The organism is Candidatus Borreliella tachyglossi (assembly GCF_003076595.1).
In the GTDB taxonomy this organism is placed as follows: domain Bacteria; phylum Spirochaetota; class Spirochaetia; order Borreliales; family Borreliaceae; genus Borrelia; species Borrelia tachyglossi.
In genome coordinates, this window is sequence record NZ_CP025785.1 from 402,398 (window position 1) to 460,068 (window position 57,671).

A 57,671-nucleotide genomic window follows, 5' to 3' on the forward strand; every position below is an offset into this window, starting at 1 on the left:
CCTAAACGAATTAATTATTACACCCTCTATCCCACCTAAAAATCCAATCTTACCTGTTTTGGAAGTCTTAGCCGCTAAATATCCAGCCAAAAATGCCCCCTCCTCATTTTTAAATGTTACAGCTACTAAATTATCAGGTATAACTTCATCACTGCCATAAACAGGATCTATAATTGCATATCTAACATCTGGATTCTCTAAAGCAACAGTAATAGCAAAATTACTAAGCTTATATCCAATGAGCCAAATAAAATTTGATCCACTATCTTTTAATGCCTCAATATCAGCTAAATACGTATTAGGAGTAGACTCCTTAGGAATAACTTCTACTCCAAAGTCTTCCCCAACCCTCTTAGCGCCCTTCCAAGCACTCTCATTAAATGACTTGTCATCAAGATACCCCTCAGTTATTACAGAAATCTTAACAACCCCACTTCCAACTTTAGTATCAGAACATGATACGCAAAGAACACAAAAAATCAAAAATAAAGCTCTCATAATGCATTTTCCTTTTAAATATAAATTTATTTAAGTTTGTCTAAGTAGTCTATACCTTTGACTTAAATAAATCAAGTTCATATTTAGTAGAAGGAACTATAAGTTCACCGTCAATTATCTTGCCCTGAATCTTTATAAGATCGTCAACTAACTTATCACCAATCACATCTGGGTCTTTAATAATATCAATAGCACCCTCCTTTATTCCTTGTTCAATAATCCTACCACCATCAAATCTTTTATCTCTGATGGCATACTGAGAAATTGTATATTGCCTTCAACAGGGTAAGGTGTTAAAACCTTTGGCATAAGCTTGATACCAAGCTCATCCCTTACTCTTATGGCTCCCTCAATAGCACTCTGAAAATATCCCTTGTCATAAAAATCAGATTCAGCCACAATTCCCATAATAGCTTTCCCACCAGAAGATATATAAGAAGATTCTCTTGACTTAAAACAACACATAAATAATAAAAATAAAATAATAAATTTCCTCTCCTTAAATCTTAAGACCTATTTAAAGACTCAGAAGTGGATAACTTTTTACCACATCCTAAAAATTAACACAAAAGAAAATAAATATGAATTTCCCCATATACATGGAATCCCCTCATACAAGGATTCGAGGTACTATAACTTATATTATAATACCTCTTATTTAATAAGTTTCGAAATAAAAGCATTATAAGATACTTCATCTTTTGGAACCTTAATCTCATGATTGATTATTTTATTCCTAGCTTCTAATAGACCATCATAGCTCTCTGTTAAATCCAAATTTATCAACTTATTAAAGATTAAATCAAGGGCACCATCTTTAAGGCCAAACTCTAAACTATCCCCACCATGCCATTTGCCATGGTCTAAGTAAGATCTTGTCAAATCAAATATCACTATATCAACCCTTTTGACATATGATACAAGTACATTCTCAGGCGCAAGATATGACTGATCTTGATCAACTCCTATAACATAATGACCTCCACCTAGCTCTTTTGCAACCTCAATAGCTCCAAGTCCTGATAACCCTGCTGCTGCAAATATAATATCTACTCCATCTGTATACATCTTCCTCGCTATTGAGCGTCCAAGTGAAAGATCAGTAAATGTTCCAACATATTGGGAATTTAACTTAATATCCCTATTCGCATATTTAGCACCTGCTTCATACCCATACCTAAACGAATTAATTACTACGCCCTCTATCCCACCTAAAAACCCAATCTTACCTGTCTTAGAAGTCTTAGCCGCAATATACCCAGCTAAAAATGCCCCCTCCTCAGATCTAAAATTCACATTCACTAAATTTTTAGGCAACTCACTATCTTCCGCGTAAGAACCCTCAATGATGGCATAATTAACATCAGAATTTTCTCTTGCTTTTTGTAGAAATACATCCGTAAACTTAAAACCAAGTCCCCAAATCAGGCTAGACCCTCCATCTTCCAATGTACCAATATCACCCAAATAATCAGAAGCCTTAGATTCTTTCTCAATTATATTAACTCCAAACTCTCTTTCAAGTTGTTTTAATGCCTTTGAAGAACTCTCATTGAAACCTCTATCATCAAAAACCCCATCAACTATGACAGAAATAGTACTAGATAGTGAAACTTCATTTTGTGGACTTGAGCAACCCAAGCATAAAAAAAGTAATACAATTTTTTTTAACATAAATTAACCTCCAACCAATTATATCGAACCATTATATTCGCAATAAAAAAACACCCCTAAAGGTGTTTTTTTATTACCATCTATAATGTGTAAAAGCTCTATTTGCTTCCGCCATCCTATGAGTATCTTCTTTCTTTTTAAAAGCAACCCCTGCCGAATTATAAGAATTAACAAGTTCATTTGCCAACTTTTCTTGCATAGACCTTCCACTCGACTTTCGAGCAGCTGAAATAATCCACTTCATCGCCAAAGCCTCACGCCTCTCCTCTCTAACTTCAACTGGTACCTGATAAGTAGCACCGCCAACTCTTCTGCTTCTAACTTCTACCAAAGGTTTAATATTATCCAAGGCCTTACTAAAAGCAGCCACTCTGTCAGTCTCCTCAAGCCTTTCCGCAAGGATATCAATTGAATTGTAAATTATAGCTTCACTTATTGATTTTTTCCCATCATACATCATTCTATTAACAAATTTAGCAACAATCCTAGAGCCATATTTAGCATCTGTAAAGAGTTTTTTCTTAATTTTTCTACTTTTTCTTGACATCTAATTTATACCTCTTAAGCCTTAGGCCTTTTCGTTCCATACTTAGAGCGCCCTTTCTTACGATTATTAACACCAAGCGTATCCTTAGCTCCCCGAATAATATGATACCTAACGCCTGGCAAATCTTTAACTCGCCCGCCTCTAATAAGAACAACTGAATGCTCTTGCAAATTATGGCCAATTCCTGGAATATAAGCAGTTACCTCAAACCCATTAGAAAGCCTAACACGAGCCACCTTTCTTAAAGCTGAATTGGGTTTCTTGGGTGTAACTGTCATCACACGAGTACAAATCCCTCTTCTCTGAGGACAATTTTGAAGCGCAGGAGATGCTGTCTTTCCCTTCTGACCCTTTCTTGGTTTCCTAATTAGTTGATTGATTGTAGGCATTAATTGTGCTCTCCTTTTCCTAACTTACCAATAAAATGTTAGCAAATATACGATTTATTTTCAAGTTAAACCTTATAACCTGTATTTTCCACCACCTTAATCCTCTTATATAAGCTCATACCCGTTCCAGTAGGAATTAAATGACCAATTACAACATTTTCCTTCAACCCCTTAAGGTCATCAACCTTACCTGCAATAGAAGCATCCGTTAAAACCTTAGTTGTTTCTTGGAAAGAGGCAGCTGAAATAAATGAATCTATATTAAGAGATGCCTTTGTTATTCCGATAAGGATTGGACTAGCTATAGCAGGCTCACCACCCTGCTCAATTACTTTCTTATTTTGCTCATAAAAAGTATGCTTATCTACCTTTTGATTATAAACAAAATTAGTATCACCTACGGATACAATCTTAACTTTCTTCATCATTTGTTTAATTATCACACCAATATGTTTGTCATTAATGCTTACACCTTGCTTTCGATAAACATCCTGAATTTCTTCTAATAAAAATTCCTGTAAACTAATTCCACCAAGAATTTCAAGAACATCATGAGGATTAATCCGCCCATCACAAAGCATATCACCAGCCTTCACAATATCTCCATCTCTAACTAATAAGTGTTTTCCAGCGGGAATATAATGCTTATGCTCAACTCCATATTCATCTAAAATATTAATAAGTCTTTTACCTTTCTGAATTGCCCTAAACTGAGTAACTCCGCTTACCTTAGCCATCTCGGTCAAATTCTTTGGAATTCTTGTCTCAAATAAATCGTTAACCCTAGGAAGACCACCCGTAATATCCTGAGTTTTTTCAGAACCCTTAGAAAGCTTAGCAATAACATCCCCTATATTAATATCATGTCCATCCTCAACTTGAAGATAAGCATCTCCCGGAAGTACATAAGATGAAATCTCAACCCCTCTACCATCAACAATTAAAATTCTGGGATCCAAAGACTCAAAAATCTGATCTGTAATTCTCTTCTCAATATTCCCCGTTTCAAGATTTATTTCTTCCTTAAGAGTTGTCCCCAAAATAACATCCTTAAATTTAATTTTTCCTTTAGCCTCAGCAATAATTGGTTCTGCAAATGGATCAAATGTTCCAATAACACGCCCAGCCTCAACATAATCGCCTACATTAATTTCAAGTCTTGTACCAGCTTTTAAAGGAACCTCTTGTTCCTCAGAGACAATCATAAATTTATCATCTTTAATTTTAATATAACCAATATAAGATGATAATATATCCACACCTTTTTTATTCACAAATAAAGGCATACCCTTAATTACCTTTTGAGCATCTACGACCTTAATCTCTTTAATTGACTTAATATCTTCTTCATAAATAACATTTATTATCCTTAAAGTTCCCTTTCTTGTAAAAAGTAAATCATTATCAATCTTAACATTAAAACCCTCCAACCCATTAAGAATAAAAGCGTTTTTAAGTGATATCTTATCATCCTCACTACCGGCCTGTGCAACACCCCCAATGTGAAAAGTTCTCATAGTAAGCTGTGTTCCTGGTTGACCTATTGACTGCGCGGCTATTATTCCAACAGCCTCTCCAATATTAACGGGCTTATTATTAGAAAAATCCCGCCCATAACATTTTTGACAAACCCCATGCTCAGCCTCACAAGTCAAAACAGACCTAATGACAAGCTTGTCAATACCAACAGTTTCCAATAATCTTATCTTATCTTCTGTAATCTCCTCATTAACGTCCAAAACAATCTCGCCAGTTATAGGATTTTTTATCCTCTCAATTGAATAACTCCCAATAACTTTTTCTCTTAAAGGCTCAATTATTTCCTCACCATTCTTCACGGCCTCAACTTTTATACCATTAATAGTTCCACAATCTTCTATTCTAACAACAACATCCTGAGCAATATCTACCAGCCTTCGAGTTAAATACCCAGCATCCGCAGTCTTAAGGGCTGTATCTGCAAGTCCCTTCCTTGCACCATTTGTAGATATAAAAAACTCTATTACAGAAAGGCCTTCCTTAAAATTAGAAATAATTGGAAGTTCAATAATATCTCCAGAGGTTTTAGCCATCAACCCCCGCATCCCTGCAAGCTGCCTTATCTGATTTCTACTTCCACGAGCACCAGAGTCAGCCATCATATAAATAACATTAAATCCATCTCTATCTCTTTTAAGAATTTCCATCATCCTAGTAGTAAGCTCTTCATTCGTCTTTGACCAAACAGAAACAACATTATTATATCTCTCCTCACCAGTAATAACGCCCTTAGTGTAATCATTCTGAATTTTGGCAATTTCTCTATTAGCCTTATCTACATATCCTCGCTTCTCTTCAGGCACAATAATATCGCTCATACTTATTGTACACCCAAATTTAGTAGCATACTTAAATCCAAGTTCCTTAATAATATCTAACATCTCGATTACAATAGAAGAACCATGAGCCACATATACCTCAGAAATCAAAACCTGTAATTCATGATCACTAAGAGTTTTATTGACAAAGTCAATCTTATCTGGTAAAGCCTCATTAAATACAATACGACCCGATGTAGTTTCTATATATCCACCATTAACTTTTACATAAATTCGTGCATTATAATCTAAAGCTTTATTATTGATTGCAAGAAGAACATGATTGAAATTTAAAAACTTACGACCCTCACCAGCTACATTTTTTTTCTCCATAGTTAAGTAATAAAGCCCCAAAACAATATCCTGAGATGGAAATACAATAGGATGCCCATTTGCAGGATTTAGCAAATTATTAGTTGATAGCATCAACGCCCAACTCTCAGCTTGTGCCGCAGGAGTTAAAGGTACATGAACAGCCATCTGATCACCATCAAAGTCAGCATTATATGCATGACAAACAAGGGGATGTAGCTTTATAGCTTTTCCTTCAACCAAAACTGGCTCAAAAGCCTGGATTCCCAGCCTGTGAAGTGTTGGAGCTCGGTTTAAAAGTACAGGATGTTCCTTAATAACACCGTCTAAAATCTGCCATACCTCATCCACTTCTTGCTCAATCAGACTCTTTGCTCTTTTTATATTAAATACAGATTCACTCTCAATCAATCTTCTAATTACAAACGGTTTAAAAAGCTCAAGTGCCATCTTTGAAGGAATACCGCACTGATGAAGCTTAAGCTCAGGTCCAACAACAATTACAGAACGACCCGAATAATCTACTCTCTTCCCAAGAAGGTTTTGCCTAAATCTACCCTGCTTACCCTTTAATGCATCAGACAAAGATTTAAGCGGTCTATTTGACGAACCCTTAACGACTTTTCTCTTGTGTGAATTATCAAAAAGAGAATCAACAGATTCCTGTAGCATTCTTTTTTCATTTCTTACAATGATCTCAGGCGCATTAAGAAGTAATAGTTTTCTTAAACGATTATTCCTATTTATTACTCTTCTATAAAGATCATTAAGATCAGAAGTCGCAAATCTTCCCCCATCGAGTTGAACCATAGGTCTAATTTCTGGAGGAATAACAGGCAGAACATCCATAATCATCCATTCTGGTTTATTTCCAGAAACTTTAAAGTTCTCAATAATTTCAAGACGCCTTAAAAGCTTTTTATCTGTCTTGTCGTCTTTATCAATCATCTGAACTCTAAGCCTAGATGAAAGCTCATCAAGATCAAGATTTTCAAGTAAGGTTTTAATTGCCTCAGCACCCATTGAAGCATTAAAAGACATCCCATACCTTTCTCTTGATTCAGAATACTCATCTTCATTTAAAAGTTGCATTTTCTTAAGGTCAGTATCACCCGGTTCAATTACAATATATTTTTCATAATAAAGTATAGAATTTAAATTAGAAGCCGTAATATCAAGCAAAAGACCAATTCTAGAAGGAATATACTTATAATACCAAATATGAGCAACAGGCGCTGAAAGCTCAATATGCCCCATTCTTTCGCGCCTAACCTTAAAATGAGTTACCTCAACATTACAACGATCACAAATAATACCCTTATATCTAACTGACTTAAACTTACCACAATAGCATTCCCATTCTTTTGTTGTTCCAAAAATTCGCTCACAAAAAAGCCCATCTTTCTCAGGTCTCAAAGTTCTATAGTTAATAGTTTCAGACTTTTTAACCTCACCATAAGACCAATTTCTAATCTGCTCAGGAGATGCTATTTTTATTTTTATTTTTTCAAAATCTTTTATTTCTTTCATAGAAACCTCAAAACCTAAGTTTTATTAATCAATTCCTCTTCCTTTTCCGTTAAAGGAATTTGATTTCCACCATCATCATAAATTGATAAATCAAATCCAAGACCTCTTAACTCCTGCATCAAAACATTAAAAGATTCAGGAATTCCAGATACATTAGTAGGGATGCCCTTAACAATATTTTCATATATCTTCACTCTCCCTGACATATCATCTGATTTTACTGTTAAGAGCTCTTGAAGAGTATGTGCAGCTCCATAAGCTTCTAATGCCCAAACTTCCATCTCCCCAAGCCTTTGACCTCCAAATTGTGCCTTCCCTCCAAGAGGTTGTTGAGACACAAGTGAATAAGGTCCCGTAGACCTTGCATGCATCTTATCATCGACAAGGTGGTGAAGCTTAAGCATATATATAACCCCAACCATCACCTCATTCTCAAACGCTTCCCCAGTATACCCATCGTATAAAATCTCTTTTGATGTTTCATTAAATCCAGCCTTTCTTAGCCTCCCTTGGATTTGTTCGTTTGTAGCAGATTCAAAAACAGGAACATCATAATATTCATTAAGATACCTACCAGCAAGACCAAGCTGAGATTCCATTAGTTGCCCAATATTCATACGAGATGGCACCCCCAAGGGGTTTAAGCATATATCAAGAGAAGTTCCGTCTGCAAGATATGGCATATCTTCAACTGGAAGAATTTTTGCAACTACACCCTTATTTCCATGTCGTCCAGCCATCTTATCGCCTTCCTTAAGTTTTCTCTTCTTAGCAATATAAACCTTAAGTATCTCATCAACCCCAGGAGGAAGATTTCCAACATCATCCTTAGTGACTCTTTGAACATCAATTACAGTGCCCTCAGTACCATGCGGAACTTTTAGTGAATTATTCTTTACATCTTTTGCCTTCTCACCAAAAATCGATGTTAAAAGTTTAAATTCAGGAGTAATGTCTCCCTCTGACTTTGGAGTAACCTTGCCAATTAAAATATCACCTGGCTTTACATAAGTTCCTACTCGTATAATTCCATTTTCATCAAGTTTGTTTAGTATCTTTCCGCTAACATTAGGGATATCAGCTGTAACTTTCTCAGGCCCAAGCTTAGTTTCCCGTACCTCAATGCTAAACTCTTTAATATGAATTGAAGTATAAAGGTCTTCTTTTACAATTCTCTCAGAAATTAATATAGCATCCTCATAATTAAAACCATTCCAAGGAATAAAACCAACCAACAAATTATTTCCGAGTGCAAGCTCTCCATATCTAGTAGCAGGTCCATCAGCAATTATTTCACCTCTACTAATCTCCTGATGCTCTTTAACCAAAACTGACTGATTAAAGGAAGTATCCTGATTTGTTCTCTCGTATTTTGAAAGATCATACTCATCGAAATCATTTTTATCATCAGTATTCTCAGGTCTGATAACTATTTTTCTATTTGTTGCCAACACAACCGTACCCGATCTCTTCGCCTTAATAACAACACCAGAATCTTTAGCAACTACTCTCTCCATCCCAGTACCAACAATAGGTGGTTGTGGAAACAACAAAGGCACTGCTTGACGTTGCATATTTGAACCCATAAGAGCACGGTTTGCATCATTGTGCTCAAGAAAAGGTATTAGTGCCGAAGAGACAGAAATCAACTGCCTAGGTGAAACATCCATATAATCTATATCCTTAGGAACCGTTGTAGTATAATCACCAGAAACCCTAACAGAAATTAAATTATCAATATAATTACCATCAGCACTAACAGTAGCATTTGCCTGAGCAATACACTTCTTCTCCTCGTCAATTGCAGACAAATATTTTATCTCATCAGTAACTCTACCCTCAACCACCTTTCTATAAGGAGTTTCCAAGAAACCATAATCATTTACCTTCGCATAAGTAGCCAAAGAAACAATAAGACCAATATTCGGTCCCTCAGGAGTTTCAATGGGGCACATCCTGCCATAATGAGTATAATGCACATCCCTCACCTCAAAACCTGCACGTTCTCTTGAAAGTCCCCCAGGACCCAAAGCATTAAGACGTCTCTTATGCGTTAATTCAGCCAAAGGATTTACCTGATCCATAAACTGTGAGAGCTGACTAGTTGCAAAAAATTCTTTAACAGCAGAAACAATAGGCTTAACACTTATTAATTCCTGAGGCTTTAGATTGAATACCTCCTTATTAGACATTCTATCCTTTGCAATCTTTTCTACCCTTGACATTGCACCTTTATATATATTTGTCAATAATTCACCAACAGATCGAACTCGCCTATTTCCAAGATGATCAATATCATCAAGAATATCATGTCCATCGTATATTCTTAAAAGATGAGATATAGTATTTACAATATCCGTAATGGTAAGAACTGGGGTTGTCAAATCATCAAGTCCAAATTTTTTAGAAAGCTTATATCTACCCACATGTCCAAGATCATATCTTTTCTCTGAAAAAAATACAGTTCTTAAATCATTTTCAGCATTGTCAATTGATATAGGCTCACCCGGCAAAAGTACACTATAAACCGCAAGCATTACAGATTCTCTTGAAAGCTCTTTAAATCCATCTTTTAAGGAGAAATAAGCATCTTCTTTTTCAAAGCAATTCAAAATAACATCAGAACTGATATAATGCTTCCCAGGAACACTATCATAACCATCAAAATCAATAAGCTCTATCTCTTTTACTCCATTTTGTAAGAAATCTTCAATATCCTGAAGAGTGATTTTGTCACCTGCTCTATAAGTCATATTCTCTTTTATATTGATATTTACAGCTAAATATTGACCTGTGATTTCTCTTTTAGTATCTTCATTGACTTCAATTTTTCTAATATTATAAAAAGTACTAATTATTTTCTCTCTAGTGTCAAGACCTAAAGCTCTCAAGAAGAGAGTAACAAGTACTCTCTTCTTTCTATCTATCTTAACGTAAAGGTAATCTTTCTTAGAGTCAATCTCAAATTCCAGCCAAGAACCACGATAAGGAATAATGCGAGCAAAATATAAATCCTTTTCCTTATAAAAAACAACTCCAGGAGACCTATGAATCTGAGATACAATTACCCTCTCAGCACCATTAACAATAAAAGTCCCTCTATCAGTCATTAAAGGAATAGTGCCCATATAAACATCTTTTTGTCTTATTTCTCCTGTTGTTAAAAACTGCAAATTTAACCTTATCTTTAAAACAGCTTCATAACTTTGACCCTTTCTCTTGCATTCTTTTTCAATAAAATTAAGGGAATCGTCCTCAATATAGTATTTTTCATACTCAAGAGCAACTTCACCATTGCTACTTTTTATAGGAAAAACATTTCTAAAAACAGATTCAAGTCCCTCATTAAGCAAAGGTCTTTTATTTTTTAACTTCTCAAGCTGCAAAAATTTCTCATAGGAATTCAATTGTATTTCTATTAGGTTAGGTAAGTCCAAAATTTCTTCGGCTTTTCCTTGTCCCAGATGAACCCTTTCTACCATTAAAAGACTCCTTTTTTTCAAGACACAATAAACCGCATGTCACTATGACATGCGGAATAACAAATCTGATATATTTTTAATGTTTTATTTAATCTCAACTTTTGCACCAACTGATTCTAACTTTTTCTTTATTTCCTCAGCATCTGGCTTTGAAATACCTTCCTTAACTGCCTTAGGAGCAGCTTCAACTAATGCCTTAGCCTCTCCAAGTCCAAGTCCAGTAATCCCTCTTACTTCTTTAATAACATTTATCTTACTATCCCCAAAAGATACAAGCATTACATCAAATTCTGTTTGCTCCTCGACACCACCAGTACCAGATCCAGCAGTAACTGCAACAGCAGTAGCAGTAACTCCGAATTTTTCCTCAATAGCAGATATAAGCTCAACAACCTCAGTTGTTTTAGCACCTTCAATCCATGTTAAAATATCTTCTTTGCTTAGTGCCATATTAACTTAACTCCTTTTATATTATTCTAAACAGTGATAGCATGCACCCAATTAAGACTAACACTGCTTTGATTAAATTTTAATATCAGACAAAGCCTTCAATGTTCTTGCGAGTTTTGAAATCGGAGCCTTAAGCACACTTACAAACAAAGCAATAGCCTCCTTTTTAGTAGGAAGTTTGCTATACTCATTAAGCTTAGGCTCATCGTAGACTTCGCCCAAAACAAAACCACCCTTCACCTTCAAAGTACTAGTTTTAACAAACTCATAAAAAATCTTCGCAATTACATTAGCCTCATCAATAGCCGTAACAACAGCCGTTGGTCCTAAAAGATAAGAATCAAGGCCTTCAATGTATTTATCTTTTAAAACCCGCTTCATGATGTTGTTTTTCACAATCTTTACTGCACCCTTCTCACCTTCAATCCTATTTCTAAGCTCATTAAGCTGTGCTACTGTCAATCCTCTATAATCTAAGAAAAAAATATTATCCTTCCCATCTAAAAATTCTTTAAATAAATTAAACATTTCCACCTTTTTAGGATTTATCTTTGCATTCATAACCCAACTCCTAAACAAAATCAATCTTCATGGAAGGTCCCATGGTAGATGAAATATAGACACTATTCACAAAAGTACCCTTCAAATCGCTTGGTCGTTTCTTAAGCAATTCCCTAATAAGCTCGTCATAATTTTCTTTTATTTTTTTATTATCCATAGATGATTTACCAACAGAAAAATTTATTACACCATTTTTATTTGCCCTAAATTCTGTACGCCCCTTCTTAAGACTAGCGATCGCACCCCTTAAATCATTAGTAACCGTTTGTGTTTTGGGATTTGGCATCAACCCTCTCTTGCCCAAAATAGGCCCAAGCTTCCCCACATCCCTCATCATATCAGGTGTTGCAACAACAATATCAAAATCATCAAAGCCACCCTTAACCTGACTAATAAAATCATCATCCCCAACATAAGTAGCACCAGCTTCTCTAGCCTCATCAGCTCTATCACCCTTAGCAAATACAAGTATTCTCTTCTCTTTCATAAACTGATTTGGTAAAACAACTGTATCTCTGACTGTATGATTCTTCTTTAAATTGAGATTAATAGATATATCTACCGTCTCATCAAATTTAACAAATTTAATTTCCTTCAATAAAGATATCGCATCATCTATGTTGTAAGATTTAAGTTTATCTACTTTAGATAGAGCTTGAATATATTTTTTCCCAACTTTAGCCATTATTTTTCCACCTCAACACCCATTGAACGCGCACTCCCCGCAATGATTTTAAATGCTGCAAATTCAGTTTTTGCATTCAAATCAGGCATTTTAACTCTTGCAATTTCTATTAACTTTTCTTTTGATATAGTCCCAACTTTATCTGTATTAGACTTCTTAGAACCTGTCTCTATCCCAACAGCCTTCTTAATCAGAACAGAAGCTGGAGGGCTTTTTACAATAAATGAAAAACTTTTATCACTATAAACAGTAATGATAACAGGAACAACAATTCCTGGTTCCATTTTAGCTGTTTTCTCATTAAATTCTTTCACAAACTGAGGACCACTAACACCATGAGGTCCCAGAGCCTGACCTATTTTAGCTCCTGGAGCAGCTTGAGCAGCTGGAACCTGCAACTTAATCCACGCAACCTCTTTCTTCTTTCTAGACTTAGACATAAAATAACTCCCTATGGTAATAACGCCTTTTAGGCTCCCATTAATTATTAAATTTTCTCTATATGTTGAAAATCAACCTCAACAGGAGTTGACCTCCCAAAAATCTGAACTGCAACTTTTAATTTCTTTTTCTCATAATCAATAGATCCAATAACACCCTCAAAAGAATCAAAAGGACCCCCCTTAATTCTAACTCTCTCTCCTTCTTCAAAATCATAAAGTATAAAAATAGACTTATCTGCCTTAATCTCTCCAGTAAGCATAAAGACACTCTTAACTTCTTCATCACTAATAGGAAGCGGCTTTTGCTCTTTATTAGTACCAACAAAATTTACAACACCCTGAATCTTAATAATATTAGCCACAGTGTCTTTCCATCCCAACTCAGGAAGATCCAGCTCAACCAAAATATACCCTGGCCAAATCTTTCTTTCCCGCATCCGTTTTTTTCCACCCCTTATTTCCTCTACTCTTTCAATAGGAGCCTTCACATCTAAAACCTCATTACCAAACGCGCCCTCACCTATCAAAAACTTTATTTCTTGTTCTATCTTTTTCTCATACTGAGAAAAAGTTTGCAATACATACCAGGCTCTAGACATAATCTTTCCTTAAAATATATAAGTTACAGCAAGATACATAACATAATCCACCACACCTAAAAATATTGAAATAAAAAAAACTAACCAAAAAACTTGTTTCCCATGGCCTATTACCTCGCCATACTTAGGCCATGTTATTTTTTTGAGCTCTAAGACACTCTCCTTAATAAATTTAAACACTAAAAGCCTCTCTTTAATCATGCAGACAACAGGCCAGGAGGGACTCGAACCCCCAACATGCGATTTTGGAGACCGCCGTTCTACCATTGGAACTACTGACCTATTTACTTAAAATTATTTTATCTTCCCTTCTTTATGAAGAGTATGCTTCCTGAGAATTGAGCAATACTTCATTAATTCTAATTTTTCTTGCTTATTGCGTCTATTCTTAGTAGTCGTATAATTTCTAATCCCTGTTTCTTCACATACCAAAGCCACAAGCTCAACAGCACCTTTACCTTTCTTCTTACTCATGAAAACACTCCTGAATACAAAAAGCCCTCAATCGGACTTGAACCGACGACCCCCACCTTACCATGGTGGTGCTCTACCAGCTGAGCTACAAGGGCATTACTTCCCCTTATAAACAAACTCTTATATCATGTTAGTTGATTATCTTAAAAAAGACAAGTACCCAAATTATATTTTCAGCGTCCTACTTTATAATAATAAGCTTTCCTTCCCTTAAAAGATTAACATTATTTTTATTTGAGAATAATTTATTAATAGAATATTCATCAAGTATGATATCTGAATTATTCTTCCCATAAATCCCTTTAGCAACCAACCTTAAAGGATAATCCCCAATTCTATCCTCATTCCTATAAGCAATATCATTCGTATACTCAAGCATACCCCATCTCCTTAATGCATCTGGTTCAACCATCCTTTTATCAAAATAAAGTTTAATATTCTCATCATAAATCTTAATAAAAAAAGAATCCGTTAACTTAACAGTACCCGAAGTGGATTCATAATCTTCACCTGCATAAATAACAATTCCAGTATAAGCAAACTGATCAACTCTCATAGTCATAAATGGGTAAAAAGCTTTATAAGACTTATCGTGAAATAAAAATAAATTAATAAAATCAGGAAAAAGACTAAGCTCATACCTAATAGTTATGCTCTTTAAATCCTCTGAATACTTTACATAGCTCCTTTTTAAAATGCTATCAAGCCCTGAAAAATATAGTATCAAATGGGGCTCTGAATCAAGATAATCCTTAAAAGTATTATCAGAATCAATTACCATTTCAAAAAGAGATTGCCTTATTAAAGAGTCCTTAAAATCATTAATACTTAACACCAACCTAGAAGTAGAATTAAGTCCAACTCTACCAAATTTATCTTCATCCACTGTTTTAATAATATCAAAATAAACAATTTTTTTTTTCCAATCAATTATTCTCTTTATACTAGCCCCAGAAGCAGTATCATTTACAACAGAGGCATTAGAATAAAACACAAATAAAAAACTAAAAAGGATAATCAGTAATTTCACATTAAATCCCCCTACTTTTTCCCTAAGTAAACTCCTATCCAAGCCCAGCCATTATTAATTTCTGGATCTTTTGGATAAGAAATCTTTTTTAAAACAAAATACCACTCCCAAATGTGTTCCCATCCACTAGACTCAAGATAAGATATATCATTACTAGAATCAGCCTCAAAATTATCCGCAAACTGTATCCCATTTTTTCGCCTACTGCCAAGTTTAATCATTGTTGTCAAAAAACTATTTGTATTAATTGGATTACCTCTGCCACCTTTTTGATCCCAGCTTTGTATAAAAAAATTATGTTTATCTCTTATGCTCAATAATTTTGTAGTATTCCCAGAAAAAATATATCTCTTAATATCTTGAATTAAGTCACTCAAATTTCTATAAACTACAAATTCCGGATTATCATAATAATTAACCCTAGTAATAACATTAGAATAATCTCTTGAGTCTATTCTTAAATCTGATCTCGGTATTGAAAGCATCCTCTTATAATAAAAATAAGCCTCCTCATAATTCTGCATACTCTCTAAGTTTAGAGCAAGATTGTAATAATAATTACCCTTATCTTCATTTGTAAGACTATCGATACCCCCATTAAGTAATAATTTGTAATACCCAACCTTATTGCTAGGATCAATATTTAAACTTACCACCCTTTTTGCAATTTCTATCTTTACAGAACTATTCTCATAAACATAATCATCAAAATTATCAACAACATATCTATAATAAGTAAAAGCCACCCAGTCTTCCTTCATAGCAGCATATACATTACCCATCAAATAAAAATACAAAGGATAATATTCCCTACTCTCATCATTAGTAATTCCGTGATTTACAGTTATTAAAGCATTTTTATAATTTTTATTTCGAATGTGTATATTAGCTATTCTATCAATAATAAGAAATCTATCGAGTCCATTCTTACTCGACTCTTCCAGCAGGCCCATAAGATTCTGAATCTCACTTTGCTTAATCTTACAAGAACTAAAAATCAGCATCAGCCCAAACGCTTGAATTAACAACTTCATCGTTTTTATTATATAATAAAGGCCACGTATAGCAAAACACATCCTAAGATAAATAAAAATTGCTAAGGGTTTCAAAATGAATAAAAAATTAACCTATATTTCATTACTCATATTGTTTATATCTTGTTTCAATAAAAGCAATAAATATGGAATTGTCTTGGATTCAAATAATATAGAAAAACTACCAAATGGATCACTTGTAAAAATAAAAAATACTAACTTAAATCAAAGCAAACAAACAATAACAATAGATTATAATGGAACAAAATTTATAGTACATCAATTCACAATAGAAGAGTTTCAAGAGGAAGCAGAGGCAGAAAAATTCAGACTAAACATTAAACCATACATAAACAAATATGCCATAAATAAAAAAGACATCTTGCCTCTCAGAGCTTCTCCGGACAACTATACAGACAACATAATATATCGAATCCCAAAAGATGCTATCTTGAAAATAATAAGCATTGGTGAAAAAACAGAAGCAGGTTCACTTCAAGGAAGATGGGTGTATACCCTAACAAAAGATGGTTATAAAGGTTATGTCTTTGACTATGCACTCGAAATTTTCGATAATATTACAGGCACACTACTGACAGTCCAGCTAAACCAAGATTCACAGAACGAAGTAATTAGTATATTCCAAAATATTAAACATTTAAGACCTCTCTATTATGCAAAAATGCTTTCTAATCGTACTTATAATTCCAACTTATTAAGAGAAGATTATGGACTATTTTTTACTATTAACAATGAAATCAAAATAAATATGTCTGGGTTAAATTTGGATTTCAAATTTGATGTAGTTGATGGGATAAAGCCCTCTGGCTTTCTATTCAGATCTAGAAATTCAGAGGAAGATTTTATTTGCTTAGAAAAAGATACTCAAAACCACTATAATGTACTAGTAAAAGTTAGAGAGCATAACTTTGAAGTAAGCTTTGTTATCATTGAACAAAGCATTGAAAAAATTATTCTTGAAGCAGAAAAACAAAATAAAAAACTAATAGATAGATTAATATCTTACAAGGCATTAATAAATGAACAGTATGGAGATATCGAATTTAAGAAAGATAAAACATTTATTTGGAAAACAAACGAACAATTTAACAATTTCCCAAGTTCTGGAAATTTTGAAGTAGTAGGACTTAGTCCAAGTTTGCAAATTTCATATAAAAACGCTATAAAACTAATAACTAAGGAAGGAAAAAAATATTTCTGCCTATTAGACTACACCAACAGTGCATTACAGCTCGTATTTATAGATCCTAGGCATGTGGAAGACGATCTAATAATAACTGAAGACAAGAATAAAATTATAGTAATACTCTTCAAGGATCCGTCTAGTCAAAATATATTTGTAAAAAAGTATTAAAAATTGCTTAAAGGTTAAAGTCAATGACAATAATATTAATATTATTAACACAATTCACTGTATCCTTAAATGCCAATGCAGACACAGCAATAATAAAAGAATTAACAAAAACACTGTATACTCCTTGCGATAAGGAATATGAAACAAATAAAGAAAAATTAGATAATTTCGTAGAGTCAATAAGTTTAAATAACAATAATACTTTAAAAGCGCTGCAAAAAATAAAAAATGATTTTCTAATCACGTCTGTATATTTTAAAAACATAAAAGGTACTCTAATGGCTCTAAATATCGGTGCAGAAATAAATTTTAAATATAAAATATCACCATTATCGTTTTCAATAATTAACAACGATTTAGAAACTATAAAAATATTAATAGACTATGGGATAAGCATTAATAGAATAGATGACTCAGAGCATCCATCACTATTTTGGGCAATATACCTAAATAACAAAGAAATATTTAATTTTTTAAAAGAAAATGGAGCTGATTTGAGTTTTACACTTAAGGACGGGAAAACACCCATACAAGCTGCAATAGAAATTGAAAATATTGATCTAATCGAGTTATTACTTAAAAACAATATTTATATCAAAGATGAATACAGAAAAGAAATTAAAAGTTTAAAAAATAAAAATATAAGAAGTATCTTACAGAAGTACAAAACAATATAGATAAATTAATATCCATCCGACATTTCAATATTCTTATCTTTATCGAAGAGATCCTTATATACAAAAGATTTCCTACTAAGCTGCTCCTTTAAATCTTTTGGAAAAGGAGCATTCCGCCACATAACTCCACGAACCATTTTTTCAACCTTTTGAACGCCCTTACTTTCCTTATCTATCCAGAGTAAATAATCATCTAGAAAGAAATTTTTAACATTACCCTTCCTAATAAATTTAGTATAATATTCATAATATTGCCCAGTTATCCCTGTTTCCATCCACCTAAATGATGCTTGCTCTTTTGCAAGTTCCCAAATAAAATCTCCCACACCTAAAATAATGGCTTTTTTTAAATCCTTAGCATACATAGGTATTAATATCTTGCCTCGTCCTTTAGCTCGATTTTTAATATCAATAGGTTCCCAACAAATCCCTCTCGCGCCATAAGATGGTATTAATATAAAATAAGGAACAATCCTTAAAAAATCCCCTCTATAATTTTTATGAAATATCTTAGGCTGAATACTCTCAATCTCTCTGACAAGCTGCATGACTCTCTCTCTACTACCAAAACCCTGAGGATTTATAACCACATTGGTTTTAAGTAATATTGGAAAATGATTTCCTCTAGATCCAATAGTAAGCTTATTAGCTTTCATTAAAGATCCAACTTCCTCAACTGCAATAGTGGAATCACTGGGCTCATCCATACCCTGCATCTTATTTTCAATCTCAATAAGCTCTTCCTTTGACTCTCTAAGCTGAGACACCAAAGACACAATTTCCCTATTGGCCTTAATAAGATCATTAATGTAATGAGAAGCAAAATTTAAAGGCTTTAAAACATCATTAGAATAAAACCCTCTTATCTCATACTCATCCATAACTACCTCATTATTAGATACATCAGAAAATAAAAATTTAAACATATCTTTTAATCTTTGGGTAGCTTCAATTCTTGCTATATCGCTTTTCTTAAGACTACTCTTTGCATAATCAATATTAGCTAAAATCTTGTCTTGCCTATTAAATAATATCTTTTTCATATCTTCATCTTTAATGTCTTCCCTTGGTTCATCCACTGTAAGTTTTCTTACCTTGAATTCATGAACACCATAAATCCATTCATCAAAATAAATAAATGGCTCATTATAATTATTATCCCAAATGGTTTTTGAAATTAAAGACTTAAGTTCATCTCCAAGAGCATTTGGAAGAAGAGCTGCAAATCTAAATAAAACCTTTTGCTCAGTCGTCAAATTTAAAACATTTTTAGCAATTGATTTTAAAAAATCCCAATAAATGCTAACTATTTGCTTATATCTAGTAGCCTTATCTCCATTATCTACTGATTTAGGATTTAAATAATCTAACAATACCCTGTGGAGTCTAGAGCCAATCTCTTTATCGCTTAAAATAAGATTTTTATAATAATCATCAGTAAAAAATTTCTTATCATCCTCCTCCAGTATACTAATTTCAGGCAATTCTAAATTCAAATCTGTATTGACTAAGTCAGGATACTTATACAAGGCCTTACTCCCCCAAGAATCGGATTGTGAACACTTCTACTAATAAATAGTAATACCAAAATTTTATATTTACCAAAAAATCTAGTAAGATTTATATAACTATAAGGATAATTTTTAAGACCTTTAAAGGAATAACTTATGAATACAAAAATAAAATTCTTTCTAACTATACCTATTGGAATATTAATTGGATTATTCTTTCCATCTGAAAGTTACAACACATTATCACATATCTTCATAAGGTTGGCTTACTTTTCCTTAATTCCTTTTTTAATATTTTCAATTCCACTCGGAATTGAAAATATTATTGAAAATAAAAAATTTAGAAAACTATTTGGAAAAACAATTTATTATGGAATCTTAATCAATTTTATAGGGGTAATTACATCCATTATAGTTGCAACAATATATCTGCCGCAAAGAATCCCAATACTAGATAAAAATATTCAAAATTTATACATATTTAATAAATCAGAATTTCTTGAAACATTTTTTCCAAAAAACATTCTTACAATAATTACAAGTAGCAACCCAAACCTTTTAAGTATTTACATTATCTCAATCATTATTGGCACTAGTTTTTACTATGCAAAACAAAAGGGAAGAATGGCTAGGGAGCTTATTTTAAGCATCTCAAATCTTTTCTACAATGCAAACGGAATAGTAGTCAACATATTAAATGTTGGGGTCATTTTCATCACAGCAGCATACACTATCAACTTAAGAAATTTTAAAAATTATCAATACTATCTAAATAGCATAATATTTTTCTCAGTATGGACAATTATTATCATTCTAATAATAATTCCAATTATTAGCTATAACTTGACCAAAAACCTTAAATTGGCATACAAGAGTATATTAATATCCATTCAAAACATAATATTTGCGGGCTTAACAATGGACACTTATGCCCCCTACTCCATTTTAATAGAAGACATTAAAAATGAAAGAATCAACATAAAGAAATCAATAATTACAAATATACCAATAATTAATTTTATCTCTAAATTTGGGACAATCTTTATCTCAACAATTTCATTTTTTATTATTTTAAAATCTTACTCTAGCTTGCCCATATCAATTTATGAAATAAGCTATATGAGCGTATTAGCATTCATTTTTATTTTTGCATTTCCACACATACCAAACAGCTTAATTTATATAATTACAATGCTCTGTTCAACTTATACAAAAGGAATTGAACTCAGTTACTCAACCATAACTCCAGTACTTCCAATATTAATGTCTCTAGCCTTAATGATTGACTTTACATTCAATGTTGCAATACTGCATATAGTAGACTTCAATGACCTACAAGAAACTTAAACTTTGGTAGTTAGAATCAATAATTAGTAAGATTTTGCAAATAAAACAAGATACTTAGCTTCTGTATTGCAATAAATACAGGTTAAATTATCTAGAGACCTATTTTTAAAATCTTCAGGAATACATCGTATTGTAGCTTTAGTATCACTCTTAATACTCTCTTCACACATCTCACTTCCACACCATGAAGAGAGTACAAATCCTAAATGCTCGTCAATATAGGTCTTAAAAGTAGCATAACTGTGCGCACCAACACCCATGATTTCTTTGGTATTAAGATTTCTAAACTCTAAAGCCCTCCTAAATAAATCACACTGCATACTCTCAAGCTCATCTTTAAGCTTAGATGACAACTCTTTAACAGATACCTGATACTTAGAAGTTTTGTCCTTATCTCTTCTTGCAATGGTGACACAGCCCATAAGAATATCATTAGACCCTACTTCAATTCGTACTGGAATGCCCTTAAGTTCCGCAGAAGAAAATCTAAATCCTGGAGAATTTTTGATATCCTTATCAATATCAACTCTAAATTTTTCTCTCTTTAAATGTTCAAAAATGGTAGTAGCATACTCCAGAATTCTTCTATTAACTTCATCATCTCTTTTAAAAATAGGAATAATAATGAGCTCAATTGGTGCTATCTTTGGCGGCAATATCAGCCCCTTATTATCAGAATGAACCATAATCAATGCTCCAATCAACCTAGTTGACACTCCCCAACTAGTAGCAAAAACATGCTGCATCTCGCCTTTTTTATTTTGAAACCTAACATCAAAAGCTTTTGCAAAATTTAATCCCAAATAATGAGATGTTCCTGCTTGCAAAGCTTTTTTATCTTGCATTAACGCCTCGATGGTATACGTAGCCACAGCTCCAGCAAATCTTTCCTTTTCTGACTTTTGCCCACAAAATACAGGAATAGCTAAATAATCTTCAATAAATTTTTTATAAAGGTTTAAAATAAACAATGTTTCACTCTCAGCTTCCTCCTCAGTCTCATGTGCAGTATGCCCTTCTTGCCACAAAAACTCAGTAGTACGTAAAAACGGTCTTGTTCTCTTTTCCCAACGAATAATATTTGCCCACTGATTAATTTTAATAGGCAGATCTCTATAAGACTTTACCCATTTGCTGTACATATTCCAAATAATTGTCTCAGAAGTGGGTCTTAAAACCAAAGGCTCTGCCAATACTTCGCCACCAGCCGTTGTTACAACAGCAAGTTCCGGTGAGAATCCCTCAACATGTTTCTTTTCTCTTTCTAAAAATTCATAAGGAATAAGTAATGGAAAATATGCATTCTCATGTCCCGTCTCCTTAAATTTCTCATCAAGGACGCCTTTAATTCTCTCCCAAATAGCATACCCATAAGGCATAATAACCATACAACCTTTAACAGGACTATAATCAACAAGCTTTGCCTCTTGTACTATATCTAAATACCATTTGGAATACTCCTCTTCTTTTGAAGCAATAAAATTACCCATAAACCTCGCCATTGCTAAAAATTTTAGTAACTACTCATCATAAAACTCAATATTTATGCATTTCAACCATAAAACGATTATATTTGTTTCCCGAAAAATCTATCATAGTTTTCTCTACAACAAAAACAATGCCATCTTCCTTGGGAAACAAAAAAATCTCCTTGATTTTATAATCAAGAACATTTTTCCTATAATAATTTTCTCTTCCTATACACTGTATGTCTTTAATCCGAACACCGTCATCCTCAACGGATAAAGAAATAGTGAAAGCAGAAGATCTTAGATAATCTCTAGATGTCTTATTAAGTGCAACTAGATATCTCTTTCCTGTCAGAAAATCAATAAAATCCAAAGAATTCTCTATGGAATCCCCATGTTCAACATAAAGATAAATACTCCTACCCTTTTTTAGATGATTTATTTTAAGATCCTTGACCCTATAATCAACTATTTTCAAAAGCTCATAAAGACTCTTCTCAGCAGTATCAGTATGATCAATATGCTCATTGAAAATCCTAGTATATACTCCATGTTTTACAAAATCATTCCTCCAAACATCTACAAAATACACCTTGGAATAATATTTCTCACCCTCAAAGCCATATTCACCAAACATAAAATACAATCCATCATTCGAAAATCCTAAGTTTTTGAAAAAAACACCCCCTCCAAAGCATAGAGAAGAACAAAAACAAAAAAACAAAGCAAAAAATCGTCTAGATATAATTCTTCTAATAAAATTACAATCAAAATCCATAGCTTAAATTTATATTCATATTAGAAATATGTCAAACATATTTTTAATATGAATCTTTGCTATAATATTTACTTTGATAAGTTAGTTTAAAATTATATTTGTATCTTACAATAGATTTTTTAAAAAAATATCTAGGAAGATATTTATAGATTTAATCATAGTATCGAGGCATCAATTAGCACAGAATTTATGCCAAAAATTTAAACTAAAAGATAGATTTATGAATGCCGTTAACAATTTTCTATCCACTAATTTTAAAGAATCAAACTCTATGCCATTAACACTAACAGGATGTTAACTTGTATTATTTTGAAATTTACTCAAATTTAATAATACTTCACAAATTTCTGAAGGACAATTTTAGTTTTATGACTAACAACTGTCAGAAACTTTTTAGTATTAATAATCTCTTAACACTAAAAAGTTATATAATAAAAACACTTATATACACATTAACTACCAGATATCTGCTTTATAACTTATACTTTATAGAATATAATTCTAGCAATTATATATGCTTGATTAGATATAAGTTAAAGGAGAATTTATGAAGATATTGTTAAAAGTAACTATGATTTTATCACTAGCAAGCTTATCTATTGCTAAGGAAGTTGATCCATTAAATCTTGACAAGATATTAGTAGAGAAAGAAAACTTAAATAAATTATTTGGAATAGGTTTTGGGATTGGAAACCCTATCACGAATATCATACTTTCTTTTCCATATGTAGATATCGATTTTGGATATGGGGGATTCAATGGTCTACATCCTAATAATTTTACGCCTTATCTTATTTTCGGAATTGATGTCTTATTCAGAGAGGAACTTTATCATAATATAATAATGACTGGTGGTGTTGGAGTAGGCATAGACTGGTCTCCAGTAAAATCAACAGATTCAGGCCCTGCGGGTGCTCCAGAAGAAAAAGGTGATAATAAAGAGGGAGAATTTTTATCTCCCGCATCCAACAATAGGTTGGGTATCGTACTAAGACTTCCTATTTCATTAGAATATAGTTTTTTAAAGAATCTCGTAATAGGATTTAAGGGCATGGCAACAATTGGAGGAACAATGTTAATCAGCCCCATAACATTCGAAGGAGCGAGATTTGGGTTTTTTGGTATCGCATTCATAAAAATATATATATAAAGGAAAGCTAATGGGAAAAAACACTCAAAAGATATTGATCTTACTAGCAATGTTTAACTTACACTATTTTACGTTCTCTAAAGATAATGATCCATATATAATTAAATGTAATGAAGAAAATGATGGCACCACTTGTATTACAAATGGTGAAGACACCATCCCAAAACCTAAAATCCCAGCTAAGAAGAAACCCAAAGTTATTCCTATTATACAACCACCCATAATTAAACAAGAAAAAACTCCATATAATTCATTCTCAATAGGAATAGGAACAGGCAGTCCTGTAGCAAATATTTTAATCTCGGTGCCTTATGCAGACATAGATTTCGGATATGGAAGCTTTTTTGAGTTTAATCCTGACAATTTTAAGTCTTACTTTTTATTTGGTATCGATCTAATCTTTACAAAACAAATAGGACCAAGTGTAACAGTCGGAGGAGGATTTGGAGTTGGTATAGACTGGTCTAAGGTAGATCTAGTACCTCCTGGAGGTTCAGACACTATTACCTATGAAAGAATAGGAACTGTGGCTAGGTTACCCTTAGTAATGGAATACAAATTTGCAAAAAACTTGTCGGCAGGATTCAAAGTTTACTCTGCACTTGGTCCAACCATATTGCTCACAAAACCAAAAATATTATTCGAAGGAACTAGATTAAAATTCTTTGCAATTGGGTTTTTCAAGTTCTCAATATAAATAATAAATTTTTCACTAAAATCAAAAGGTTAGTATTTGCTAACCAGAGTATGCAATAAAGATTGTCCCACCTCCACTAATTAATAATTCTTCATTACATACTCCTATAAATGCACTTTCACCTTTCTTAAGATAAAAATGGTCATTTATCTTAATTTCTCCATTAATGACTAGTAACACCATCGTACCATCTCTTTTAAAATAAAGATTTCCATTAATATCTCTTTGCAACAAGCTTAAATTAGTACCTGGGAGTTTAAATACATTAAAACCCCCAATATTCTCACCTCTGAGTAATGAAAACATTCCCTCCTCAAACCTACCAACCTTAAGCATCTCATTCTTATCAACATATTTAGTAGTAAGCCCCGCTCTGATTACGTTATCAGAATTAGTCATAAGTTCAAGGCATTCGCCCCTAAGATACGCATGCACTTCTTGACTCTCAGTATAGAGAACCTCACCTGGATTTAATTTAAAAATATGCATTCCTAAAAATACTAAAAGTCCAATATCTACCCCATAAATCTTATAAATCTCATTAAACCAATAAGCTCTAAACTTATCTATAAAATCTAAATTTTCTTGCGCTCTTGCTATAACATCCTCAATCTCACCTCTTTGCAAATCAAATATATTGCTTATAAATTCTTTATGGGTCGTAAAATTAAAATCTAATTTCAATTTTTTATATATATTTTTAATTTCAAATAGAGGTAAAAATCCCTTAAGAGCATAAAAATCACTTAAAGCATAAACAAGTTCTATTTTTGGATTCTCATCCTTATAAATTCTTCTAGGGTCATTAATATTTACTCCCTTATCATTCTCAAGCTTAAAGCCTGTCAAGGCAATCTCTTTTGAAGGATGTATTTGGATTGACAAAGGCCTCTGGGCTGAGAGCACTTTAAATAAAAAAGACAACTCATTCTCATTTCCCAAAAGTTCTCTGTGATGCTTTAAGAAATCATAAAGGGAGCGATATCTGCCTTCAACTGATATCTTACTAGAAAATGTCTTATGTGCTCCAAGCCACATCTCAGCTTTAGGAAGGCCATCTTCTTTTTGTCCCAAAAGAGAAGGGATGAAACTAGTTCCACCCCAATCGTATTCTTTAATCTCATTTTTCATCAAAAATATATTATCAACTCTCATTTAGATTCCCTAGCTTTCAAAGATTTTAAAAATATCACTAAAATTGTTGCTACAGCAACACCTGCAACTATTGCAATAATAAATCCTAACTTATTATCAACCACAGGAAGAACTATCGGGCCTCCATGAGGCGCATGGCTTGCAACTCCCAAGAATGCCGCAATAATACTTGCAACAGCTCCTCCAGCCACTATTGAGGGTAAAACCCTCGCAGGATCACTAGCAGCGAAAGGAATAGCACCCTCACTAATACCAATAAAAGAGATTAAGAATGATATTTTCCCAGATTCTCTCTCTTCTTCCTCAAATAACTTAGGCACAACCAAAGTAGCAAGTCCCATAGCCATAGGAGGAACAGGAATAGCTGCTGCAACCATACCCATTATTTGTGGAACTTGAGGAATCATAGCAACACCAAAAAGGAATGCAACCTTATTAAAAGGTCCTCCCATATCAATAGCCACCATTGAACCAAGTATTAACCCAAGAAGCACCTTTCCTAAAACACCAGAAGTTTCTGAATTACTTTGCAAAGATTTAAGGCCATTCTCAAGCAATGTCATAAATTGGGCAATATATCCACCAACATAAATCATAAAAAACCCTATAATAACAGTACTTATTAAAGGAATTACAAATATAGGCATCACGGGTCGTAGCCATTCAGGAACCGTTTTTTTTGCTATCCATCTAGCAACAAACCCTGCCATAAATCCTGCAAGTATTGCCCCTAAAAATCCTGCTCCAATATCTCTAGCAAGAACACCTCCAACAAGACCTGGTGCAAGACCTGGCTTATCGGCAATTGCCATAGCAATAAACCCTGCAAGTATTGGCAACATCATACCAAAAGCCACAGCACCAATATCTGTAATCGTCTTATAAAAAGGATATTCAACAAAATTTGGTCCATCAGGGCCAACCCCAGCCAATGATATTCCAAGAGCAATCAAAATACCACCACTTGCTACAATTGGGATCATGGGAGACACGCCACTCATTAAATATTTATAAAGAGTAGATTTACTCTTCTTGGGTGTATCTTTTAAATTAGCATTCACATTCTTGTAATTAAATATTGGAGCATTAAATGATTCCTTAACAATATTTTCTATATTATTTATGGCCTTTGCAGTTGAAACCTTACAAACCTTCTTCCCATCAAATCTCGCTTCATCAACATCCTTATCAACAGCAAGTATTACCACATCAGCAGATTCAATATCTTCTTCCGTCAGAGCATTTTCAATGCCAATAGAGCCCTGAGTCTCAACTTTAATGCTGTAACCTTGTTTCTTAGCTTCAGCTTCAATCTTCTTAGCGGCAATATATGTATGTGCAATTCCTACAGGGCAAGCAGATACAGCCACTATTTTTTCTGATCTTGAAGAACTTACAACATCCTCTGTAGCAGCCTTTTCAACATTTTCCACATAAGCATAAATTTCATCAGGATTGTTTACAGTTTTTAAAATATTTTTAAAGTCATCGTTTTCAAATAATTTAGCTATAAAAGCTATTGACTTAATATGTTCATTACCTTGTTGTCCTTTTGACATACAAATTAAAAATATCAAATTAACAGGAGGGTTATCATCAGACCAATCTATCCCATCACCTTTTATGTAAAGCAATGAGACAAAACTTGTTTTAACAACATCCCCTATAAAATGAGGAATAGCAACTCCATTCTCCCAAGATGTATCACCAATATTTTCTCTATCAAGTATGCCCTGAAGAAATCCATTCCTATCATCCGTATAACCCTTTTCACCGACTTTATCTACTAAAAAATTAATTGCATCTTCTTTAGATTTTATTTCATCTGATATAAAAATAAGTTCTCTTTTCAAGAAATCCAAAAACATAATCCTCAAGCCTCCTAAAAATCCCTAAAATAATTGTATCACAGCACAAAAACTAAACTTGGATAACCTTACTATTAAAAACATTAGTAATAAAAGACATATTATCACGAATTAAAACTAAATCTATTAATTTTAATCTAAACCAAATCCTCTTCTTTATTTCCAGTTTATTTTATATTATGGAATCTAATTTTATGAAAATAATACTCAAACTTTATTGTATCTTAATATGTGCGATTTTGCCTTCATTAAATGCAGTGCAAGAAACAATCGATATAAATAATAAAGAAAGCTTATCCTTAGAAAAAAAATCAAATAAGACTACAAACAATTTCTTCTTAGTGGAAAGAGGTTTTATCTATTCAACAGGTACAGGACTTGGAACCGGATTTTTCCTAAATTCAATAATAAATCACCTAATATTTAGACCTTATTATGTGTTTGCAACTAATAATTTTGATTTCCTGGCTGTTGCTATGATATCAATTAGTGAAGACTACAATATATCCAAAAAAATTAAGTACTCAACCTCTTATATCGGAGCAGGAGTAAACTGGCATATGGCAAACTTGGTACCAAAAACAAAATACTTCTCATCTACTGTAGGAATTGGAGGAAGATTTTACCTTTCAACAAATTTTATAGGAGACTTCAAATTTTACGAAAAATTACCTTATGTAATAGAGCCTTATATATTTATTGAGCTCTCCACAAAAAAATCTATACCTTATTTCAGCATATATTCAAGAATTGATTTTTTATTTCTTGATACATTCAATATTTCTTTTGATTGTGGTATTAGATATAATTTTAAAGATACCAAAGAGGTAGAATCATGAAAAAGAAGCTAAAATTTCTGCTTTGTTGCTACATATTAATCCTACTAGGATTTTTATTTTTTCATCAAAATCCCAAAATTCTCAATAACATTAAAGAAATAGTTTCTAACTATTTAGAAACACTTAAATTCAAAATTCATACCCCTTTAAGTTCAATTGAGCTTAAAGAAGAACACCTCTTGCCAAAGGGATATCTAACTACTCAGGTGCTACATAAAAAATACTATTCCTTAGGATATGCTGAGAGTGCAAGACAATCAGAATGGATAGCTTACCATTTAAAAAGAGAAATGGTCGAACTAGCCTTAACATTGCTTAAGGAGAAAAAAATAAAGAGAAGTAATAAATTCTTTGAAGATAAAGATATTAAAGGAATCTCTCCAAAGCTCAACGATTACCTAAAGAGTGGATATGACAGAGGACATATCGTTAGTTCTGCTGATATGTCTTTCTCTGAAAAGGCAATGAGAGAGACCTATTTCCTCTCAAACATATCGCCTCAAAAAAAAGAATTTAATTCTGGAATTTGGTTAAAACTTGAAAAATTAGTTAGAGAATGGGCAATCTTAAAAGGAAAGCTTTACATTATTAGCGCAGGAATTTTAACAGAGAATAAAGGGTTTATTGGGAAAAATAAAATACTGGTGCCAAAAAATTTTTATAAAATAGTGCTATCATTAAATAATGATAATTCTTACGATATAGTGTCTTTTATTATTCCAAATGAAAAGGCCAAAGACTCAGAATTAAGAAATTATACTGTGAATGTACATTTAATCGAAGATAAAACGAACATTGATTTTTTTGAAAAACTTGATGCTGGAATAAAAAAGATAATTAAGATGAAAAAAGACTCGTCTCCTTGGAAATTTAGATGAAAATGCCCTTTATCAAATTAAACATTTTCTTGTTTACAATTTTTGCCTTAGGAATAACTGTTTTATCAATATTTATACATTATGCAAACTCCAATATAAACTTTTACACCTATCTGATCAAAATCTATGACCGAGACTTATTGATTTTGATCAATAAATTCTTTATCTTCAGTGTCGGAATACTAGGTTCTATTTGGGCATATATCAATTATAAAAGAACAAATAATATACAATTTGTATTTTTTTATTACTTTATCAGCTCATATATATTTGAACCTCTTTCAATCTTTAAGTATTATTTTCTAAATGAAATATTAAGTCTAGAATTTTACTATTTCATGAAACTTTATCACTTTATAACCGTATTTTCATTGCTGAATTTATTTTTCCTCAGTCTACATATATGTGATTTTCAAATAAAATCAATAACTTATACCACTTACTTGATTTTAACTTCTGCAATCATCTACAGCTCTTTAGTGCCTATTAACGCATACGATTATAATCATATGCATGATTTCCTTTTTGCAACAGGGAATCATAGATTCCATGTTGATTTATTCTTATTGCTAATATTAATAAATTTTTTAGTAGCATCTTTAAGAAAAGCAAACCTTAGCTACTTATTACTCTTTGTATCAATGGCTCTAATTGTATCTGGAATTTACTTTAATTCAATCGAAATTCCTTATGCTTTCATTACAATCTCAATAGGAGTACCACTATACCTAAGAGAGTCAGGAAAGCTTTTCTTCTACTGGCTATAAAACATTAGAAATCAAAGCACAAGATAACATTGCCACACCTACAGGCAAAAATAAATTATCATATTTTTTACAGTCAAAGAGCTCTACAAGCACGGCTCCCATTCCAACAACTGATGCTATTATTAGGTTTGGGAAAAAATAATAACAAACAATAAAAGAAACTAAAAAAACAATGACACTACCTGAGAATGTCTTATTATTTACAAGTTTGAAAGAGGGAATTAGTTTGCCAAAAAGACTTGCAAATCCGTCCCCAAGACATGCTGAAAATATCCCAATACAATTAAAAGGCTCAGGTATAAGGAAATACGTAAAAAATATACTTATTACTAAAAATATTGGGGAGAGAGATACCTTATAAGAAGACACCTCTCTGGTCTTTAGTATGACTCCTGATATACCTTTTAGAAAAAATAAATTTAGTTTCATAATCCTAAATATTTCCGAAATTAAATACACAATCACAAAAAATAGGCTAGATGCAAGACCTAGCCAAAAATTTATTTTGTAAAACAATAAAAACATTAAAGTAGAAATATGAAAGAATTTCCTATAAATCTCATATTTAATGTTTTCTTCAAAATAAATTCGGTTAAATATCAATTAATCTTCCTTAGGATAATATCAAACTTTAAAAAGGAATTTGCTTTTATAGTATCACCTATGCTTCTTTCTCCATATGCAAGACTTGGTGGAATTATTATCGTCCTCTCCTCTCCCTCAAGCATATCTAACAACATTATCTCCCAACCTCGAATTACTTGACCACTGCCAACTATAACCTCTATTGGCTCACTCCTGTCAATTGAACTGTCAAACTTAGCTCCACTAAGTAAAAATCCCTCATAGTCTACTATTAAAACACTCCCCCTCTTGGCACTCCTACCATTTCCCTGCTTATTGATCCTATAAAAGATACCATTCTCATCTTTCTGAAAATCTATGTAATCTTTAGAAATCATTTCAAGTTGATAAGATATATATTTTTCCGCCTCATCTGTCTTCTGTGCCTCATAAATTGTCTTTAATTTTGCAAATTCTTCATTGTTAACCTTAAAGGCTTCCGCACTACTGCCAATACGAGAAATTGCTATTCTCTCTATTTTATCTCCTTGACGAATATTAAGAACTGTCTCCATTCCTTCAATCACTTTACCAAAAATTGAATGCTTAGAATCAAGATAAGTAAGATTATCTGAAAGAGTTATAAAAAACTGACTCCCATTTGTATCAGGCCCTGAATTGGCCATAGAAACAATCCCTTGTACATTATGACTTAAATTCCTTCCCAACTCATCAGGAAAAGAATAGCCAGGTCCTCCAGTACCTATCCCCGTAGGATCTCCTGTTTGAACAACGAATCCATCAATAACTCTATGAAAAACAACATTTTCAAAATAAGGCTTGTCTGTAACAGAATTTTTAAGGATTCCTTCACTAAGACCAATAAAATTCATAACCGTTAAAGGTGCATCCTCATAGTAGAGTTCAATTTTTATATTTCCTTTATTTGTATAAATTGATGCAAATATTCCACCTTTTTCCACTAAATCTTCCTTCTTACCAATACAAGATATTAGCATTAAAATAAACAAAAAATTAAATAAATATTTATCCACAAATTCATTCCTTACATTAATTATTAAATAACATTATAACTAATTTATTACTCTCAATTTTACAATTTTTTCGTAAAATTTGTAAAATTAACTAGAAATTTATCATAATTAAGTAATACTTATTTTTTAGGGGAATAACTTATAAAGTTGGATTTTATTGAATGCTAAATATTAGTAATGAGCTTCTTCTTAAATTTTGCAGTTTTATATATGAAAATAGTGGTATTTGCTTTGACGAGAAAAACAAAGTTGTGTTAAAGGGTAGAATTAACGATGCGATACATGAACTTGACAATGTGGATAGTCCAAAACAATTATATGAGTTAATAAATTCCGATAACCTTAAAAGAGAATATTTTCTAGATCTTGTTACCACGAATCTGACTCGATTTTTCAGAAATGAACTTCATTTTAAAACTTTTGAAGAATTCATAGTTCCAAACTTAGTAAAAATTAAAAATAAGGAAAATACAAATAGGATTGTTATATGGTGTGCTGGATGCTCAACAGGAGAAGAACCTTACTCACTGGCTTTTGTTCTTAAATCTAATCTTCCAGAAAATTTTGATTTTATTGTTATCGCATCTGATTTAAGTTTAAAGTCTTTAATGATAGCAAAAGAAGGATATTACTCTGCCGAAAAATGCGAACATATCCCAAACAAGTACAGAAAATACATAAAATCTTACATGGATGGTTATAGAATAATAGACGATATTAAGAAACATGTACGATTTGATTATCATAATTTAAATTTTGAAAGTGGATTTTCAAATATTGATGTTGTTTTTTGCAGAAATGTGCTCATATATTTCGATGAAAAGTCAAAACTAAACGTTTTGAAAAAATTTTACTCTTCTATGGCTATGAAAAGTTACCTATTTATTGGACACTCAGAATCACTCTTTGGTCTTAATCTTCCTTTTAAATTTTTAAGAACACCTTGGGCCATAATATATGAGAAAGATGATAAAAGTATTCCAAAAGCAAAGTTTAAATTCAAAAGTAAATACAATTTATAATTTAATATAAATAAATTTATAGGAGCAAATCAGAAATGCGAACAAAAATTTACGTTCTTGTTATTGAAGATTCTTCTATTAATAGGAAGATTATATCGGATATAATCAACTCATCTTTAAAACTTGAAGTCATTGCAACTGCAGCTAATGAAAAACTAGCCCTTAAAAAACTTAAAAAACAACCGGATGTAATATTATTCAGTTTAGAAACAGAAACAATAAACGAAGTTGATTTTCTAGAAGAGAAAAGACATATTAACAACAAAACACCTGTTATTATTCTATCCTCAAGCGAAGACATAATAAAAAAAGCACTCTTTAAAGGAGCTGACGACTTTTTGATAAAAACTGACGGCAAATTAGAGCTCATAAAAGATAAAATTATTGATTTACTCGTATCTTACGGAAACAAGGCTATTAAAAGCAAAATGATCAAAAATATTAATTTAAAATTACAAACAAATGAGCCTGCGACAAATAGTACAAACCAAGAAGAACCTTTAACTGCAGAAGAAACAATGTATGAAAATTTAACAATCAAAAAAGATATAATTGAGAGCAAAGATTGGAATCAAGAAAAAATAATAGACGAAGGAGATTTAAGAAAGCTTAAGTACAGGAAATTTGATATCGTAGTTATCGGGATATCTACGGGAGGTCCTGCAGCACTAAAGGCAATACTACCAGAGATCCCTGAAAATTTTCCCGTACCAGTAATCATCGTTCAACATATGCCAAAAGGATTCACATCGGAATTCGCAAAAAACCTTAACAATATTTGCAACTTAGCTGTAAAAGAAACAAACAATGGAGAAATCCTTCAAAGAGGATTCATATATATAAGTTCCAGCGGATACCATACAAGAATTAATAAAGCAAATGAAAACTATCAAATAGAAGTCTTTGATGCTAAAAATGTAAACGGCCACAAGCCCTCTATTGGTGTACTTTTTAAGTCTATATCAGAAAATGTAAAAGAGAAGGCAATAGCCTTAATAATGACTGGAATGGGAAGTGATGGATCTAGAGAAATTGGAGAGATTAAAAAAGCTGGAGGTCTTACTATTGCCCAAGACAAGGAAAGTTCAGTTGTTTTTGGAATGCCAAAAGTAGCTATAGAAGAAAATAATGTAGACTATATAGTTTCAATAAACCATGTGATAAAATTATTAAAAGCCATCCTTCTTGATGGTTGAATTTTTATAAACAAGGATACCCTTTGAACACCACAAAAGAGAATATTGAGGATTGTTTTTCACATGTTAGCACTCTTGATATCAGCAACCACAAAATATACATATTAGGTACAGCACATGTATCAAAGAAAAGCTCACAAGATACAGCTACTTTAATTAAGAAGCTAAGACCAGATTTTATTGCTGTTGAACTTGATACGGCTCGCTACCACGCAATCTTGGGAACAGACGAGAACGAAAAATGGCGCAATTTAGACATCTATAAAGTAATAAAGCAAGGAAAAGCATTCTTATTAATAGTTAGAATAGTTTTAAGTAATTTCCAAAAAAAATTAGCAAAAGAGCAAGGTATTAGTCCTGGGGAGGAGATGAAGACGGCTATCCTTAAAGCTAAGGAATATAATATACCGCTAATACTTGCAGACAGAAAGGTCGAAACAACTCTTAAGAGGGCTTGGAGCTGTGTTCCACTTTTTGAAAAAGCTAAAATAATCTCAAGTTTACTCTCGTTCTCAGATACCAAAGTAACAGCAGATGAAATCGAAAAATTGAAAGAACAAGATGTTCTCTCAAGCATGATGGAAGAACTTGCAAAAGAAATTCCTACTGTAAAAAAAATCTTAATTGATGAGAGAGATGCTTTTATAGCAAGTAAAATACTTGAAGGATCAGGGACAACTTTTGCTGTTGTTGGTGCGGGTCATGTAAAGGGTATAATAGCGACTTTAAAGGAAATTAAAGAGAACAACAAGGTAGTCAATATTGATGATCTTAATACTATACCTAAGCATACTTTCTCACTGGGAAAACTAACATCTTATTTTATAGCAATATCAATTATTGTACTAATGTCAAGTTCATTTTACTTTAAAGGATTTGACTTCGCTTATCAAAATATAAAACTTTGGACAATATTTAACGCTTTATTCGCAGGTGTTGCCGCTCTTTTACTAAGAGCCAATATTATAACCATATTTACAGCTGCGGTTGGTGCCCCAATATTCTCTTTAATTCCATTTATTGGAACAGGTATGGTTGCGGGTCTGGCTGAAGCTTACATAAACAAACCAAAAATAAAAGACTTTGAAGATTTGCAAGAAGATTTGGCTAACATAAAAGGATATTTTAAGAATAGAGTTACGAAAATTTTACTGATAATATTTTTTGTAAACATTGGTTCTGCAATTGGAACAATTGTTGGGTTTAAATTTTTGTTAAATATTTTCAGATAAACCTAAAAACAAAATTAAGATTATACAGGAGTTGCATTATGAAACTGGTTTTTTTAGGGCCTCCGGGTTCTGGAAAAGGTACACTTGCAAAGATAATCTCAAAAAAGTTAAATTATTATCATATTTCAACAGGAGATCTCTTCAGAGAAAATATATCAAATTCCACATCTCTTGGTAAGGAAATAAAGCAAATAGTTGAAAGCGGAAAACTAGTACCCGATTCAATCACAATTAAAATTGTTGAAAATAAAATTACTACCCTTGATAATAGACAAAATTTTATTCTGGATGGATTCCCTAGAAACATCCATCAGGCTAAGGCCTTAGATGCATTCTTACAAAATATTAAAATAATCAACTTTTTAATTGATGAGGATCTACTAATCAAAAGGCTCTCTGGAAGAAGAATATGCAAGTCCTGTGGTGGAATATATAATATATATACACTCCCTACAAAAGAAAAGGAAATTTGTGATATTTGTCAAGGCATTCTTTGTCAAAGAAAAGACGATACAGAGGAGTCTTTAAAAGTAAGACTTAAAGAATATCATTTACAGACAAAGCCACTAATAGACTTTTACTCAAAAAACAATAGAATTAACAATATAAATGCATCTAGAGATATTACTGTAGTGGAACAAAGTTTAATGGAAGTAATATCAGCAAGCTAGTCGGAAGCTATCTATTATAAACCACCCATAGATTTTTACTCAAAAAGTAAGAAAGTTAATGATTTAAAGATATTGATGGAATGGAGAAAATTATATGAAAGCAAAAACTCATTACATGAATTAATTATTCATAGGATTGTTCTTCCTACAGTCCACTTTAGTCTATTCAACAGAAACCCAAATCCTATAGGCGTTATACAAGGAACACTTTTATTTCAACTTTCAAACAGGTTATTATCTACCACACGCACTTGGGATAACTTGAAGAAAATTTTCTCCAAGTTTTATATCCCCTCAATTCAAGTCAATGGAACCAAAAGATCAAATTTAACCTAACCCTTAAGAGGTACTAGTGTAGTCTAGTATTTGGATTACTATAAATTTTAAAGTCTTAGACAATCCGGATTCATTTTTACTTCAAAATAATGGAATAGATACAAAGCTATACATAGGACCCGCGTCTGTTTTTACAATAATTAATCCCGCTCCTATTACATCTATAACTTTATATACGGCAATTGAGGTTGGAGTAGGTTAGAAAGGGCTTGGCTTTAAGGACATTGGAACTACACTTGGTGGAAAATGGACTCATATTATTTATTATAGTCTTTGTGACTATCTTTCTATATACAGACAACCCATATTAGTGAGAGTCAGCTCTGGAAATATAAAGCTGATGAAGGTAGGTACGAAGGGAAAACATACATTAGAAACGCAAAGCACATAAGTACAGTATAAAACAAATAATGAGGAAGTGATTTCTTCTATCATAGTATTTTTATTATAAAGCATGACTACAACTCTAGTGGTTTTCTTTCACTTGCAAGTTTTAAACTTTAATATTTAAACCTATTGCGCCCAGAAATCTTAGCCTCATACAATTTATCATCAGCCAGCTTAATGATATTAGTAAAATTAGCATCATGAGGAATTTGCTCGGCAAGACCAATGGATACTGTCACAAACTTAGAAACACTGTTATGCTCATGAACTATTTCCAAATTTCTAATATCTTCAATGATCCTGCCAACAATCTTAATCATTTCTTCTAAGCTTTTATTAACAGAAAATAAAATAAATTCCTCACCACCGTAGCGAGCAATATCTATCTTATATCTCATAGCAATCTTATTCAAACTCTTTGCAATCAACTTAAGACACTCATCACCATTAGTATGTCCATAATTATCATTATATTTTTTAAAATAATCAATATCTAACATACCCACAATGACGCGCTCTTTATGCTCCAAGGCTCTCGCCCAAGACTTAGCAAATTTATCTGTAAAAAATCTCCTATTAGGAATTTGAGTAAGACCATCAATTCTCGAAAGATTTTTAAAATGATCCCTAAGCCTCTTAAGCTCAAGATGAGTTTTAATTCTTGCATCAATGATCCTGCCATTAAAAGGTTTTAGAATATAATCCACTCCCCCAACATTAAATCCCTCAAGTTGAGCATCGGTAGAATCTCTTGAACTAATAAAAATTATAGGAATGTCTTTTGTCTCAGGATCACTCTTAAGCCTTCTACACACCTCATAACCGCTAATGTCTGGTAACATTACATCAAGAAGAATAAGATCAGGACTGGCAATCTCCACCTGCTTTAAAGCATCAAACCCATTAACAGCAACTCTGATCTCATACCCATCTTGCAGTATATCTATTAATAAATCTAAATTTGTAGGTGTATCATCTACAAGCAACAATTTTTGGGTTTCAATCTCAATATCTTCAAAATTATCCAATTATCCCTTCCGAAATGACTTCTTTATATTATGAGCACTTATCATATTCTTAACAATTTGAGAACTCTCTTCAAATTTATATAACTTTAAGTGCTCAAGAAGGGAATTAAATAACATTGTATCACTCTCATTGAAACTGTATTTCTTCAAAATCCCAAGTACTTCCTTATATTCTTTCGGATTTCTATTTTCTATATCATGTAAAAGCTTCTGCATAAGAACCAAAAATTCATCATCACTTGCATATCTCAACTTCTCTTGATCTTCAACCTCAATAATATTCAAAATGAATGTTTTTATGTTCCCAATAAGCACAAACAAATCTTTACGCGTTTCATAGTAAAGTATTTTTAATGCATGTATCGAACTTGTACTTATCTCAATTTCTCTAAAATTCTCAAATAAGCTACTACGCATATTACCAAGAGTTCCAGCAATTGAATGTGCCAATCTCTTTACTAATTGCAAATCATTTACATTAAAAGCCTCATCTAACTCATAAATAAGATTATCAATCATATTAACAAGCCCTCTGCACAATTCAACATACATATCATATGAAATATTCAATTCTCTTAATGCTTTATTAATATCCAAATTAGGCAAATTAGATATTACATCTAATTTTTTATCTTGAATAATCTCATTATCTTCAAGTTCAATATGTAAATATTTTTTTAGTATATTTTTAATTGAACTAATATGTATTGGTTTTGCAATGTAATCATTCATTCCATTATCTAAACACTTGTCTTTATACTCTTTTAATGCATGTGCAGTTACAGCTACCAAAACACAAGGACTTAAGTTATTCTGGTCTTCAAAGCTACGTATTTCCCTAGAAACTTCAAAACCATCACAGTGCGGCATTTTTATATCTATGAAACCTATGTCATATCTCTTAGTTTTTAAAAATTCAATAGCCTTTATTCCATTATCCACAATATCAATAGAATCCTCTCTTACACCTATAACGACCAAAATATTTTTCAAAACCTTCTGATTAATTTCATTATTCTCAGCTATTAATATGTTAATATGATCTTCTATTTTAAGAGTGCTAAAATCACTTATTAGTGGTGCATCTACAGTTGGGCCATTTCTAATCCAACTAGAATAAAAATCCCACCTTTTAAAAGGTTTCTGCATATATTCATACTTAAAATCATCTACCTTGTTATCCCTTAAATAAGAAAGTACAAAAATTATTCTTGCATCAGATTTCAAACTTTCGATTCTACTAGCAAAATTAAGCCCTTCTTGCACACCTACATCATTTACATTTATAAAAACAAAATCATAAAAAGGATACCTATAAAATACTTTATAAGCATAGTCATAAGAATAAGAGTAATGTATATTATCTTTATAATCTAATATTTCACTTATTCTTTTAAATACTTCAACAGCCTTTTTATTTAAAACTACACTTAAAATCTTCTTATCTCTTACCAACTCAAATTTATTTAAATTTTTATCTTTATCCGTAATCTCGTTACCTAAAACGAAAGGTAACATAAATGAAAAAGTTGATCCCTTACCTATTTTACTCTCAACTGCGATGCCAGGACCACCCATTAAGCTGACAAGCTTCCTAGATATTGTAAGTCCAAGACCAGTTCCTTCATATTTTCCTGAATCAGAATCATCTTCTCGTTTAAATAACTCAAATATTTCCGGTATACTATCCTGTTTAATTCCTTTCCCAGTATCAATTACCTTAAACTCAATAGTAACGACTTCATTGCCATTATCATCTTTTGTACTGCATATATATTCATAGTTTAAAACTATGATCCCTTCAGAGGTGAATTTAAAGGCATTCCCTATTAAATTGATAAGCACTTGCTTAAGTCTAGGCATATCCCCTACTAAATAATTCTCTAAGTTTGATGTTGAATAAAAAATTAAATCAAGATCTTGTTTTGCACTCTGAGACTGGAAACTCTTTAAAACACTTTCAATTTCACGCTCTAAATTTATATAATTATTTTCAATATATATTCCGTGCATATCTATTTTAGAGATATACAATATATCATCAATCAAAGAGAGCAATATACTAGATGAGTGATTTATCATTTGAACATATTCTCTTTGAGTACTTAAAAGATCGGTACGATCTAAAAGTTCAGTAGCTGCTATTATGCCATTAATAGGAGTACGAATATCATGACTCATATTTGCAACAAAAATAGTCTTAGCAGCAATAGCGCCCTCAATAGCTTCTTTCTCGCTCATTGCAGAAGAATACATTCTTTGTTTAAATTTTATCTCATTTACCAAATGAAATGTAAAGAATCCAACAAAAGTAAAAATAAATATACAAATGTTTAGTGCCGACATGCTATATTTTCTAAATTCTATATCCTTAGAACGTTCATAAACATTCAGCACCCAATCATCAAAATATGACCTATTCTTAACATTTGCACGGAATAAAATCTTTTGTATAATTCCTCTTAAAATATACTCCTGATTATGGATCGCAATATTTAAATCGAATTTTAAATCTAGCATAGTGGGCATTTTTTTAACATCCCTAACATTCAAGTCCTCAAAGTTAATAGTAGCAGTATATTCATCGCTAATAATTCCATTAACCTTGCCTCTATAAAGAAGATCTAAAGCTTCTTTAAAACTATTTACTTGGATTAGTCGTGCACCTGTTTTAGACTCCAATTCCTTAGTATGCAAAAATTTAAGTACTGCCAAATTATCAGAAAAACTAAAAGGGAATAATCTGGCTTTATTTGAAAAAACATAAAGTGGAATTCCTGAAGTTGCTTTAATGTTGAAAACATAATCTGAATTCGAATCTGATAAATTAGTAGAGAGTATATCTACTTTTCCTAACTTAATTAACTTTTCAATCTCATCATTTTCATGTATTTTGACCATATTGAAAGCTAGATTTGTAAATCCTCGTATTTTCTTAATTAATCCCTCATTTACACCTCTATGATGATTAGAATCAAAATAATCAATAGGATACCAATCTTTTATAGCAAGATTTAATTCTTTATTATTCAGTAACCAAATTTTTTCCTCAACATTAAAGTTACTCTTATTTATGTGACCATAACTGTTATTTTGATAATTGTCCATTTCAACTTGACCAAGCCAATTTCTATCTATTGGTAACAAGGTGTCAAACAAAATATTTTCTATTAATGCATTAAGTACATATGCAAATAATTCAAATCTGTTATTATTAGTTGCGAATACCAAAAACCTCCTTCTATTGAAGTTTGAATCCTCTGATTTTAATATATCATTATATCCATGCAACTTTAATAAATATTTTGAGGTTATTGAGTTTTCTACAAATCCATATGAATTATTTACTATATCCGAAAAATTACTTACTATATCTGTATTTTTATCTATATTAATATTATTGAAATTAAAATCAATAATTTGTGAATTTATAATTTTTCTGCTATTTTTAGCATTTGTCAAATAAAACTTAAAATTAAGCGAGTATATTGGGATAGTCTCCTTATAATTCCTAGACCTCAAGATACTGTCATCCTGAATAATACCACCCCAAATAGACACATCCTTATCATCTATACTATTCTTAATACTCTCTTTTGAAAATCCTATAAAATTCACTCTAAAACAATATTCTCTAGAAAGAGTATTCCATAAGTCAACTAAAATCCCTAAAGGTTGCCCTTTAGGATCAATAAAGCTTAAAGGAGGATAATCATTGTATATCCCAATATCAAGATTATATAAAATATCTAATTCTTCAAAAGACTCATATTCTTCCTTAGAGAGTGACTTCAAATAACTAAAAAGGTCAACATTTAAATGCTTTAATTGACTAACGGGATTCTTACTAACAGCAATTCTTATACCAATACTATGAAAATATTCAGTATTAAAAACTTTCATAAAATATGGATTAAAAACCCTATACCATACACAAGGTAATGTTTTACAACTGCCATATACTAAATCAATTTCATTATTATCTAATGCTAAAAGTAATTCTTCAGTACTTTTAAATAAAAAAATATTATCTATGAGCCCATGGGATCTTAATATATCTTCATATAGAGTGTTTTTTACAACACCTATTCGTAACTCGTTTGCAAATAATGCACTGGGTTTCTTTTTGCCTTCTCTTGAACCATAAAATAACGCAGCAACGCACTTTCCAATTTCATTTTTGAAATAAAGATAATCATTTAAATCTGAATTATAAGTTAATCCTAAATAAATTACATCATCTTCAATTTTGTTTTTATCAAGGTAATCAATAGTTTCTACAATAATAGCATAATTATTATCCTGTGCCCACTTGTCAAGAAGAGAAAAAATCATTCCGACTACTTTACCTTCTCTATTTTTATAGTAAAGAGGATAATATTGATCTACGAGTTTAAATTTCAAAGTTGGCTTAGCAAGTAAATTAAGATTAGAGGAAAAAAATATAAACAAAATTAAAAAAGCAATACCCAAACTGCGCATAATTTATACCATATATTTTCAAACATACTTTATACTCTAAACCAATAAAAAACAAAAAACCCTGGCAATAACCTACTCTCCCGCGAACTCGCAGTACCATCAGTGAATAAGAGCTTAACTTCTGTGTTCGGAATGATAACAGGTGTTTCCTCTCTTCTCTAACCACCAGGGTAATTTATAAGGAAGACAAAAATATGGTCAAAGATTCGGGTAATTAGTATTAGTCAGCTTAATATATTACTATACTTACACTTCTAACCTATCAACCTGGTATTCTTCCAGGACCCTCATAGGATATCTCATCTTGAGGAAGGCTTCCCACTTAGATGCTTTCAGCGGTTATCCCTTCCGAACGTAGCTACCCAGCACTTACCCTTGGCAGGATAACTGGTACACTAGAGGTTCGTCCATCTCGGTCCTCTCGTACTAAAGATAGTTCCTCTCAAATATCCAACGCTTGTGGCAGATAGGGACCAAACTGTCTCACGACGTTCTGAACCCAGCTCGCGTACCGCTTTAAATGGCGAACAGCCATACCCTTAGGACCTGCTTCAGCCCTAGGATGCGATGAGCCGACATCGAGGTGCCAAACCCTCCCGTCGATGTGAACTCTTGGGGAGGATAAGCCTGTTATCCCCGGAGTACCTTTTATTCGTTAAGTGACGGCGCTTCCACTCGCCACCGCCAGATCACTAAGACCTACTTTCGTATCTGTTCGACTTGTCAGTCTCACAGTTAAGCTACCTTATGCCTTTACACTTACAGAGTGATTTCCAACCACTCTAAGGTAACCTTTGTGCACCTCCGTTACTCTTTAGGAGGCGACCGCCCCAGTCAAACTACCCACCTGGCACTATCCTCATATCACTATGAGTTAGAAACTTAATTAAACAAGGGTGGTATTTCAAGTGCGACTCCACTATCCCTAACGAGATAGCTTCAAAGTCTCCCACCTATCCTACACATATTTAATCAAATCTCAATACCAAGCTATAGTAAAGGTTCACGGGGTCTTTCCGTCTAACCACAAGTAATCGGCATCTTCACCGATACTTCAATTTCACCGAGCTCCACGTTGAGACAGCGTCCAAATCGTTACACCATTCGTGCGGGTCGGAACTTACCCGACAAGGAATTTCGCTACCTTAGGACCGTTATAGTTACGGCCGCCGTTTACTGGGGCTTAAATTCAATGCCTCGCTTTTACACTAACATCTCCTCTTAACCTTCCAGCACCGGGCAGGTGTCAGTCCCTATACTTCTCTTTACAGATTTGCAGAGACCTGTGTTTTTGGTAAACAGTCGTTTGGACCATTTTTATGCTACCTAATCTCTTAGGTCGTACTTATCCCGAAGTTACGTACGTATTTTGCAGAGTTCCTTAACGTGGATTCTCTCGCGCGCCTTAGAATTTTCATCCCACCTACCTGTGTCGGTTTGCGGTACGGTCCCTCATAGCCTAACCTTAGAAGTTATTTCTTGGCACCTTGACTACCTACATTTCATGTTGCCTAAACAACACTCATCATCACATCTCAGCTCTCTTAGCGGATTTTCCTACTAAAATCAACACCTTAATGCTTAAACTAGGACTACCATCCCCTAGCAGTAGTTAACCTCATGCGTCACTCCAATCGAAACTATAAGAGGTACGGGAATATTAACCCGTTTCCCATCGACTTCACTTTTCAGCTTTGCCTTAGGGGCCGACTAACCCTGGGAAGACGACCTTCACCCAGGAAACCTTAGGTTTTCGGCGAATGGGGATCTCACCCATTTTTTCGTTACTCATACCTGCATTCTCACTTCTGATACCTCCATCAAACTTCTCAGTTTAACTTCTCAGGCTTACAGAACGCTCCCCTACCACTCTAATCTAAATTAAAGTCCAAAGCTTCGGTAATGTGTTTAGCCCCGTTACATTGTCGGCGCTTAAGTACTCGACCAGTGAGCTATTACGCACTCTTTAAAGGTATGGCTGCTTCTAAGCCAACCTCCTGGCTGTTTACGTACCTAAACCTCCTTTTCCACTTAACACATTTTTGAGACCTTAGCTGTTGGTCTGGGTTGTTTCCCTCTCGACTATGAACCTTATCGCCCACAGTCTCACTCCTATTCATCATACAATAGCATTCGGAGTTTAACTGAGTTTGGTACCCTTTGACAGGCCCTAGCTCAATTAGTGCTCTACCTCTATTGCACTAAAATAAGGCTGAACTTAAATCCATTTCGGGGAGAACCAGCTATCTCCGAGTTTGTTTAGCCTTTCACTCCTATTCACAGCTCATCCCTGCCTTTTTAAACAGACTAGGGTTCGGCCCTCCACTTGGTTTTACCCAAGCTTCAGCCTGGCCATAAATAGATCACTCGGCTTCGGGTCTACCACATCTAACTAAATCGCCCTTTTAAGACTCGCTTTCGCTCAGGCTCCAGCACTTCTATGCCTTAACCTTGCTAGACATGATAACTCGCAGGTTCATTATGCAAAAGGCACGCCATCACCATGAATAAACCATGGCTCTGACTGCTTGTAAGTCTACGGTTTCAGTTCTATTTCACTCCCCTCCCGGGGTTCTTTTCACCTTTCCCTCACGGTACTCTTCACTATCGGTAGCTTTCTAGTATTTAGCCTTGGAGAGTGGTCTCCCCAGATTCAGACAAGGTTTCTCGTGTCTCGTCCTACTCAGGAACATCCTTAAGAAGATATCTACATTTAAATTACAGGGCTATCACCTTCTATGACTAACCTTTCCAGGTTATTCTTCTATGTAAATATTTTGTAACTTCTCAGCTTATCACAGACTAAGCTTCAAGTGTCCTACAACCCTCTAGATGCAACGCTCTGTAGCTTGACACATCCAAAGTTTAGGCTACTCCCCTTTCGCTCGCCACTACTTAGGGAATCTCTTTGATTTCTTTTCCTCAGGGTACTTAGATGGTTCACTTCCCCTGGTATAGCCTCTACTACACAGTAGTAGATAATTAGCATCTAGCTAATTGGATTACTCCATTCGGTAATCTCGGGATCATAAAATGTTTGCTTCTCCCCCAAGCTTTTCGCAGCTTACCACGACCTTCTTCGCCTTAAAGCTCCTAGGCATCCACCATAGACTCTTTATTACTTTGACCATATTTTTATCTTCCATCTCTATTTTGCCAATCGTTTATACAACATAAATTAATATATACTTTTGCTACTACTATGTCAATACTCTTATAACATTTTTTATCATTAATTTTTCAAAGACACCCTCTCTACTCTAAACTCAAAAATAAAAGCTCTGAGAATAAGCTATTAAATGCTATAATGCATTGAAAGGAGTAAATCATGTATAAAAAAATAATTAATCTAATATTATACTTATCTATTCTAAGTTGCACCTCAACATCAAAAAATATACCCGAAATACCAAAAATCAATGAAGAGAATCTGATTGCAATAATTTCCTTAGAAACAAATACAAATGAGCAAGAAGTTGTCAATTTAAAAAAATATACTGAAGCATATTTACAAGAATTACTAAATTGGCTTGTTACTGCAAAAAAAATAATCGAAAAACACTATCCTGAATTTAAAAACAAAATGATCATAGAAGATAAGCAATTTATGGAAGATGAATTAAAAAACAAACCAGAATACTATAATAAACATTTATTCATCAAAGATGATATTTATGAAAAATATAAATTAACTGAGAAAAAATCACATTTTATTCCACTAATGGATGAAACCTCTATCTTATACAGTAGAGCAGAAAGCATAAAAAATGCTTATGATGAATACCTAACAAAAGAATAAAAATGTTAAATAAAAGACATTTAAAACTTAGATCTTTAAAATAAAATTAATTTGGGAGGGCTTAGCTAACATCGATATCAAGATTAAAAAACTCAATTAAAAACTTTGCAACTCCATCCTTATCGTTATCAAATTTTGTAACCTCGTTATTTGGTAAATTAGTCCTAACAAATTCATTCGCATTTTTCATTACAACTCCCTTTCCAACATTTTTCAACATTTCATAATCATTACCATTATCTCCGAATGCTAAGATATCGCAAAGAGCAACACATTTAAATAAAGCAACATTTTTAACAGCATTATACTTACTAGTATCCGCATGTGTAATTTCTAAAAGATCCTTAGCAGAGAAAAATATACTTATATCTTTAAATTTTTTTTCTATTATTGTATTTCTAAAATTTTCAAGAATAGTGAAATTTTGAGAATAATAAACTATCTTAGAAAAAGAATCCATTTGAAGATCAAATAGGTCAGTAATAATAGGCTTTATTCCTAAATTTTCAATAAAATGATTCATAATTGGACTTCTAATCTCTCTATCAGAATACCAACCCTTAAGAGTATAAAGATTAATATCAATTTCTCCTCTCTCTACCCTAAGAATTTCTCTTACTAAAGAGTAGTCCATCTTATGGCTCAAAATCAGATTGCTCTTAAAAAACACCTCTGCTCCATTGGCTGTTATAATATAACTTTTATCAATTTCAATTTCTTTAAGCTGACTGAGAACATCCTTAATTTCATCCAATCTCCTACCAGTAGCAATCATTATATGAAAATCATTTTTTAATCTTAAGAGAACTTTTAAAGTTAATGGTGTAATTGCATGCCTACTATTAAGCAAGGTTCCATCAAGATCAAAAACTAACATCTTATATTTTTTATAATTAGAATTCATGTATAAATCTCTCTTTTTAAATAAATAATATCATATTTCCATTAGTTATAAACCTAAATCTACCTTGAATTAATTGTCTAAAAAAATTATAATCAAGGTGTTAAAGGTTGCACGAAGTGAGTTAAATATAAATTTAATGAATGATGAAATTTCAACTTTGTTTACAGAAGAAAAAATAAAAAGCAAAATTAAAGAGTTAGCCCTAAAGATTAGAAATGATTACCAAGCTAAGAATAATGTAGTTTTTATATCAATCCTTAAAGGCTCATTTATGTTTTTTGCAGACATTATAAGAGAGATTGGGTTGAATGTGGCGATTGATTTTCTACAAGCCTCAAGTTATGGAAGTGGAGCTTATTCTTCACTAAAGGTATCGATAAAAAAAGATATTGATATTAATATCGAAAATAGTTATGTAATAATTTTTGATGATATTATAGATACTGGATTAACATATAAGAAAATCATTAAACATTTAAAAACTAAGAATCCTAGAGAAATTAAAACTTGTGCCCTTTTCAATAAACCATCTAAGAGATTAACAGAATTAAAGGTAGATTATGTGGGATTTGATATTGACGATCATTTTGTAGTTGGATATGGTATCGATTTCAATGAAAACCACAGAACTTTAAAGGATGTAGCAAAAATAAACAAATAGGAGACAGAAATGTCAATTTATGCGGTTATTGGAACTCAGTGGGGAGATGAAGGAAAGGGAAAGATCATAGATTTTCTCTCAGAAAAGGCAAATTACGTTGTAAGGTTTAACGGAGGAAATAATGCCGGCCATACTATTGTTGCTAACAATAAAAAGTTTATTTTTCATCTATTACCATCTGGGGTTTTGCAAGGATCAAAGTGCGTAATTGGGCCTGGGGTTGTAATTGATCCGCTAGTTTTAATTGAAGAACTTAAAATACTAAGGCAAAATAATATACAAATAGAAATATTTATAAGCGACAAAACTCACATAATAATGCCTTATCATATCAAAATTGACGAACTTAGTGAACAAAAAAAGGACTCTCGCAAAATTGGAACCACTAAGAGAGGCATTGGGCCTTGTTATTCCGATAAAATTAATAGAACAGGCATAAGAGCCGTTGACCTACTTGACATGGAAATTTTTGAAAAAAAACTAAAAATAAATTTAGATGAAAAAAATGCAATTATAGAAAAAATATATAATGACCAACCCTTTAGTTACACTGATATCTTGAAACAGTACAACGAATATATATCAATACTTAAACCTTTAATTACAAACACAGGAGAAATATTAAAACATGCTATGGACGCTGAGGAAACTATTCTAATAGAAGGTGCACAAGGTACAATGCTTGATGTTGAGCATGGTACATTTCCCTTCGTAACATCAAGTAGTACATTAATCGCAGCAGCCGCGGGGTGCGAAATTCCTATTTCAAAGATCAAACACAAGATTGGCATAATAAAATCATTCTCATCAAGAGTTGGCGCAGGACCTTTTGTGAGTGAAATTTTAGATCCTATTGGAGATAAAATTAGAGAACAGGGAAAAGAATACGGATCAACAACAGGAAGACCCAGACGAATTGGTTGGCTTGATCTTTTAACAATAAAAAAATCGGTAACTCTTAACGAATTAAATCACTTAGCCTTAACTAAACTAGACATTCTAAATGACATTAAAGAACTCAAAATTTGTACAGCCTATGAATTCCAAGGAAAGATATACGATTATATACCCACTTCCTGTGAAATATTAGAAAAAGCCAAGCCTATATATAAGACTTTCAAAGGATTTAAAAAAGACATTAGCACTATAAGTTGTTATGAAGACTTACCAATTGAGGCTAGAGAATACATTGAATTCATTGAAAGAGCGGTAGGAGTTCAAATTTCAATTATTTCCCTTGGAGAAGAGAGAAGAAAAACCATTTTTAGGAATAAAGAATGGATCAATATATAAACCCATTAAACTCAAGATATTCAAGTAAAGAAATGCTTTACATTTTTTCACCAAAATTTAAGTACACAACATGGAGAAAATTGTGGTATAACTTGGCCTTAACTCAACAAGAATTGGGCATAGACATTAGCAAAGAACAACTCAATAAATTATTTAAGCATATTGAAAACATTGATTTAAATCTTGTAGAAAAATACGAGAAAAAATTCAAACATGAAGTCATGGCACATCTTTATGCTTATGCCGATTTGATTGGTGATGACGCTAGAAAAATCTTACACCTTGGGGTTACAAGTGCTTATTTAATGGATAACACAGATTTAATTCAAATAAAAGAAGCTCTATTACTTATTAAAAATAATCTTACAAAACTCATTAAAACTTTAAAAGAATTTTCAATAAAGCATAAAGATCTAGCAACACTTGCATATACTCATTTGCAAGAAGCTCAATTAACAACTCTTGGCAAAAGAAGTAGCTTGTGGCTTCAAAGCTTGATTTTTGATTTTGAAGAACTTGAATTCATTTTATCCAACATGTGTTTCAGAGGAGTAAAGGGAACTGTTGGGAGTCAAAGTAGCTTTAGCGAATTATTTTCATCTAACTTTAAAAAGGTCAAAGATCTAGACATAAATCTTGCTAAAAAAATGGGTTTTGATAAAGTTTATAAAATAACTAGCCAAACCTATGACCGTAAATTTGACTCATCTATATTAAACTTTCTGAGTAATCTATCTCAGAGTGCACATAAAATAACCAATGACATTAGATTTATGCAACATCTTAAAGAAATTGAAGAGCATTTTGAAGAGGAGCAAATAGGTTCATCAGCAATGCCTTACAAAAGAAATCCTATTTATAGTGAAAGGGTGGCTTCTCTTGCTAAGTTTATAATGAGCCTACAAGCAAGCGGTGGTTTTATAGCTGCAACCCAATGGCTTGAGAGAACTCTAGATGATTCAGCTTGCAAGAGACTAAATACTCCTCAAGCATTCTTAGCTGCTGATGCTATCTTAATATTATTAAATAAAATATTTAATAATATCAGAGTAAACGAAAAAATTATTGAAACACATGTAAAAATAGAAATGCCATTTATATTAACAGAAGATATATTAATGAAAGCAACCAAAAATGGTGGTGATAGACAAATACTACATGAAAAGATAAGAATTTATTCAATGCAAGTAAGGGAAAGTCTTTATTCAGGGATCACGGCAAACAATTTAATTAAGCTAATCCTTGACGATGCAAGCTTTAGATTAACACCTAAGGATATAGAAGAAGTCTTAAATCCAAATGCAAACATAGGTTTTGCCCCATGTCAAGTTGAAGATTTTATTAAAGAAATGGTTAACCCTATTCTTAAAGAGACATAATGGATTGCTAATATTTAGAAACAAATCTATTTCCCTTTATGTAAAATCTCCAAAGCTTATTTGCATATTCCTCACCTGCATAATTAATATTTATTCTCTTTGAGCACGATATTTCAAAATCAAAAGATATTCCGTTCTTTAAAAAAAGCTCAGAATTATTAATAAGATCTACTTTATTAAACCTTAAATCTATATTTAAGAATTTCGTAAGTTTTCCAGGTCCATTAGTAATTTTTTTATCAGTCTTCACTAAAGGTGAAAGAGGTTCAATCCCTCTTATTAAAACAGCATGGGGATTATTCTCATTAGATGCCACAACATTTAGCATATAATACATACCATAAATCATATAAATATAAGCATACCCACCAATATTATACATAGCGCTTGTACGGTTTGTTATTCTACCTCCATAAGCATGACAAGCTCTGTCTATTACCCCCATATACGCCTCTGTTTCAACAATTTTAGTAATAATTTCCCTGTTATCTATTTTTCTAATCAAAAAGTGCCCAAGCAAAGACTTTGCAAGCACAACGGCATCTTGTATAAAAAACTCTCTATCCATTAGCATAATTTTAAATCAAAATTAAATTCACAACTTATTATAATGATATAAAAAACTAAGCATAATAATTACAAAGCAATGTATAATTATCAAAAAACAAGTCTATATTGACAAACCAAATAAAGTTCAATAAAATTTTAGAAGATAAGTATATTTATAGGGATCATAGCTCAGGTGGTTAGAGCGCAGGTCTGATAAACCTGAGGTCGGATGTTCAACTCATCCTGGTCCCAATTACTAAATTTACAAATTACAACCTACTGCCTCAAAAAAAGCAAGCCTTAAGGCTTGCTTTTTTTTATTTTAATTCTGGCCAATAATCCCTGTTAGCCATAATAAGATCGTCAAGTATCGCCTTAGCAACACTTGCACTAGGTACCATTTTAGACATAGTTAATGCTTGCCACAACTTTAAATATGATTTTTCTACCCAAGCTTCAACTGTAAGTTTCTCAGCAGCAACTTGTTGTTCCATAAGTCCTTTTTGAAACTGAGGGATCTTACCCATACATATACGCTCAGGCCCATTAGAACCAACAATACATGGAACTTCCACCATAGCAGTCGGATCAAAGTTCTCAATAGACCCATTGTTCTCAACAATCAAAAGCATTCTCTCGCCTGTATTAAAAGCTATCGCCCGAGCAAGATCAACAATATAAGATGCATGTTCATCAATCTCAATAGTAGTATCGACAGCCGTATTATTTTTAGCTATTCGCTTACACTCACCAAAAACCTTAGCTTCTCTACCCTCCTTGACTTCTCTAACTCTCGTTTTCTTAGGATCAGTATGTTCAAGCTCATAGTCGCTATACAAATAGTACTTCAAATAAGTATTTGGTAGAGTGCTTGGGTCAAGAGCAGCTACATCTTTAGCTTTACCAAATGTTGAAGTCCAACTTGCGTCAATATGTTGCCCTGATTCAGCCTCTCTTCCTGAAAGATATCCATGTGTTTTTACATGTTCCACAAGTCTTGGCATTAAATTATCGCCGTTTACATGCTTAACTTCGGTCCACCAACCAAAATGGTTAAGGCCGTAGTATCTTACAATCAGCTCTTTTCTAGATTTTAATCTTAAAATATCAATAAATCTATTCTCAATCCCAACCGGCATATCACAAATATTTAATATCTTAGAATTGGGGCGAAGCAATCTTGTAGCCTCAGCAACAATTGCAGCAGGATTAGAATAATTTAACATCCAAGCATGGGGGGAATATTTCTCCATATAATCAACAAGTTCAAGAACCCCCCCAATTGAACGCATACCATAAGCAATGCCGCCAGGTCCGCATGTTTCTTGGCCAACAACACCATGCCTAAGAGGTATTGTTTCGTCAAGTTCTCTCATCTCATATTTACCAACTCTAATATGAGCCATTACAAAATCAACATCAATAAATGCTTCCTTTGGGTCTGTGGTATAAGAAAACTTTACATCAGGATATCTCTCCTTAATTAATATCTTGCAAGCATTACCAACAATAGCCTGACGCTCACTATCAATATCATAAAGCTTGATATTACTAATGGGAAACTCATCAAGATGATCAAGTAGCATTAAAACTATACCTGGTGTGAAGGTACTTCCTCCACCAGCAATTACAATATTAAATTTTTTTTTCATACTTCCTCCTTAACATCTTCAAGTATAGATTCCATCTCCTCCCTTAATATTGGGACATCAAGACCAATAACAATTTGAAAATAATTATCTGTCTTAAATATTCCCTTAACACCATACTTCTTAAAACTCTCATCAGGATGAACTTTATTGACATCTTTAACAGTAACCCTTAGTCTGGTAGCACAATTACTAAGATCCTCAATATTAGCTTTTCCACCCAGCATATGAATTATGCTTAAAGCTTGATGTCTAAATTGATCCCCAATATAATCTTTCCTAGTATGTAATTTAACGGGAGTGTCATCATCCCATCTACCAGGAGTCTTAAAATTAAACTTTAATATTAAGTATTTAAATGAAAAGAAATAAATAACTGTAAAAATACTCCCAATAATAAGCTGTGCAATATAAGGTTCGGGATGATTTCTCCACATAGGAATCCAATTGAGCAAGAAAAAATCAATTAACCCAGTACCCATATTTCCTACAAGTCCAAAAGAATACATAATAGCAGACATCAACCCAGCAAGAACAGAATGTAGGATAAAAAGCATAGGAGCAGCAAAAAGAAATGTGAACTCAATAGGTTCCGTTATTCCATTGATCATTGAAGTAAGAGCTGCAGGTATTAATAATCCTTTTAAAGCTTTTCTCTTATCTTTCTTAGCACTATAATACATCGCCAAAGAGAGACCAAAAACACCAAATACCTTAGAATTTCCATGAAGTGCAAAACCACCACCTGGGAATAATTCTTTAAGAGGAATCGTACTTTGAGAAAATTCTTGAATATGCTCAGCCCAATGCTTTAAAATGCCTTCATCAACAACGGCTGGACCAAATATAAATGGCTGATAGATAAAATGATGAAATCCAAAAGGAATTAAAACTCTCTCTAAGAATGTATAAAGCCAAACACCAAAAGCTCCTGAGTATGCCATCATCTCCTGCAAGCCAGCAATTCCCATTTGCATCTTAGGCCAGACAATACAAAAAATTAATGCTAAAGGTAACATGGTTAAGAAACTTAAAGCCACTATGAAATTACTACCTGAAAAAATTTGCAAATAAGGAGAAACCTTGATATCAAAATATCTATTATGCAAATAAATAATAATACAAGAGACTATAATTGCCCCAAATATGCTAGTATCAAGAGTTTTAATATTAGCTAACATAGTAAGTCCACTTGTTCCACCTGGTTCTACAGAATAATCAATGCCAAAGGTTTGACCATAAAGACTTAAAATAGCCGCAATAAAATAATTAAAGAGTAAAAATGCAAGTAAAGACTCAACACAAGCCCTGCTGGAAGCTTTTTTTACCAAGCTTATTGGTAAAGTAGCTGCAAATAGTAAAGGCATTTGTCTAAAAATTGTCCAACCACCTTCTCCAAGCATCCACCAAAGGTCTCTCCAAGCTCCAGGACCTGCTCCTATTAAAAAAACAGATGATAATCCTACTACCAAACCAAATAGAGCAAAAAATAAAGCAGGAATAACCATTGCACTCCCGAATTTTTGCATTGTTTGTATCATAAATGAGACTCCTATTATTTAACAAAGATAATTATTATTGAAACAATTACCATAAAGATAATATTTTTATTCTAATATTAATTGATTAATTTAATTAATATTAGAATAAAAATATTATCCAAATTTGTCAAGAAAGAATAGTCAAATAAGAAGAGATCCTTAAAGGATCTCTTCTTATTTGACTATTCTTTAGATAAAATTTATTTTTTTTAAATAAACAAAATGGAGGTTAAGGGACTCGAACCCTTGACCCTCGGCTTGCAAAGCCGATGCTCTAGCCAACTGAGCTAAACCCCCCAAATAACAAACTATAAATTACTATAGTACAAAAAAAGAATAAATTCAACAAATTTAAATTAACAATAAAGTAATTTACACGCATTACATACAAAAAGAATAAGAACTCAATCAAACTTGAATACCTATTCTTCTATAGCTAAAAAAGACAAAGGAAGAGTTAAAATCATACTATTCAATTTAAATAATTACTTTCTCTTAGAAAGGAGGTGATCCAGCCGCACTTTCCAGTACGGCTACCTTGTTACGACTTCACCCCCCTCACTAAACATACCTTAGATACCTCCCTCCCTTACGGGTTAGAATAATAGCTTCGGGTATCCTCAACTCGGGTGGTGTGACGGGCGGTGTGTACAAGGCCCGAGAACGTATTCACCGTATCATTCTGATATACGATTACTAGCGATTCCAACTTCATGAAGTCGAGTTTCAGACTTCAATCTGGACTGAGACCTGCTTTATGCGTTTTGCTTCACATCACTGTTTCGCATCGCTTTGTACAGGCCATTGTAGCACGTGTGTAGCCCAGGACATAAGGGCCATGATGATTTGACGTCATCCTCACCTTCCTCCGGCTTATCACCGGCAGTCTCGTCTGAGTCCCCATCTTTACATGCTGGTAACAGACAATAAGGGTTGCGCTCGTTGCGGGACTTAACCCAACACCTCACAGCACGAGCTGACGACAACCATGCAGCACCTGTATATAGACCCCAAACGGGGAATAGTTATCTCTAACTATATCCTATATATGTCAAGCCCTGGTAAGGTTCCTCGCGTATCATCGAATTAAACCACATGCTCCACCGCTTGTGCGGGCCCCCGTCAATTCCTTTGAGTTTCACTCTTGCGAGCATACTCCCCAGGCGGCACACTTAACACGTTAGCTTCGGTACTAACCTTTCAGTTAACACCAAGTGTGCATCGTTTACAGCGTAGACTACCAGGGTATCTAATCCTGTTTGCTCCCTACGCTTTCGTGACTCAGCGTCAGTCTTGACCTAGAAGTTCGCCTTCGCCTCTGGTATTCTTCCTGATATCAACAGATTCCACCCTTACACCAGGAATTCTAACTTCCCCTATCAGACTCTAGTTATGCAGTTTCCAGCATATTCCCACAGTTGAGCTGTGGTATTTTACGCATAGACTTACATATCCGCCTACTCACCCTTTACGCCCAATAATCCCGAACAACGCTCGCCCCTTACGTATTACCGCGGCTGCTGGCACGTAATTAGCCGGGGCTTATTCCTAAATTAACGTCATCACTCTGTCATTTCCTACAAAGCTTATTCCTCATTTATAAAAGAACTTTACAATCTTTCGACCTTCATCGTTCACGCAGTGTCGCTCCGTCAGGCTTTCGCCCATTGCGGAAGATTCTTAGCTGCTGCCTCCCGTAGGAGTCTGGACCGTATCTCAGTTCCAGTGTGACCGTTCACCCTCTCAGGCCGGTTACTTATCATAGCCTTGGTAGGCTCTTACCCTACCAACTAGCTAATAAGACGCAGACTCATCTACAAGCGAAGCTTTAAAGGCTTCCTTTCATCAATTGACATCTCAATTGACCTTATTCGGTATTAGCTACTATTTCTAATAGTTATCCCCATCTCGTAGGTAGATTATCCACGCGTTACTCACCCGTTCGCCACTGAATGTATTGCTACATCCCGTTTGACTTGCATGCTTAAGACGCACTGCCAGCGTTAGTTCTAAGCCAGGATCAAACTCTTCGTTATTTTTATTTTCTTTAATTTAAAATTAACAGGTTATTCATTTTTTGGCTCTTAAAACCTTACTTAACTCTTCCCTTCTCTTATCTTCCAATTCTTAATATTAACTTTTATTACTTTATAATATACATTCATCTTTGTCAATACTTTAAACTTTATTTTTTGTATTAAGATTCTTAAATAAATTGTTTCTATTATTTCTTATCTCGCTATCTTTTACTAATCTCTTAACAATATCTAAAACCTTACCTACCTCTTCATAGCCATCATAATGACTGCCTCTTAAATTTGCGCCCAAGACACTCTTAAATCCAGCCTTCCTAGCAGAGAGAACCTTACCTTCAATATTAGAAGATACTTTAATTCCTCCTGAAAGCGAAATTTCACCTGTAAAGATTAGATCTTGACTTACAATGATATTCGTCTTGGCCGAAAATAACGCAACTAAAACAGCAAGTTCAATTTCTATATCATCAATTTTAAGGCCTCCAGAAACATTAACATATACATCATCATTATTAAAATTAAGATTTAAATACTTGCTAAGAACAGCTAAGATTCTTGATATTTTTTTAGAGTCTACTTTTTCTGAAAAAATTCTAGAAATATTCATACCTGTCTTTGCTATTAAAGCCTGTATCTCGACAAATAAAACTCTACTTCCCTTGTTAATAATTCCAATAGCAATTCCTGAAGATACTTCTTCCTTCTTCTCCAAAAAAATAGAAGAAGGATCTTTAACCTCAACAAGACCTAAACTTGTCATCTCAAAAATACCTATCTCATTAATAGTGCCAAATCTATTTTTAGTTGCTCTAAGCATACGCAAAGATTTTTCTGCTTCTTCAAAATAAAAAACAGCATCTACCATATGTTCTATTATTTTTGGTCCAGCTAAAATACCATCTTTGGTAATATGGCCTACCAAAAATAAAGTTATATCCTTACTTTTTGCCCACTCTCCAAGCTTATAAACGCAATACTTTAATTGAGATATACCTCCAAGTCCACCCTGAACTTCTTTTGAATGTAAAGTTTGGATAGAATCAACAACCATAAAATCAAGCTCAATATTTTCAAGCATTCCCATTAAAGAGTCAACATTTATCTCATTAGTTATCAATATATCAGCAAAAAGATTAAGTCTATTTGCTCTTAATTTAATCTGTGGAATTGACTCTTCACCCGCAAGATAAAGCACATTTTTACCAGCAAGTGAGATAGTATTAGAAATTTGAAGTAAAAAAGTTGACTTTCCAATTCCAGGATCTCCTGATATCAAAATTGCACTACCAAGTACAATACCAGAGCCAAGAA

46 protein-coding genes, 4 tRNA genes, 3 rRNA genes and 1 pseudogene (1 of these 54 cut by a window edge) are annotated in these 57,671 nt (G+C 32.9%); 17 read left to right on the forward strand and 37 right to left on the reverse strand.

Annotated elements, in window-relative coordinates:
- From CR532_RS05425 to CR532_RS02035, 19 genes are all read right to left on the reverse strand, one after another.
- Positions 1-498 (reverse strand): BMP family ABC transporter substrate-binding protein (locus tag CR532_RS05425; protein WP_234416410.1); only part of this gene is annotated, 498 nt, incomplete at its 3' end.
- Between the two features lie 49 nt (positions 499-547).
- Positions 548-763, reverse strand: a complete 216-nt coding sequence (locus tag CR532_RS05485; protein ID WP_311196362.1) for a BMP family ABC transporter substrate-binding protein — start codon at positions 761-763, stop codon at positions 548-550.
- Positions 700-963 carry a hypothetical protein gene (locus CR532_RS05490; RefSeq protein ID WP_311196359.1) on the reverse strand — a complete coding sequence of 88 codons (264 nt, stop codon included), beginning with the start codon at positions 961-963 and terminating at the stop codon, positions 700-702. The genes CR532_RS05485 and CR532_RS05490 overlap by 64 nt, the downstream gene beginning before the upstream one ends.
- A 189-nt stretch (positions 964-1,152) precedes the next feature.
- Positions 1,153-2,172 (reverse strand): BMP family lipoprotein, encoded by a 1,020-nt coding sequence (locus tag CR532_RS01960; protein WP_108729164.1) that lies wholly within the window; start codon positions 2,170-2,172, stop codon positions 1,153-1,155.
- Positions 2,173-2,245: 73 nt separating this feature from the next.
- Positions 2,246-2,719 (reverse strand): 30S ribosomal protein S7, encoded by a 474-nt coding sequence (gene rpsG, locus CR532_RS01965; protein WP_108729165.1) that lies wholly within the window; start codon positions 2,717-2,719, stop codon positions 2,246-2,248.
- A gap of 14 nt (positions 2,720-2,733) precedes the next feature.
- On the reverse strand, positions 2,734-3,108 hold the full coding sequence (rpsL, locus tag CR532_RS01970; protein WP_108729166.1) for a 30S ribosomal protein S12: 375 nt from the start codon (positions 3,106-3,108) through the stop codon (positions 2,734-2,736).
- 65 nt (positions 3,109-3,173) lie between these two features.
- Positions 3,174-7,307, reverse strand: coding sequence for a DNA-directed RNA polymerase subunit beta' (gene rpoC, locus CR532_RS01975; RefSeq protein WP_108729167.1), 4,134 nt, complete (start codon positions 7,305-7,307; stop codon positions 3,174-3,176).
- Between the two features lie 14 nt (positions 7,308-7,321).
- A complete protein-coding gene (gene rpoB / locus CR532_RS01980; protein WP_108729168.1) occupies positions 7,322-10,789 on the reverse strand; it encodes a DNA-directed RNA polymerase subunit beta in 3,468 nt (1,155 codons plus the stop codon).
- A gap of 84 nt (positions 10,790-10,873) precedes the next feature.
- Positions 10,874-11,239 carry a 50S ribosomal protein L7/L12 gene (gene rplL, locus CR532_RS01985; protein ID WP_108729169.1) on the reverse strand — a complete coding sequence of 122 codons (366 nt, stop codon included), beginning with the start codon at positions 11,237-11,239 and terminating at the stop codon, positions 10,874-10,876.
- 72 nt (positions 11,240-11,311) lie between these two features.
- Positions 11,312-11,800 carry a 50S ribosomal protein L10 gene (rplJ, locus tag CR532_RS01990; RefSeq protein WP_108729170.1) on the reverse strand — a complete coding sequence of 163 codons (489 nt, stop codon included), beginning with the start codon at positions 11,798-11,800 and terminating at the stop codon, positions 11,312-11,314.
- Positions 11,801-11,810: 10 nt separating this feature from the next.
- A complete protein-coding gene (rplA, locus tag CR532_RS01995; RefSeq protein WP_108729171.1) occupies positions 11,811-12,485 on the reverse strand; it encodes a 50S ribosomal protein L1 in 675 nt (224 codons plus the stop codon).
- Positions 12,485-12,925 (reverse strand): 50S ribosomal protein L11, encoded by a 441-nt coding sequence (gene rplK, locus CR532_RS02000; protein WP_108729172.1) that lies wholly within the window; start codon positions 12,923-12,925, stop codon positions 12,485-12,487. Before rplK ends, rplA begins: the two co-directional genes overlap by 1 nt.
- Positions 12,926-12,972: 47 nt before the next feature.
- Positions 12,973-13,527 carry a transcription termination/antitermination protein NusG gene (gene nusG, locus CR532_RS02005; protein ID WP_108729173.1) on the reverse strand — a complete coding sequence of 185 codons (555 nt, stop codon included), beginning with the start codon at positions 13,525-13,527 and terminating at the stop codon, positions 12,973-12,975.
- Positions 13,528-13,536: 9 nt separating this feature from the next.
- Complete coding sequence (gene secE / locus CR532_RS02010; RefSeq protein ID WP_108729614.1) at positions 13,537-13,707, reverse strand: preprotein translocase subunit SecE; 171 nt, start codon at positions 13,705-13,707, stop codon at positions 13,537-13,539.
- 29 nt (positions 13,708-13,736) lie between these two features.
- Positions 13,737-13,809: transfer RNA gene (locus tag CR532_RS02015), tRNA-Trp, on the reverse strand.
- A gap of 12 nt (positions 13,810-13,821) precedes the next feature.
- A complete protein-coding gene (gene rpmG, locus CR532_RS02020; protein ID WP_108729174.1) occupies positions 13,822-14,001 on the reverse strand; it encodes a 50S ribosomal protein L33 in 180 nt (59 codons plus the stop codon).
- 22 nt (positions 14,002-14,023) lie between these two features.
- Positions 14,024-14,096, reverse strand: a tRNA-Thr gene (locus CR532_RS02025).
- A gap of 86 nt (positions 14,097-14,182) precedes the next feature.
- On the reverse strand, positions 14,183-15,031 hold the full coding sequence (locus tag CR532_RS02030) for a TP0624 family protein (RefSeq protein ID WP_199911300.1): 849 nt from the start codon (positions 15,029-15,031) through the stop codon (positions 14,183-14,185).
- 11 nt (positions 15,032-15,042) lie between these two features.
- Positions 15,043-16,065, reverse strand: coding sequence for a hypothetical protein (locus tag CR532_RS02035; protein ID WP_199911301.1), 1,023 nt, complete (start codon positions 16,063-16,065; stop codon positions 15,043-15,045).
- A 76-nt stretch (positions 16,066-16,141) separates the two neighbouring features.
- On the opposite strand from CR532_RS02035, the gene CR532_RS02040 reads away from it, so the two are divergent.
- Entirely contained in the window at positions 16,142-17,440 is a 1,299-nt protein-coding gene (locus CR532_RS02040) for a hypothetical protein (protein ID WP_108729176.1), read from the forward strand.
- A 23-nt stretch (positions 17,441-17,463) separates the two neighbouring features.
- Positions 17,464-18,117: an ankyrin repeat domain-containing protein gene (locus CR532_RS02045; protein WP_108729177.1), complete on the forward strand. Its 654-nt coding sequence runs from the start codon at positions 17,464-17,466 to the stop codon at positions 18,115-18,117.
- Between the two features lie 5 nt (positions 18,118-18,122).
- On the opposite strand, the gene CR532_RS02050 is transcribed toward CR532_RS02045, so the two are convergent.
- On the reverse strand, positions 18,123-19,646 hold the full coding sequence (locus tag CR532_RS02050) for a DUF8510 domain-containing protein (protein WP_108729178.1): 1,524 nt from the start codon (positions 19,644-19,646) through the stop codon (positions 18,123-18,125).
- 138 nt (positions 19,647-19,784) lie between these two features.
- Between CR532_RS02050 and CR532_RS02055 the strand changes: the two genes are divergently transcribed.
- Positions 19,785-20,975 (forward strand): dicarboxylate/amino acid:cation symporter, encoded by a 1,191-nt coding sequence (locus tag CR532_RS02055; protein ID WP_108729179.1) that lies wholly within the window; start codon positions 19,785-19,787, stop codon positions 20,973-20,975.
- Between the two features lie 23 nt (positions 20,976-20,998).
- Here the strand turns inward: CR532_RS02055 and proS are convergent, their stop codons facing one another.
- Positions 20,999-22,465, reverse strand: a complete 1,467-nt coding sequence (proS, locus tag CR532_RS02060; RefSeq protein ID WP_108729180.1) for a proline--tRNA ligase — start codon at positions 22,463-22,465, stop codon at positions 20,999-21,001.
- Positions 22,466-22,511: 46 nt separating this feature from the next.
- Complete coding sequence (locus tag CR532_RS02065; RefSeq protein WP_234416411.1) at positions 22,512-23,222, reverse strand: DUF2259 domain-containing protein; 711 nt, start codon at positions 23,220-23,222, stop codon at positions 22,512-22,514.
- 547 nt (positions 23,223-23,769) lie between these two features.
- Here CR532_RS02065 and CR532_RS02070 point away from each other — a divergent pair.
- On the forward strand, positions 23,770-24,372 hold the full coding sequence (locus tag CR532_RS02070; RefSeq protein WP_108729181.1) for a DUF3996 domain-containing protein: 603 nt from the start codon (positions 23,770-23,772) through the stop codon (positions 24,370-24,372).
- A 10-nt stretch (positions 24,373-24,382) separates the two neighbouring features.
- Positions 24,383-25,069, forward strand: coding sequence for a DUF3996 domain-containing protein (locus CR532_RS02075; protein WP_108729182.1), 687 nt, complete (start codon positions 24,383-24,385; stop codon positions 25,067-25,069).
- Positions 25,070-25,108: 39 nt separating this feature from the next.
- On the opposite strand, the gene manA is transcribed toward CR532_RS02075, so the two are convergent.
- Together manA and CR532_RS02085 are read right to left on the reverse strand one after the other, a co-directional pair.
- Positions 25,109-26,224, reverse strand: a complete 1,116-nt coding sequence (manA, locus tag CR532_RS02080; RefSeq protein ID WP_108729183.1) for a mannose-6-phosphate isomerase, class I — start codon at positions 26,222-26,224, stop codon at positions 25,109-25,111.
- Positions 26,221-28,092: a fructose-specific PTS transporter subunit EIIC gene (locus CR532_RS02085; protein WP_108729184.1), complete on the reverse strand. Its 1,872-nt coding sequence runs from the start codon at positions 28,090-28,092 to the stop codon at positions 26,221-26,223. Before CR532_RS02085 ends, manA begins: the two co-directional genes overlap by 4 nt.
- A 194-nt stretch (positions 28,093-28,286) precedes the next feature.
- On the opposite strand from CR532_RS02085, the gene CR532_RS02090 reads away from it, so the two are divergent.
- From CR532_RS02090 to CR532_RS05495, 3 genes are read left to right on the forward strand one after another with little or no spacing between them, the layout of a single operon-like run.
- Positions 28,287-28,931, forward strand: coding sequence for a hypothetical protein (locus tag CR532_RS02090; RefSeq protein WP_108729185.1), 645 nt, complete (start codon positions 28,287-28,289; stop codon positions 28,929-28,931).
- A complete protein-coding gene (locus tag CR532_RS02095; protein ID WP_108729186.1) occupies positions 28,928-29,809 on the forward strand; it encodes a DNA/RNA non-specific endonuclease in 882 nt (293 codons plus the stop codon). The genes CR532_RS02090 and CR532_RS02095 overlap by 4 nt, the downstream gene beginning before the upstream one ends.
- Positions 29,806-30,576, forward strand: a complete 771-nt coding sequence (locus tag CR532_RS05495) for a hypothetical protein (RefSeq protein ID WP_108729187.1) — start codon at positions 29,806-29,808, stop codon at positions 30,574-30,576. The genes CR532_RS02095 and CR532_RS05495 overlap by 4 nt, the downstream gene beginning before the upstream one ends.
- On the opposite strand, the pseudogene CR532_RS02105 reads toward CR532_RS05495, so the two are convergent.
- A pseudogene (locus CR532_RS02105) lies at positions 30,564-31,176 on the reverse strand (diacylglycerol/polyprenol kinase family protein). The gene CR532_RS05495 and the pseudogene CR532_RS02105 overlap by 13 nt on opposite strands.
- Positions 31,176-32,195, reverse strand: a complete 1,020-nt coding sequence (locus tag CR532_RS02110; protein WP_108729188.1) for a peptidylprolyl isomerase — start codon at positions 32,193-32,195, stop codon at positions 31,176-31,178. The pseudogene CR532_RS02105 and the gene CR532_RS02110 overlap by 1 nt, the downstream one beginning before the upstream one ends.
- A 161-nt stretch (positions 32,196-32,356) precedes the next feature.
- Here CR532_RS02110 and CR532_RS02115 point away from each other — a divergent pair, with 161 nt between their 5' ends.
- The 4 genes from CR532_RS02115 to CR532_RS02130 are packed head-to-tail and all read left to right on the forward strand — an operon-like array spanning position 32,357 to position 36,316.
- Positions 32,357-33,217 carry a CheR family methyltransferase gene (locus CR532_RS02115; protein WP_108729189.1) on the forward strand — a complete coding sequence of 287 codons (861 nt, stop codon included), beginning with the start codon at positions 32,357-32,359 and terminating at the stop codon, positions 33,215-33,217.
- A gap of 35 nt (positions 33,218-33,252) precedes the next feature.
- Positions 33,253-34,413, forward strand: coding sequence for a chemotaxis-specific protein-glutamate methyltransferase CheB (gene cheB, locus CR532_RS02120; RefSeq protein ID WP_108729190.1), 1,161 nt, complete (start codon positions 33,253-33,255; stop codon positions 34,411-34,413).
- 23 nt (positions 34,414-34,436) lie between these two features.
- Positions 34,437-35,645: a TraB/GumN family protein gene (locus tag CR532_RS02125; RefSeq protein ID WP_108729191.1), complete on the forward strand. Its 1,209-nt coding sequence runs from the start codon at positions 34,437-34,439 to the stop codon at positions 35,643-35,645.
- A gap of 38 nt (positions 35,646-35,683) precedes the next feature.
- Positions 35,684-36,316: an adenylate kinase gene (locus tag CR532_RS02130; RefSeq protein WP_108729192.1), complete on the forward strand. Its 633-nt coding sequence runs from the start codon at positions 35,684-35,686 to the stop codon at positions 36,314-36,316.
- A gap of 836 nt (positions 36,317-37,152) precedes the next feature.
- Here CR532_RS02130 and CR532_RS02135 read toward each other — a convergent pair.
- The 4 genes from CR532_RS02135 to CR532_RS02150 all read right to left on the reverse strand — a co-directional run bounded on the left by CR532_RS02135 (position 37,153) and on the right by CR532_RS02150 (position 45,678).
- Positions 37,153-38,067, reverse strand: a complete 915-nt coding sequence (locus CR532_RS02135) for a GGDEF domain-containing protein (RefSeq protein ID WP_108729193.1) — start codon at positions 38,065-38,067, stop codon at positions 37,153-37,155.
- Positions 38,068-42,549, reverse strand: coding sequence for an ATP-binding protein (locus CR532_RS02140; protein ID WP_108729194.1), 4,482 nt, complete (start codon positions 42,547-42,549; stop codon positions 38,068-38,070).
- A 59-nt stretch (positions 42,550-42,608) separates the two neighbouring features.
- Positions 42,609-42,719: ribosomal RNA gene (rrf, locus tag CR532_RS02145) — 5S ribosomal RNA — on the reverse strand.
- 24 nt (positions 42,720-42,743) lie between these two features.
- Positions 42,744-45,678: ribosomal RNA gene (locus CR532_RS02150) — 23S ribosomal RNA — on the reverse strand.
- 199 nt (positions 45,679-45,877) lie between these two features.
- Between CR532_RS02150 and CR532_RS02155 the strand changes: the two genes are divergently transcribed.
- Positions 45,878-46,348: a hypothetical protein gene (locus tag CR532_RS02155; protein WP_108729195.1), complete on the forward strand. Its 471-nt coding sequence runs from the start codon at positions 45,878-45,880 to the stop codon at positions 46,346-46,348.
- Positions 46,349-46,409: 61 nt separating this feature from the next.
- Here CR532_RS02155 and CR532_RS02160 read toward each other — a convergent pair whose 3' ends face one another.
- Positions 46,410-47,252, reverse strand: a complete 843-nt coding sequence (locus CR532_RS02160; RefSeq protein ID WP_108729196.1) for a Cof-type HAD-IIB family hydrolase — start codon at positions 47,250-47,252, stop codon at positions 46,410-46,412.
- 73 nt (positions 47,253-47,325) lie between these two features.
- On the opposite strand from CR532_RS02160, the gene hpt reads away from it, so the two are divergent.
- The 3 genes from hpt to purB are packed head-to-tail and all read left to right on the forward strand — an operon-like array spanning position 47,326 to position 50,585.
- Positions 47,326-47,913, forward strand: a complete 588-nt coding sequence (hpt, locus tag CR532_RS02165; protein WP_234416415.1) for a hypoxanthine phosphoribosyltransferase — start codon at positions 47,326-47,328, stop codon at positions 47,911-47,913.
- 9 nt (positions 47,914-47,922) lie between these two features.
- On the forward strand, positions 47,923-49,206 hold the full coding sequence (locus CR532_RS02170) for an adenylosuccinate synthase (protein WP_108729198.1): 1,284 nt from the start codon (positions 47,923-47,925) through the stop codon (positions 49,204-49,206).
- On the forward strand, positions 49,191-50,585 hold the full coding sequence (purB, locus tag CR532_RS02175) for an adenylosuccinate lyase (protein WP_108729199.1): 1,395 nt from the start codon (positions 49,191-49,193) through the stop codon (positions 50,583-50,585). The genes CR532_RS02170 and purB overlap by 16 nt, the downstream gene beginning before the upstream one ends.
- A gap of 7 nt (positions 50,586-50,592) precedes the next feature.
- Here purB and CR532_RS02180 read toward each other — a convergent pair whose 3' ends face one another.
- On the reverse strand, positions 50,593-51,153 hold the full coding sequence (locus CR532_RS02180; RefSeq protein ID WP_108729618.1) for a DNA-3-methyladenine glycosylase: 561 nt from the start codon (positions 51,151-51,153) through the stop codon (positions 50,593-50,595).
- Positions 51,154-51,312: 159 nt separating this feature from the next.
- On the opposite strand from CR532_RS02180, the gene CR532_RS02185 reads away from it, so the two are divergent.
- Positions 51,313-51,386: transfer RNA gene (locus CR532_RS02185), tRNA-Ile, on the forward strand.
- 65 nt (positions 51,387-51,451) lie between these two features.
- Here the strand turns inward: CR532_RS02185 and CR532_RS02190 are convergent.
- The 5 genes from CR532_RS02190 to radA form a co-directional block, all read right to left on the reverse strand.
- The gene (locus CR532_RS02190) at positions 51,452-52,786 is read right to left on the reverse strand and encodes a 6-phospho-alpha-glucosidase (RefSeq protein ID WP_108729200.1); all 1,335 of its coding nucleotides are present in this window, start codon (positions 52,784-52,786) and stop codon (positions 51,452-51,454) included.
- Entirely contained in the window at positions 52,783-54,324 is a 1,542-nt protein-coding gene (locus CR532_RS02195) for an alpha-glucoside-specific PTS transporter subunit IIBC (protein ID WP_108729201.1), read from the reverse strand. The genes CR532_RS02190 and CR532_RS02195 overlap by 4 nt, the downstream gene beginning before the upstream one ends.
- 223 nt (positions 54,325-54,547) lie before the next feature.
- Positions 54,548-54,621: transfer RNA gene (locus CR532_RS02200), tRNA-Ala, on the reverse strand.
- Positions 54,622-54,823: 202 nt separating this feature from the next.
- Positions 54,824-56,360, reverse strand: a 16S ribosomal RNA gene (locus tag CR532_RS02205).
- 142 nt (positions 56,361-56,502) lie between these two features.
- On the reverse strand, positions 56,503-57,671 hold the 3' portion of the coding sequence (gene radA / locus CR532_RS02210) for a DNA repair protein RadA (protein WP_108729202.1). The gene runs 238 nt beyond the window's last position; 1,169 of the gene's 1,407 nt are visible here — the last part of the coding sequence; the start codon falls outside the window, past its right edge; the stop codon is at positions 56,503-56,505.

What these genes read in the sequence shown, in the direction of transcription:
- CR532_RS05490 (WP_311196359.1), bottom strand. Translation starts at nt 963, where the DNA reads ATGTGTTGTTTTAAGTCAAGAGAATCTTCTTATATATCTTCTGGTGGG.
- CR532_RS01960 (WP_108729164.1), bottom strand. Translation starts at nt 2,172, where the DNA reads ATGTTAAAAAAAATTGTATTACTTTTTTTATGCTTGGGTTGCTCAAGT.
- rpsG (WP_108729165.1), bottom strand. Translation starts at nt 2,719, where the DNA reads ATGTCAAGAAAAAGTAGAAAAATTAAGAAAAAACTCTTTACAGATGCT.
- rpsL (WP_108729166.1), bottom strand. Translation starts at nt 3,108, where the DNA reads ATGCCTACAATCAATCAACTAATTAGGAAACCAAGAAAGGGTCAGAAG.
- rpoC (WP_108729167.1), bottom strand. Translation starts at nt 7,307, where the DNA reads ATGAAAGAAATAAAAGATTTTGAAAAAATAAAAATAAAAATAGCATCT.
- rpoB (WP_108729168.1), bottom strand. Translation starts at nt 10,789, where the DNA reads ATGGTAGAAAGGGTTCATCTGGGACAAGGAAAAGCCGAAGAAATTTTG.
- rplL (WP_108729169.1), bottom strand. Translation starts at nt 11,239, where the DNA reads ATGGCACTAAGCAAAGAAGATATTTTAACATGGATTGAAGGTGCTAAA.
- rplJ (WP_108729170.1), bottom strand. Translation starts at nt 11,800, where the DNA reads ATGAATGCAAAGATAAATCCTAAAAAGGTGGAAATGTTTAATTTATTT.
- rplA (WP_108729171.1), bottom strand. Translation starts at nt 12,485, where the DNA reads ATGGCTAAAGTTGGGAAAAAATATATTCAAGCTCTATCTAAAGTAGAT.
- rplK (WP_108729172.1), bottom strand. Translation starts at nt 12,925, where the DNA reads ATGTCTAAGTCTAGAAAGAAGAAAGAGGTTGCGTGGATTAAGTTGCAG.
- nusG (WP_108729173.1), bottom strand. Translation starts at nt 13,527, where the DNA reads ATGTCTAGAGCCTGGTATGTATTGCAAACTTTTTCTCAGTATGAGAAA.
- rpmG (WP_108729174.1), bottom strand. Translation starts at nt 14,001, where the DNA reads ATGAGTAAGAAGAAAGGTAAAGGTGCTGTTGAGCTTGTGGCTTTGGTA.
- CR532_RS02035 (WP_199911301.1), bottom strand. Translation starts at nt 16,065, where the DNA reads ATGAAGTTGTTAATTCAAGCGTTTGGGCTGATGCTGATTTTTAGTTCT.
- CR532_RS02040 (WP_108729176.1), top strand. Translation starts at nt 16,142, where the DNA reads ATGAATAAAAAATTAACCTATATTTCATTACTCATATTGTTTATATCT.
- CR532_RS02045 (WP_108729177.1), top strand. Translation starts at nt 17,464, where the DNA reads ATGACAATAATATTAATATTATTAACACAATTCACTGTATCCTTAAAT.
- CR532_RS02055 (WP_108729179.1), top strand. Translation starts at nt 19,785, where the DNA reads ATGAATACAAAAATAAAATTCTTTCTAACTATACCTATTGGAATATTA.
- proS (WP_108729180.1), bottom strand. Translation starts at nt 22,465, where the DNA reads ATGGGTAATTTTATTGCTTCAAAAGAAGAGGAGTATTCCAAATGGTAT.
- CR532_RS02065 (WP_234416411.1), bottom strand. Translation starts at nt 23,222, where the DNA reads ATGGATTTTGATTGTAATTTTATTAGAAGAATTATATCTAGACGATTT.
- CR532_RS02070 (WP_108729181.1), top strand. Translation starts at nt 23,770, where the DNA reads ATGAAGATATTGTTAAAAGTAACTATGATTTTATCACTAGCAAGCTTA.
- CR532_RS02075 (WP_108729182.1), top strand. Translation starts at nt 24,383, where the DNA reads ATGGGAAAAAACACTCAAAAGATATTGATCTTACTAGCAATGTTTAAC.
- manA (WP_108729183.1), bottom strand. Translation starts at nt 26,224, where the DNA reads ATGAGAGTTGATAATATATTTTTGATGAAAAATGAGATTAAAGAATAC.
- CR532_RS02085 (WP_108729184.1), bottom strand. Translation starts at nt 28,092, where the DNA reads ATGTTTTTGGATTTCTTGAAAAGAGAACTTATTTTTATATCAGATGAA.
- CR532_RS02090 (WP_108729185.1), top strand. Translation starts at nt 28,287, where the DNA reads ATGAAAATAATACTCAAACTTTATTGTATCTTAATATGTGCGATTTTG.
- CR532_RS02095 (WP_108729186.1), top strand. Translation starts at nt 28,928, where the DNA reads ATGAAAAAGAAGCTAAAATTTCTGCTTTGTTGCTACATATTAATCCTA.
- CR532_RS05495 (WP_108729187.1), top strand. Translation starts at nt 29,806, where the DNA reads ATGAAAATGCCCTTTATCAAATTAAACATTTTCTTGTTTACAATTTTT.
- CR532_RS02115 (WP_108729189.1), top strand. Translation starts at nt 32,357, where the DNA reads ATGCTAAATATTAGTAATGAGCTTCTTCTTAAATTTTGCAGTTTTATA.
- cheB (WP_108729190.1), top strand. Translation starts at nt 33,253, where the DNA reads ATGCGAACAAAAATTTACGTTCTTGTTATTGAAGATTCTTCTATTAAT.
- CR532_RS02130 (WP_108729192.1), top strand. Translation starts at nt 35,684, where the DNA reads ATGAAACTGGTTTTTTTAGGGCCTCCGGGTTCTGGAAAAGGTACACTT.
- CR532_RS02140 (WP_108729194.1), bottom strand. Translation starts at nt 42,549, where the DNA reads ATGCGCAGTTTGGGTATTGCTTTTTTAATTTTGTTTATATTTTTTTCC.
- CR532_RS02155 (WP_108729195.1), top strand. Translation starts at nt 45,878, where the DNA reads ATGTATAAAAAAATAATTAATCTAATATTATACTTATCTATTCTAAGT.
- CR532_RS02160 (WP_108729196.1), bottom strand. Translation starts at nt 47,252, where the DNA reads ATGAATTCTAATTATAAAAAATATAAGATGTTAGTTTTTGATCTTGAT.
- CR532_RS02170 (WP_108729198.1), top strand. Translation starts at nt 47,923, where the DNA reads ATGTCAATTTATGCGGTTATTGGAACTCAGTGGGGAGATGAAGGAAAG.
- purB (WP_108729199.1), top strand. Translation starts at nt 49,191, where the DNA reads ATGGATCAATATATAAACCCATTAAACTCAAGATATTCAAGTAAAGAA.
- CR532_RS02180 (WP_108729618.1), bottom strand. Translation starts at nt 51,153, where the DNA reads ATGGATAGAGAGTTTTTTATACAAGATGCCGTTGTGCTTGCAAAGTCT.
- CR532_RS02190 (WP_108729200.1), bottom strand. Translation starts at nt 52,786, where the DNA reads ATGAAAAAAAAATTTAATATTGTAATTGCTGGTGGAGGAAGTACCTTC.
- CR532_RS02195 (WP_108729201.1), bottom strand. Translation starts at nt 54,324, where the DNA reads ATGATACAAACAATGCAAAAATTCGGGAGTGCAATGGTTATTCCTGCT.